The sequence below is a fragment of the Nitratireductor indicus C115 genome, assembly GCF_000300515.1.
GTDB lineage: Bacteria > Pseudomonadota > Alphaproteobacteria > Rhizobiales > Rhizobiaceae > Nitratireductor > Nitratireductor indicus.
The window spans coordinates 1-55,331 of record NZ_AMSI01000012.1 but is presented as its reverse complement, the minus strand read 5'-3'; the positions used below and the strand labels follow the sequence as shown (position 1 = coordinate 55,331).

60 protein-coding genes and 1 tRNA gene (1 of these 61 running past the window's edge) are annotated in these 55,331 nt (G+C 62.5%); 43 read left to right on the top strand and 18 right to left on the bottom strand.

Annotated features, from left to right (window positions below):
- The 4 genes from msrB to NA8A_RS16815 form a co-directional block, all read right to left on the bottom strand.
- Positions 1 to 423 carry the 5' portion of a peptide-methionine (R)-S-oxide reductase MsrB gene (gene msrB, locus NA8A_RS16830; protein ID WP_009451563.1) on the bottom strand. 87 nt of this gene lie to the left of the window's left edge, so only the first 423 of its 510 coding nucleotides appear in the window; the start codon lies at positions 421 to 423; its stop codon lies beyond the left edge, outside the window.
- 271 nt (positions 424 to 694) lie between these two features.
- Positions 695 to 1,249: a fasciclin domain-containing protein gene (locus tag NA8A_RS16825; protein ID WP_009451561.1), complete on the bottom strand. Its 555-nt coding sequence runs from the start codon at positions 1,247 to 1,249 to the stop codon at positions 695 to 697.
- A 129-nt stretch (positions 1,250 to 1,378) separates the two neighbouring features.
- Positions 1,379 to 2,095: an anti-sigma factor gene (locus NA8A_RS16820; protein ID WP_009451560.1), complete on the bottom strand. Its 717-nt coding sequence runs from the start codon at positions 2,093 to 2,095 to the stop codon at positions 1,379 to 1,381.
- Positions 2,092 to 2,631 (bottom strand): sigma-70 family RNA polymerase sigma factor, encoded by a 540-nt coding sequence (locus tag NA8A_RS16815; RefSeq protein ID WP_009451559.1) that lies wholly within the window; start codon positions 2,629 to 2,631, stop codon positions 2,092 to 2,094. Before NA8A_RS16815 ends, NA8A_RS16820 begins: the two co-directional genes overlap by 4 nt.
- Positions 2,632 to 2,824: 193 nt before the next feature.
- On the opposite strand from NA8A_RS16815, the gene argB reads away from it, so the two are divergent.
- The 4 genes from argB (at position 2,825) to NA8A_RS16800 (ending at position 4,747) form a co-directional block, all read left to right on the top strand.
- A complete protein-coding gene (gene argB / locus NA8A_RS16810; protein ID WP_009451558.1) occupies positions 2,825 to 3,718 on the top strand; it encodes an acetylglutamate kinase in 894 nt (297 codons plus the stop codon).
- 80 nt (positions 3,719 to 3,798) lie between these two features.
- Positions 3,799 to 3,939, top strand: coding sequence for a hypothetical protein (locus tag NA8A_RS25140; RefSeq protein ID WP_157174149.1), 141 nt, complete (start codon positions 3,799 to 3,801; stop codon positions 3,937 to 3,939).
- Entirely contained in the window at positions 3,936 to 4,319 is a 384-nt protein-coding gene (locus NA8A_RS16805; protein ID WP_009451557.1) for a MerR family transcriptional regulator, read from the top strand. The genes NA8A_RS25140 and NA8A_RS16805 overlap by 4 nt, the downstream gene beginning before the upstream one ends.
- An 11-nt stretch (positions 4,320 to 4,330) precedes the next feature.
- A complete protein-coding gene (locus NA8A_RS16800) occupies positions 4,331 to 4,747 on the top strand; it encodes a carboxymuconolactone decarboxylase family protein (protein ID WP_009451556.1) in 417 nt (138 codons plus the stop codon).
- Positions 4,748 to 4,957: 210 nt separating this feature from the next.
- On the opposite strand, the gene NA8A_RS16795 is transcribed toward NA8A_RS16800, so the two are convergent.
- The 3 genes from NA8A_RS16795 to NA8A_RS16785 form a co-directional block, all read right to left on the bottom strand.
- Complete coding sequence (locus NA8A_RS16795; RefSeq protein ID WP_009451555.1) at positions 4,958 to 5,866, bottom strand: DUF937 domain-containing protein; 909 nt, start codon at positions 5,864 to 5,866, stop codon at positions 4,958 to 4,960.
- A gap of 108 nt (positions 5,867 to 5,974) precedes the next feature.
- Complete coding sequence (locus NA8A_RS16790) at positions 5,975 to 7,348, bottom strand: glutamate--cysteine ligase (protein WP_009451554.1); 1,374 nt, start codon at positions 7,346 to 7,348, stop codon at positions 5,975 to 5,977.
- Between the two features lie 102 nt (positions 7,349 to 7,450).
- Complete coding sequence (locus NA8A_RS16785; RefSeq protein ID WP_009451553.1) at positions 7,451 to 8,188, bottom strand: 16S rRNA (uracil(1498)-N(3))-methyltransferase; 738 nt, start codon at positions 8,186 to 8,188, stop codon at positions 7,451 to 7,453.
- Between the two features lie 202 nt (positions 8,189 to 8,390).
- Here NA8A_RS16785 and NA8A_RS16780 point away from each other — a divergent pair, with 202 nt between their 5' ends.
- Complete coding sequence (locus NA8A_RS16780) at positions 8,391 to 9,647, top strand: Hsp70 family protein (protein WP_009451552.1); 1,257 nt, start codon at positions 8,391 to 8,393, stop codon at positions 9,645 to 9,647.
- A gap of 10 nt (positions 9,648 to 9,657) precedes the next feature.
- Here the strand turns inward: NA8A_RS16780 and NA8A_RS16775 are convergent, their stop codons facing one another.
- On the bottom strand, positions 9,658 to 10,305 hold the full coding sequence (locus tag NA8A_RS16775; protein WP_009451551.1) for a hypothetical protein: 648 nt from the start codon (positions 10,303 to 10,305) through the stop codon (positions 9,658 to 9,660).
- Between the two features lie 146 nt (positions 10,306 to 10,451).
- On the opposite strand from NA8A_RS16775, the gene NA8A_RS24930 reads away from it, so the two are divergent.
- Complete coding sequence (locus tag NA8A_RS24930; RefSeq protein WP_086006174.1) at positions 10,452 to 10,592, top strand: hypothetical protein; 141 nt, start codon at positions 10,452 to 10,454, stop codon at positions 10,590 to 10,592.
- 5 nt (positions 10,593 to 10,597) lie between these two features.
- Here NA8A_RS24930 and NA8A_RS16770 read toward each other — a convergent pair whose 3' ends face one another.
- The 5 genes from NA8A_RS16770 to NA8A_RS16750 are packed head-to-tail and all read right to left on the bottom strand — an operon-like array spanning position 10,598 to position 15,078.
- Positions 10,598 to 11,338 (bottom strand): metallophosphoesterase family protein, encoded by a 741-nt coding sequence (locus NA8A_RS16770; protein WP_009451550.1) that lies wholly within the window; start codon positions 11,336 to 11,338, stop codon positions 10,598 to 10,600.
- 3 nt (positions 11,339 to 11,341) lie between these two features.
- On the bottom strand, positions 11,342 to 12,019 hold the full coding sequence (locus tag NA8A_RS16765; protein ID WP_009451549.1) for a LutC/YkgG family protein: 678 nt from the start codon (positions 12,017 to 12,019) through the stop codon (positions 11,342 to 11,344).
- Positions 12,016 to 13,461 carry a LutB/LldF family L-lactate oxidation iron-sulfur protein gene (locus NA8A_RS16760; RefSeq protein ID WP_009451548.1) on the bottom strand — a complete coding sequence of 482 codons (1,446 nt, stop codon included), beginning with the start codon at positions 13,459 to 13,461 and terminating at the stop codon, positions 12,016 to 12,018. The genes NA8A_RS16765 and NA8A_RS16760 overlap by 4 nt, the downstream gene beginning before the upstream one ends.
- Complete coding sequence (locus NA8A_RS16755; protein ID WP_009451547.1) at positions 13,461 to 14,240, bottom strand: (Fe-S)-binding protein; 780 nt, start codon at positions 14,238 to 14,240, stop codon at positions 13,461 to 13,463. Before NA8A_RS16755 ends, NA8A_RS16760 begins: the two co-directional genes overlap by 1 nt.
- Positions 14,241 to 14,289: 49 nt before the next feature.
- Entirely contained in the window at positions 14,290 to 15,078 is a 789-nt protein-coding gene (locus NA8A_RS16750) for an FCD domain-containing protein (RefSeq protein WP_086006175.1), read from the bottom strand.
- 190 nt (positions 15,079 to 15,268) lie between these two features.
- On the opposite strand from NA8A_RS16750, the gene NA8A_RS16745 reads away from it, so the two are divergent.
- From NA8A_RS16745 to glcF, 5 genes are all read left to right on the top strand, one after another.
- A complete protein-coding gene (locus NA8A_RS16745; RefSeq protein WP_009451545.1) occupies positions 15,269 to 16,621 on the top strand; it encodes a DUF3422 family protein in 1,353 nt (450 codons plus the stop codon).
- A gap of 246 nt (positions 16,622 to 16,867) precedes the next feature.
- Entirely contained in the window at positions 16,868 to 18,364 is a 1,497-nt protein-coding gene (locus tag NA8A_RS16740; RefSeq protein WP_009451544.1) for an FAD-linked oxidase C-terminal domain-containing protein, read from the top strand.
- Between the two features lie 10 nt (positions 18,365 to 18,374).
- Positions 18,375 to 19,583: an FAD-binding protein gene (locus NA8A_RS16735; protein WP_009451543.1), complete on the top strand. Its 1,209-nt coding sequence runs from the start codon at positions 18,375 to 18,377 to the stop codon at positions 19,581 to 19,583.
- A 44-nt stretch (positions 19,584 to 19,627) separates the two neighbouring features.
- A complete protein-coding gene (locus NA8A_RS16730) occupies positions 19,628 to 20,008 on the top strand; it encodes a DUF4870 family protein (RefSeq protein ID WP_040672898.1) in 381 nt (126 codons plus the stop codon).
- An 85-nt stretch (positions 20,009 to 20,093) separates the two neighbouring features.
- Entirely contained in the window at positions 20,094 to 21,434 is a 1,341-nt protein-coding gene (glcF, locus tag NA8A_RS16725) for a glycolate oxidase subunit GlcF (protein WP_009451541.1), read from the top strand.
- A gap of 203 nt (positions 21,435 to 21,637) precedes the next feature.
- Here the strand turns inward: glcF and NA8A_RS16720 are convergent, their stop codons facing one another.
- Positions 21,638 to 22,444: a L,D-transpeptidase gene (locus NA8A_RS16720; RefSeq protein ID WP_009451540.1), complete on the bottom strand. Its 807-nt coding sequence runs from the start codon at positions 22,442 to 22,444 to the stop codon at positions 21,638 to 21,640.
- Positions 22,445 to 22,706: 262 nt separating this feature from the next.
- On the opposite strand from NA8A_RS16720, the gene NA8A_RS16715 reads away from it, so the two are divergent.
- The 3 genes from NA8A_RS16715 (at position 22,707) to groL (ending at position 25,584) form a co-directional block, all read left to right on the top strand.
- A complete protein-coding gene (locus NA8A_RS16715; RefSeq protein ID WP_009451539.1) occupies positions 22,707 to 23,345 on the top strand; it encodes a DNA-3-methyladenine glycosylase I in 639 nt (212 codons plus the stop codon).
- Between the two features lie 243 nt (positions 23,346 to 23,588).
- A complete protein-coding gene (gene groES, locus NA8A_RS16710; RefSeq protein ID WP_009451538.1) occupies positions 23,589 to 23,885 on the top strand; it encodes a co-chaperone GroES in 297 nt (98 codons plus the stop codon).
- Positions 23,886 to 23,946: 61 nt separating this feature from the next.
- Positions 23,947 to 25,584, top strand: a complete 1,638-nt coding sequence (gene groL, locus NA8A_RS16705; RefSeq protein ID WP_009451537.1) for a chaperonin GroEL — start codon at positions 23,947 to 23,949, stop codon at positions 25,582 to 25,584.
- A 201-nt stretch (positions 25,585 to 25,785) separates the two neighbouring features.
- Here groL and NA8A_RS16700 read toward each other — a convergent pair whose 3' ends face one another.
- Positions 25,786 to 26,883, bottom strand: a complete 1,098-nt coding sequence (locus NA8A_RS16700) for a calcium:cation antiporter (protein ID WP_009451536.1) — start codon at positions 26,881 to 26,883, stop codon at positions 25,786 to 25,788.
- Between the two features lie 330 nt (positions 26,884 to 27,213).
- Between NA8A_RS16700 and fumC the strand changes: the two genes are divergently transcribed.
- The 15 genes from fumC to NA8A_RS16630 all read left to right on the top strand — a co-directional run bounded on the left by fumC (position 27,214) and on the right by NA8A_RS16630 (position 40,529).
- Positions 27,214 to 28,605 carry a class II fumarate hydratase gene (gene fumC / locus NA8A_RS16695; protein ID WP_009451535.1) on the top strand — a complete coding sequence of 464 codons (1,392 nt, stop codon included), beginning with the start codon at positions 27,214 to 27,216 and terminating at the stop codon, positions 28,603 to 28,605.
- Positions 28,606 to 28,888: 283 nt separating this feature from the next.
- The gene (locus tag NA8A_RS16690) at positions 28,889 to 29,272 is read left to right on the top strand and encodes a DoxX family protein (RefSeq protein WP_009451534.1); all 384 of its coding nucleotides are present in this window, start codon (positions 28,889 to 28,891) and stop codon (positions 29,270 to 29,272) included.
- A gap of 225 nt (positions 29,273 to 29,497) precedes the next feature.
- Positions 29,498 to 30,259: a TVP38/TMEM64 family protein gene (locus NA8A_RS16685; protein ID WP_009451533.1), complete on the top strand. Its 762-nt coding sequence runs from the start codon at positions 29,498 to 29,500 to the stop codon at positions 30,257 to 30,259.
- Positions 30,260 to 30,287: 28 nt separating this feature from the next.
- Positions 30,288 to 31,712 carry a dihydrolipoyl dehydrogenase family protein gene (locus NA8A_RS16680; protein ID WP_009451532.1) on the top strand — a complete coding sequence of 475 codons (1,425 nt, stop codon included), beginning with the start codon at positions 30,288 to 30,290 and terminating at the stop codon, positions 31,710 to 31,712.
- A 47-nt stretch (positions 31,713 to 31,759) separates the two neighbouring features.
- Entirely contained in the window at positions 31,760 to 33,211 is a 1,452-nt protein-coding gene (locus tag NA8A_RS16675; RefSeq protein ID WP_009451531.1) for a sensor histidine kinase, read from the top strand.
- A 163-nt stretch (positions 33,212 to 33,374) separates the two neighbouring features.
- A tRNA-Arg gene (locus NA8A_RS16670) sits at positions 33,375 to 33,451 on the top strand.
- A gap of 278 nt (positions 33,452 to 33,729) precedes the next feature.
- On the top strand, positions 33,730 to 34,692 hold the full coding sequence (locus NA8A_RS16665; RefSeq protein WP_009451528.1) for an ArdC family protein: 963 nt from the start codon (positions 33,730 to 33,732) through the stop codon (positions 34,690 to 34,692).
- Positions 34,689 to 35,060 (top strand): DUF2958 domain-containing protein, encoded by a 372-nt coding sequence (locus tag NA8A_RS16660; RefSeq protein WP_009451527.1) that lies wholly within the window; start codon positions 34,689 to 34,691, stop codon positions 35,058 to 35,060. The genes NA8A_RS16665 and NA8A_RS16660 overlap by 4 nt, the downstream gene beginning before the upstream one ends.
- A gap of 54 nt (positions 35,061 to 35,114) precedes the next feature.
- The gene (locus tag NA8A_RS16655) at positions 35,115 to 35,456 is read left to right on the top strand and encodes a hypothetical protein (protein ID WP_009451526.1); all 342 of its coding nucleotides are present in this window, start codon (positions 35,115 to 35,117) and stop codon (positions 35,454 to 35,456) included.
- 104 nt (positions 35,457 to 35,560) lie between these two features.
- The gene (locus NA8A_RS16650; protein WP_009451525.1) at positions 35,561 to 37,717 is read left to right on the top strand and encodes a ParB/RepB/Spo0J family partition protein; all 2,157 of its coding nucleotides are present in this window, start codon (positions 35,561 to 35,563) and stop codon (positions 37,715 to 37,717) included.
- Positions 37,718 to 37,800: 83 nt separating this feature from the next.
- Positions 37,801 to 38,106 carry a hypothetical protein gene (locus tag NA8A_RS16645; protein ID WP_009451524.1) on the top strand — a complete coding sequence of 102 codons (306 nt, stop codon included), beginning with the start codon at positions 37,801 to 37,803 and terminating at the stop codon, positions 38,104 to 38,106.
- Between the two features lie 382 nt (positions 38,107 to 38,488).
- On the top strand, positions 38,489 to 38,653 hold the full coding sequence (locus NA8A_RS25135) for a hypothetical protein (RefSeq protein WP_009451523.1): 165 nt from the start codon (positions 38,489 to 38,491) through the stop codon (positions 38,651 to 38,653).
- A 201-nt stretch (positions 38,654 to 38,854) separates the two neighbouring features.
- Positions 38,855 to 39,412, top strand: a complete 558-nt coding sequence (locus NA8A_RS16640; RefSeq protein WP_009451522.1) for a hypothetical protein — start codon at positions 38,855 to 38,857, stop codon at positions 39,410 to 39,412.
- A 63-nt stretch (positions 39,413 to 39,475) separates the two neighbouring features.
- Entirely contained in the window at positions 39,476 to 39,892 is a 417-nt protein-coding gene (locus tag NA8A_RS16635; protein WP_009451521.1) for a hypothetical protein, read from the top strand.
- Entirely contained in the window at positions 39,885 to 40,529 is a 645-nt protein-coding gene (locus NA8A_RS16630; RefSeq protein ID WP_009451520.1) for a hypothetical protein, read from the top strand. The genes NA8A_RS16635 and NA8A_RS16630 overlap by 8 nt, the downstream gene beginning before the upstream one ends.
- Positions 40,530 to 40,535: 6 nt before the next feature.
- On the opposite strand, the gene NA8A_RS16625 is transcribed toward NA8A_RS16630, so the two are convergent.
- Complete coding sequence (locus tag NA8A_RS16625) at positions 40,536 to 40,925, bottom strand: type II toxin-antitoxin system VapC family toxin (protein ID WP_009451519.1); 390 nt, start codon at positions 40,923 to 40,925, stop codon at positions 40,536 to 40,538.
- The gene (locus NA8A_RS16620) at positions 40,912 to 41,187 is read right to left on the bottom strand and encodes an AbrB/MazE/SpoVT family DNA-binding domain-containing protein (RefSeq protein ID WP_009451518.1); all 276 of its coding nucleotides are present in this window, start codon (positions 41,185 to 41,187) and stop codon (positions 40,912 to 40,914) included. Before NA8A_RS16620 ends, NA8A_RS16625 begins: the two co-directional genes overlap by 14 nt.
- A 187-nt stretch (positions 41,188 to 41,374) precedes the next feature.
- Here NA8A_RS16620 and NA8A_RS16615 point away from each other — a divergent pair, with 187 nt between their 5' ends.
- The 5 genes from NA8A_RS16615 to NA8A_RS16595 all read left to right on the top strand — a co-directional run bounded on the left by NA8A_RS16615 (position 41,375) and on the right by NA8A_RS16595 (position 49,708).
- Positions 41,375 to 45,721: a strawberry notch family protein gene (locus NA8A_RS16615; RefSeq protein ID WP_009451517.1), complete on the top strand. Its 4,347-nt coding sequence runs from the start codon at positions 41,375 to 41,377 to the stop codon at positions 45,719 to 45,721.
- Positions 45,721 to 46,767 (top strand): DUF7146 domain-containing protein, encoded by a 1,047-nt coding sequence (locus tag NA8A_RS16610; protein WP_009451516.1) that lies wholly within the window; start codon positions 45,721 to 45,723, stop codon positions 46,765 to 46,767. The genes NA8A_RS16615 and NA8A_RS16610 overlap by 1 nt, the downstream gene beginning before the upstream one ends.
- 326 nt (positions 46,768 to 47,093) lie before the next feature.
- Positions 47,094 to 48,026, top strand: coding sequence for a DUF2493 domain-containing protein (locus tag NA8A_RS16605; protein WP_009451515.1), 933 nt, complete (start codon positions 47,094 to 47,096; stop codon positions 48,024 to 48,026).
- Positions 48,027 to 48,188: 162 nt separating this feature from the next.
- Positions 48,189 to 48,605, top strand: a complete 417-nt coding sequence (locus tag NA8A_RS16600) for a hypothetical protein (RefSeq protein ID WP_009451514.1) — start codon at positions 48,189 to 48,191, stop codon at positions 48,603 to 48,605.
- A 698-nt stretch (positions 48,606 to 49,303) separates the two neighbouring features.
- Positions 49,304 to 49,708, top strand: a complete 405-nt coding sequence (locus tag NA8A_RS16595) for a single-stranded DNA-binding protein (RefSeq protein WP_009451513.1) — start codon at positions 49,304 to 49,306, stop codon at positions 49,706 to 49,708.
- A gap of 72 nt (positions 49,709 to 49,780) precedes the next feature.
- On the opposite strand, the gene NA8A_RS16590 is transcribed toward NA8A_RS16595, so the two are convergent.
- Positions 49,781 to 50,284, bottom strand: a complete 504-nt coding sequence (locus NA8A_RS16590) for a hypothetical protein (RefSeq protein WP_122519264.1) — start codon at positions 50,282 to 50,284, stop codon at positions 49,781 to 49,783.
- A 278-nt stretch (positions 50,285 to 50,562) separates the two neighbouring features.
- Here NA8A_RS16590 and NA8A_RS16585 point away from each other — a divergent pair, with 278 nt between their 5' ends.
- The 9 genes from NA8A_RS16585 to NA8A_RS16545 form a co-directional block, all read left to right on the top strand.
- Complete coding sequence (locus NA8A_RS16585; protein WP_009451511.1) at positions 50,563 to 50,808, top strand: helix-turn-helix domain-containing protein; 246 nt, start codon at positions 50,563 to 50,565, stop codon at positions 50,806 to 50,808.
- 128 nt (positions 50,809 to 50,936) lie between these two features.
- A complete protein-coding gene (locus NA8A_RS16580) occupies positions 50,937 to 51,200 on the top strand; it encodes a hypothetical protein (RefSeq protein ID WP_009451510.1) in 264 nt (87 codons plus the stop codon).
- A gap of 125 nt (positions 51,201 to 51,325) precedes the next feature.
- The gene (locus NA8A_RS25515) at positions 51,326 to 51,571 is read left to right on the top strand and encodes a transcriptional regulator domain-containing protein (protein ID WP_009451509.1); all 246 of its coding nucleotides are present in this window, start codon (positions 51,326 to 51,328) and stop codon (positions 51,569 to 51,571) included.
- Between the two features lie 37 nt (positions 51,572 to 51,608).
- Complete coding sequence (locus NA8A_RS16570) at positions 51,609 to 52,097, top strand: DUF2285 domain-containing protein (protein ID WP_009451508.1); 489 nt, start codon at positions 51,609 to 51,611, stop codon at positions 52,095 to 52,097.
- Between the two features lie 133 nt (positions 52,098 to 52,230).
- Positions 52,231 to 52,512 (top strand): helix-turn-helix transcriptional regulator, encoded by a 282-nt coding sequence (locus NA8A_RS16565; protein ID WP_009451507.1) that lies wholly within the window; start codon positions 52,231 to 52,233, stop codon positions 52,510 to 52,512.
- A 12-nt stretch (positions 52,513 to 52,524) separates the two neighbouring features.
- Entirely contained in the window at positions 52,525 to 53,703 is a 1,179-nt protein-coding gene (locus tag NA8A_RS16560) for a replication initiator protein A (RefSeq protein WP_009451506.1), read from the top strand.
- Positions 53,700 to 54,353 carry a ParA family partition ATPase gene (gene parA, locus NA8A_RS16555; RefSeq protein WP_009451505.1) on the top strand — a complete coding sequence of 218 codons (654 nt, stop codon included), beginning with the start codon at positions 53,700 to 53,702 and terminating at the stop codon, positions 54,351 to 54,353. The genes NA8A_RS16560 and parA overlap by 4 nt, the downstream gene beginning before the upstream one ends.
- On the top strand, positions 54,350 to 55,108 hold the full coding sequence (locus NA8A_RS16550) for a DNA-methyltransferase (protein ID WP_009451504.1): 759 nt from the start codon (positions 54,350 to 54,352) through the stop codon (positions 55,106 to 55,108). Before parA ends, NA8A_RS16550 begins: the two co-directional genes overlap by 4 nt.
- A partial coding sequence (locus tag NA8A_RS16545) for a hypothetical protein (RefSeq protein WP_009451503.1) occupies positions 55,105 to 55,331 on the top strand: 227 nt, incomplete at its 3' end. The genes NA8A_RS16550 and NA8A_RS16545, both read left to right, overlap by 4 nt.

The window sequence follows — 55,331 nt, the reverse complement described above, 5'->3', positions numbered from 1 at the left end:
GAAAATGTGCCCCAGATGCCCGCCGCAACGGCGACAATGGCACTCCGTCCGGGTCATGAAGAAGGAGTTGTCCTCCTTCGTGCCGATGGCGTCTGGAATGGATTGCCAGAAACTCGGCCAGCCCGTGCCGGAATCGAATTTCGTTTCCGAGGAATAGACCGGCAGGTCGCAACCCGCGCAATGGAACATGCCTGCGCGCTTTTCAGTGTTGAGCGGGCTTGTGAAGGCGCGTTCGGTGTCTTCCTTGCGCAATACGGCGAATTGCTCAGGGGTCAGCACCTTGCGCCATTCATCCTCGGATCTGGTGATCTCGAAGGTTTCGGCCATGGCCTTGCCGCCTGGCCGGTTTCGCATGGTGAAAGCCCCGCCCATCAGCGCCACCGCGGCGCCAGCCGTTCCATAAAGAAAATTCCGGCGTTTCATCATCTTCTCCCAGATCGGTTCACCGTTTCACGAAAACCCTGAACCGACCTATCTCTTTGTTTTTCCTCATTTATGCAGACGTCAGGTGATTTCACCTGACTGCAAAATGCTCTGGAACCGCAAAATGCCTTGGCGGATCTTGTGAGGGAATTTAAGCCCGTCGCTCATCACCACCAAGTCAAGGTGCCGTGAGGCTCGCGTGTCCGGGGGCGGACCAGCCGCCCCCGGAGTGCAGAAGGTCTGCGATCGCTCGGTTCTCTACAAGCCGCGATCAGGCCTTGGGCAGGAGAACCGTGTCGATAACGTGGATCACGCCGTTGGATTGCTCCACATCGGCGATGGTCACCGTGGCGACATTGCCGTTCTCATCGGTCAGCGTGATCTTGTCGCCATCCATCTTTGCCTGCAGCGTGCAACCGCCAACGGTCTTGACCGGATGGTCGCCATTGTCGTCGGCAATCATCTTGGCGATTGCGGATGACATGGCATCCGCCGCCACCACATGACAGGTCAGCACCTTGGTGAGCTGATCCTTGTTTTCCGGCTTGAGCAAGGTGTCGACCGTGCCCGCCGGCAGCTTCTCGAAGGCTTCATTGGTGGGAGCGAAAACCGTGAAAGGCCCCTTGCCGGACAGCGTGTCCACGAGGCCTGCAGCCTTCACGGCAGCGACAAGAGTGGTGTGGTCCTTGGAGTTGACCGCGTTCTCCACGATGTTCTTGTTGGCATACATCGCGGCGCCGCCGACCATCGGGTTTTCGGCAAGGGCAGCGCCGGTGAAGGCGAGAGCGAGCGAGCCGGCGAGAAGCGAAGCGGTGATCTTACGCATGTTTAAACTCCTTGGTTCGTTACGAGCCGCCTTGAATGGCCGGCCCTTGAGGGAACACGGGGAGTTACGAGCCTGTGCGCAGCAGAGTTTCAGGGCCCGCGAACTTTTTTTCGCGGGAATGAAAGACAATCAGATATCCCTGAGATCACCTGCAGCAACGACCGGCCCCGTGGGAGCGCCCGAAGGCGAACCGCCAAGGGGTTCCGCGGTGATGGCGAAGACCGCGCCGCGCCGCAACGCCTCGCCCAGCGCGCCACTGAGCGAGATATGAACGCTGGCGCCTGAGGGAATAACGCCGAGTGATATGGGGGGCTCGTCGCCCTCGATTGCCCAGAGTTCGAAATCGCGCCCTTGCGGCCGCTCCCCCGAAACATGCGAGAGCGCGACGTCGCGTGTCGCGTCGTCATAAACGGCGAGATAGCGCACATCGCTATCGTCATGGGTGAGCGAGGCGACGAAACGCAGCCTGCTATCCTGTTCGCCTGGCCGCCAGCCCGATCCGTTCAGCGCAAGGCCGCCGACGATCACAAGCCCCAGGAGCGCAGCCACAGCCGCACCGCGCCAGAAGGCCAGGCTCTCCCAGAGGCCCGGTTTCCGCGCCGCATGGGCCGTCTCGAACAGGCGTTCATCCAGCGCGGCCTTCACAGTCTCTGGTGGTGGCACCGGGGCAAAGCCTTCAGCCATCGGCGCAAGGCGGGCCTCCCATTCCTCCACCAGCCGGGCGAAGGCCCGATCATCGTCGATGCGCCGCGAAACCTGCGCGCGCTCCTCGGCCGGCAGAACGCCGAGAACATATTCGGCAGCGACGAGATCGTCGTCCCGTCCGTTCTGTTCCTCTACCGTCATTGTTCCAGGCATTCCCTGAGTTTAAGAAGGCTGCGGCGCAGCCAGGTTCGCATTGTGTTCAACGGCACACCGAAGCGTTCGGCGAGTTCGGCATAGCTGTCGCCATCAAGATAGGCGCCGCGTACGGCTTTCGCACGCTCGGTTTCCAGCTCATCGAGGCACATGTCGATGCGCCGCTTCTCGCCCGCCGCAACGGCACTCGCCTCCGGTCCGGGTGCCGGGTCGGCAATGTCGGTGGCCTCGTCGATCTCGCCTGCAGGGGCCTTACGGGTTCGCAGGCGGTCTATCGCATGGTTTCGCGCGACAGCCACCAGCCAGGAAATCGGGCTGAGGTCCGATGCCGCAAAACGATCGGCCTTGGTCCATATCTTCACATAGATTTCCTGCAACGCCTCTTCGGCTTCCGCCCTGTCCTGCAAGACACGAAGACAGACGCCAAAAAGTTTCGCGCTGGTGTAGCGATACAGGAGATCGAAGGCCGCGCGCTCCTTGAGCGCTGTCCGGAAAATCAGCTTGGTTATCTCGTCCGGCGTCATTGAGCCCGTGCGCTGCCTTCTGGCGTTCAAGGAGGGCCGTTCCGCCGGCCGTGAAGATTGACGCAAGAATAGGGCGCTGCCTGCCGGCGGCAACCGGGGGCCTGCTTTTTTGTCTCCTGTTCGGCTCTGGACGTTTCACTCGCTTTGAAAATGCTCTATGAAACCGCGACCTTTTTCCCGGGGAAGATCGGCGATGACGGATATTTTGGAAACGGCGGCGGCTCAGGCACAGATTCTTTCGGCAGCCCTGCCCTTCATGCAGCGCTACGAGAACAAGACCGTTGTGGTGAAGTATGGCGGACACGCCATGGGCGACATCGAGCTCGGCCGTGCCTTTGCCCGCGACATCGCCCTTCTGAAGCAATCCGGCGTCAGCCCCATCGTCGTTCACGGCGGCGGGCCGCAGATTGCGGCCATGCTGAAGAAGATGGGCATAGAATCCAAGTTCGAGGGCGGCCTTCGCGTCACCGACCAGAAGACTGTCGAGATCGTGGAAATGGTGCTCGCCGGCTCCATCAACAAGGAAATCGTGGCGCTCATCAATGCCGAGGGCGAATGGGCCATCGGCCTTTGCGGCAAGGACGGCAACATGGTGTTTGCCGAAAAGGCGCACAAAACCATGGTCGATCCCGATTCCAATATAGAGCGCGTGCTCGATCTCGGTTTCGTGGGAGAGCCGGTCGAGGTCGACCGCACGCTGCTCGACCTTCTCGCACATTCCGAGATGATCCCGGTTCTGGCGCCCGTGGCACCCGGCCGCGACGGCCACACCTACAACATCAATGCAGACACCTTTGCCGGTGCAATTGCCGGTGCGGTGCGCGCCACGCGCCTCCTCTTCCTGACCGACGTGCCGGGCGTGCTCGACAAAGACAAGAACCTCATTGACGAACTGACTGTTTCCCAGGCGCGCGCGCTGATCAAGGATGGAACCATCTCGGGCGGCATGATCCCCAAGGTGGAAACCTGCATCCAGGCCATCGAACGTGGCGTGGAAGGCGTGGTTATCCTGAACGGAAAGACGCCGCATTCCGTCCTGCTCGAACTGTTCACCGAGCATGGCGCAGGCACGTTGATCGTTCCCTGATCGAAAAATGAATTTTTGCTCTTGACCTGGAGTTCGCTCCAGCCGGTAGATGCATGTGTGCAGATCATGGAGATGCACACATGCAAGAGCACGACATCATCGAAACATTCCCAGCGCCCCTGAAGGCCGGCGCGCCTGAAGCTGCGGCTTGCCTTGTTGCAGAGGATGCGGCTTTCGCCTGCGTTCGCGCCACGCCGGACGCATCGGAGAAGACGTCATGAAGATAGGTGAAGTGTCCAGGCTGAGCGGCTTCAGCATCGACACGCTGCGCTATTACGAAAAGATGGGACTGATCGATCCGCCATGGCGCGAAAGCGGTCGCCGCGCCTACGACCGTGACATTCTCGGCTGGCTGAATTTTCTCAAGGCGCTGAAGGCCACGGGCATGCCGCTGGCCGATGTGGAAACATACGCGCGGCTTCGCCGTGAGGGCGAGATCACGTCGGCCGAACGCCGTGAGATGCTGGAACGCCAGCGCGAGATCGTTCGCGAAAGGATCGAGGAGCTGACCGATTGCATGCAGCTGCTCGACTACAAGATTGCCAATTACGTCGAGATCGAAGCGCGCCATCAGGCCGCCGATCGCGCCAGAAACTCTTAAGGAAACTGACAATGAGTATCGAACGGAACGCGCTGGAAAAGGGCCGCGCTATCGCCCGGAACCTCAACCCGGACCTGGAGGAAGTTCTGGCCGAACGCTACGACGCCGATCTGCCGGGCTTTGCCGAAACGCTGATCGAATCCGCTTATGGAAGGCTCTATGCCCGTGAGGGCCTCGACCTGAAGACGCGTCAGCTGGCCACCGTGGCAGCCCTCACCGCGATTGGAGGCCAGACCGGACCGCAGCTCAAGGTGAATATCGAGCACACGCTCGCGGCAGGCGCCAGCGAACGTGAGGTACTCGAGGTCATTCTCCAGATGGCCGCCTATGGCGGTTGGCCGGCAGCGATAAACGGCATCAACGCCGCCCGCGAGCTGTTTGCCGAACGAACCGCCGAACCGCGCGCTTCCGCTTGGGATACCCAGTAAGCGAGCAAGACGGCACGAGATGGACGCGCTGCTCAGGCCAAAATGAACTGAAGCGGTTCAGCATTTCAAGAAAACGCTGAACCGCTTCAGATTCTTGTCTTCCCCGCATTTTTGCGGACGCCAGGCAAATTCGCCTGACTGCAAAATGCTCTAACTTTTGTTTTCCGCATTTTGCGGACGCCAGGCAAATTGGCCCGACTGCAAAATGCTTTAGCGCCGACGCTCCATGCCCTGGCGGAACTGTTCGAAAATATTCTCCACACCGCGTTCGTAATCGTCACGTGTCTTGCGGCCCGTTTCGAACATCTGGCCGAAGAGATCGTCATAGGGGTTGCGGGCGCGGCCGCTCGGGTTCACTTCAGGCTCTGGTTGCGCGCGGCGCTGAGGTTGCTGCTGAGTACGGCCCGAAGGCTGCGCGTTCTTCAGAAACTCGTCGAAAATCTGGCCCAGCGGGTTGTCGCCCTGACCGCCGGATGGCGCCTGCCGGCCCGCCGCGTCTCCCATACCCCCACCGAACATGCCTTCGAGAATCTGACCGAGTGGATTGTCGGAAGGGCTCATGCCCGAGGGCGTGCGCCCGCGCGGCTGCGCCGTCTGTCCGCCACCCTGGTTCATCTGGCGCATCATCTGTTCCATCAGGTCGCCCAGAATGCCACCGCCACCGGCCTGCGCCTGCTGGCGGCTTGCTGCCTGCATCTGCCCTGTGGACTGCTGGAAGAGGCCGCCCATGATCATGGAGGCGAGCGCGGGCAACATCTGCTTCAACACGCTTTCGCTGATGCCCGTCGCCTGTGCGGCATGGCTTGCAACGGCACGGCTCACATCCTTGGAACCGAAAAGATGGCCCAAAATGCCATTGCCTTCCGCCATGCCCTCCGGAGTCATTGCGCGGGTGGCATCCTCGAAGTAGCGGGCGTGCTGGCCCGAGGCGAGCGCAGAGAGAAAATTGCCGGCGTCATAAGGATCGGCTGCATTGCGCTTCAACCCCTGGCTGAAGGCGGGAAGCAGAGCTTCCATGGCTTCCTGCACCTGCGTCTGGGAAAGTCCGAACTGGTTCGCGAGCCTGTCGACGCCCTGCCCCTGTCCGGCATTGTTGAGCATTTCAAACAAGGGAAGCATGCGGTCTCTCCTTCGAGGGTAAGGGCAAGGACAACGGAATGTCAGGGCCGGGACGATAGCAGACCGTTCCAGAATGCAGTAGCGAAAATGACGGACTTCTGCCTGCGCTCAATAGGCCTGTTCGAGGAAAACCGGCTCGATGGAACCACCCCAGCGTGTGTTGAATGCACTGGCCAGTTCTTCGGCACTCGTCGTTCCGCGGGCCACGATCTCATCGAGCGGGTTGAGGAAGCTCGTCTCATCGTAGCCTTCGCGGTTCATGCGATGACGGTTCTTCAGGCCGATCCGCGAAATGCGCAGGGTTTCGCGCGCCACTTCGCGCAGATCGTGATTGCGCAAACGCGCCGACAGCCCCTCGCGCGGAACGGCATCACGCATGGCCTGCACCTCCTCGAAGGACCAGTCGCGCGTCAGGTCCTCGGCGGCGTCCAAAGCCTCATCGTCATAGAGAAGCCCCACCCAGAAGGCCGGCAGTGCACAGATGCGGCGCCATGGACCGCCATCGGCGCCACGCATTTCCAGGAACCGCTTCAGGCGCACATCGGGAAACAGGGTCGAGAGATGGTTCGACCAGTCGCCTATGGTCGGCAGTCCGTCAGGCACCTTGTCCTTTAATGCGCCGGCCATGAACTGGCGGAAGGTGATGTCTGTGCAATCGCGATAGCGCCCCTCGCGGATTATGAAATACATGGGCACATCGAGGGCCCACTCCACATAGTCGGCGAAACCGAAATCCGGAGAAAATGCGAACGGCAGGAGCCCCGAGCGCTGATTGTCGGTATCGTGCCAGATTTCACCCCGCCATGATTGCAAGCCATTGAGGCGGCCTTCGGTGAAAGGCGAATTGGCAAACAGGGCCGTAGAAAGCGGCTGCAACCGCTGCGCCACCTGCATCTTGCGGCGCATGTCGCTCTCGGAGGAGAAATCCAGGTTCACCTGGATCGTACAGGTGCGGTACATCATGTCCAGGCCGCGGCTGCCCACCTTGGGCATGTAGGCGGTCATGATCTGGTAACGCGACTTGGGCATGCGCGGCGTTTCGGCCAGTGTCCATTTGGGGCTACCGCCGAGCCCCAGAAAACGGATGCCGAGCGGCTCTGCGATCTCGCGCAGCTGCGCAAGATGGGCATTCCCCTCGCGGCAGGTCTGATGCAGCGTTTCGAGCGGCGCGCCGGAAAGCTCGAACTGCCCGCCCGGCTCCAGCGAAATTGCGCCCTGTCCTGTCGGCTCCACTAAACCGATGATGTTGCCTGCATCGTCAATCGGGTCCCAACCCAGAACGCGCTGCATGCCTTCAAGGATTGCCTTGATTCCATTTTCGCCCTCATAGGGAACCGGACCATGGCCATCGATATAGAAAGGAAACTTCTCATGCTCCGTGCCAATGCGCCACTTCTCACGGGGTTTGCAGCCCTTGGCGATATCGGCAATGAGGTCTTCGACCCCTTCGATCGGCCTTTCGTCAGTGGTATCGCGGGCCATGATGGTTCTCCTGACAAATTTTCAGGCCGACAGATGGCCTAACCCACCAAACAGGTTCAAGCGAAAAGTTTTAAGCCAGCCTCAAGATAATTTGACGCGCCTTCATTTCCAGTCGCCGATGGCGGCCTGAATGACGGCGAGAGCGGCAACGGCAGCCGTATCGGCGCGCAGGATTCGAGGCCCAAGGGGTATCGCCGTCACGAAGGGCAAGCCATGCAGCGTGGCCCGCTCGGCCTCGGAAAATCCACCTTCAGGGCCGACCAGCAAGGCCAGCCTCTTTTCGGCAATCTTCGACAATGCAGGCAATGGATTGTCGCTCTCCGCCCCCTCGTCGCAGAAGATCAGCCGGCGCTCCGGCTCCCACCCGGCCAGAAGCCGGTCGAGCTTCACCGGTTCACGCAATTCCGGCAGCGCAAGAATACCGCATTGCTCAGCCGCCTCCATAGCATTCGTTTGCAGCCGATCCATGCCAGGTTTGGCGACCTGGGTGTGCTGGGTAATCACCGGCTGCAGCACGCCGGCTCCCATCTCCACGGCCTTCTGGACGAGATAATCGAGACGGCCCTTCTTGAGCGGGGCGAAACAATAGACGAGATCGGGCAGAGGCGACTGCGCCCGCGCCTGGTCCGCTACACGCAGCTTCACGGATTTGCGACCGGCTTCCTCGATACGGGCATGCCATTCGCCTTCGCGACCGTTGAACACCAGCACCTCACCGCCCTCGCGCATGCGCAGGACATTGGCGAGATAATGCGCCTGCTCGCGGCTAGTCTCCACCAGAGAGCCGGCGGCAAGCGGAGCGTCTATGAACAGACGTTGCAGTTTGTAGTTGGCACGCATGGCGGACTGATGCGGGATCGACGCACGCCCGTCAAGAGCTTCCGATACGGTCAGGTTTCGTCTTGCCCCCGTCACGTGCAGCGCTTATACGCAGCGCTCGTTTCAATCTTCCGGCCAGACGCGTCAGGGGTCCTGTTTAAGGGAGCCCGTCTCCTTTTTCGCGCTATCGCAGGGCCCCGGACCAACCGATCGGACAGAAACCATGAGCAGCCTTTATTGCGGCATCGACTTTGGCACGTCGAATTCGACCGTTGGTGTGAGCGATATGGCTCAGGCGCGCCTTCTGCCGCTGGAGGGCGAGCGGGTGACGCTGCCGAGCGCGCTGTTCTTCAGCTTCGAGAATGACGGCGTCCGCTTCGGGCGCGGCGCCATCGACAGCTATGTCGAGGGTGAGGAAGGTCGCCTGATGCGCTCCCTGAAAAGCATTCTGGGCTCGTCGCTGATGCATGAGAAGACGCGGATCCGCGCTCGTTTCATGACCTTTGCGGATATTCTCGGCCATTTCATCGGGCATCTGCGCGAAAAGCTGGAGGTGCAGACAGGGGCAGCCGCAGAACGCGCCGTTTTCGGCAGGCCGGTGCGCTTTGTCGATGAGGACGACGAAGCCGACGCGGCAGCACAGGCGATGCTGGAGCAGATCGCGCGGGCGCAGGGCTTCAGTGAAATCGCCTTCCAGTTCGAACCCATCGCGGCCGCGCTCGATTACGAACAGGGTATCGATCGGGAGGAGTTAGTGCTGATCGTCGATATCGGCGGCGGCACCTCGGACTTCTCCATCGTGCGGGTTTCGCCCGAACGCGCCCGCAAGGCCGATCGGCACGACGATATCCTCGCCTATGGCGGTGTTCACATCGGCGGTACGGATTTCGACCGGCTCTTGAGCATTGCAGAGGTGATGCCGCATCTGGGACTGGGATCGTTCACCGCCGACGGAAAACGGCAATTGCCGAAGCGACACTTCAACGATCTCGCCACCTGGCACCGCATCAACTCCCTCTACACGAGAGAGGTGATGAACGAATTGCGCCAGATCCGCTATGAAGCGGCACAGCGCGATCTCGTCGACCGGTTGATCCAGATCATTGAGGAACGTCGCGGACATTCGCTGGCGCTCGCAGTTGAACAGGCGAAGATCGATCTCACGGACGCGGACGCGGCGTTGATCAGGCTTGCCCGCTTCATCGACAGCGGCGATGTGTCTGTGACCCGCTCGGGCTTCGAGGCGGTGGTGGATGAACCGATGCAACGCCTGACCCACGCCATCGAAAACCTGCTTGCGGCGGCAGGCGTCGGGGGCGGGGAAATCGACACCGTCTTCCTGACGGGCGGCTCCAGCTCCATTCCCTATCTGCAAAGAACAGTGGCCGCGCGCCTGCCGAATGCGCGGATGGTGGCGGGTGACCTTCTAGGCAGCGTCGGAACGGGGCTTGCCCTTGATGCGCGGCGAAAATTCGCCTGATTTTTACCGATCAGGCGCCTGTCGCGCTTGGATGCCAGACCGGCTGGTAGCCGGATCGCAGAACGACAACAGTGGTTGGCGGCGTGAGCAGGTCCAGTTCCGCCGGCAACTGAGTCAGCATCAACGGCTTGCCGTAAGTCTCGAAACTCCAGGGCAAGGCACGACCGCCCTGGAGAGCGAACGCATTCTTGCCCACAGCGACCATGGCACCGTCCGGCAAACCCGCCAGTTGCGCGTTCGAAATTGTGGGGACCGCTCCGCCGGAAGCTCTCCGTTCCTCATGCAGGCGTTTGTCCAGTTCCGTCACTTTCGGAGCGTCGATGCGGAAAGCATCGGAAAAGCACTTCAGGAACGCCAGCGCAGCCGGGCGCCGGCAGTAAAAACAGGGGCGATGGCCCGCAGCCAGCGCCGTGACCTCATCAAGAAAGAAGAGCTCGGTCCATCCCGCGTTTCCCGAACGCGCATTGCGCCCCATGACGTCGCGCCTGCGATCCCGGAAGGAACAATTGCAGACGATCCACGTTTTGGTCGTCCAACGCCTCTTCAAAAGCGTTTTCGTGTCGGGGTTGTGGATTACACCACGATTCCCCGTGAACAGCCCACGGGCGGAAACGGCCTCGATGGCCCCGAACGGATCGACACGGTTTTGAAGCGACACGGAACTGCCTCGTAAAAATGCAACAGTCATAAATTATCAGGGTATTCGATGATAAGTCTCTTTAACTGTAGGTTGTTTAAGCCTATAGCCCTGCGTCGCTGGTGGGGACCGGCAAATCGAATTCCAGCCAAGGGGACTTTCTCTTCATGACCGTCGCGCGTGCAACGTTTCTGTTGTTCTTTATGGTGTCTGCTTTCACACTGGTGGGCGCGCGTCTTCTGTCCGCAGGAGCGGTCGGGGAACATCATCCCGTCGACGGCTACGGCATAACCGCCACCGCCGAGTAAGTTCCTCACATCGGCGCTTCGATAAGCGTTTTTTGCCTGCCATCCATACGGAGCGCCGTCAGCCGCCCCGTATGCCATGCACCCGTGTCCAGATTGATGCGGTTTGACTTGATGTCGGGTTCGCGCACGGGCGTGTGACCATGCACCACCAGTTTCGGGTGGAGGCCTGAAAAGCCGTGAAATTCACGACGTATCCACGTCAAATCGGTCGCGCTCTGATTTTCCAGAGCCACACCCGGGCGAATGCCCGCATGGCAAAAGAAGAAGTCCCCGAACGAAGCGGAGAAAGGTAGCGTTGCCAGAAAGGCCTTATGGCGCTGAGGCACCGCATCAACGAGCGCATGGTGGCCCGGCATCATGCGGCTGCGATCTGAGAAATCGATCTCCACGCCATAGGACAAAGCTGTCTCATAGCCGCCATTCATGGCGAAGAGGCCATAAGGATCGGGTTCCGAGAGGAAATCGAGGAACCCGATATCGTGGTTGCCAGCAAGCGCGATCACTCGCGGGTCCTGCGCGCTCATGCTCGTCAACTGCTCGATCACGCCACTCGACGCCGGCCCACGGTCCACATAGTCGCCAAGATAGACGATCCGCCAATCCGGCGGGCAGTCATGTAGGATCTCTTCCATGATGCGGGCATGGAGGGCGGACATGAGATCATGGCGACCGTGAACGTCGCCCACCGCATAAAGACGCATGCCCTCGGGCGTCGCGGCCTCCTCATATGAGACCCCGAGGCCCATCCATCACTCGCCGACGACAATGATATGGAGGGATCGCGGCCCATGCGCACCAAGCAGCATCGTCTGTTCGATATCGCCGGAGCGCGACGGGCCGGTGATGAGGTTGAGGATGCGCGGCATCGCCCCCTTGCCGAATTTCTCGCGCATGCGCGCAATCACCGTTTCGAGATCGCCGGCAATGTCGGCAGCCTCCACGACGATGATATGGTTCTCCGGCACGAAATTGACCGTCGTCGGATTTTCCTTCCCCGACAGCATGGCGATGGTGCCCGTTTCGGCAACACCCGCGAAGGCATGGCTGACGCCAACCTCGTCCTCGCGGTCGGCCGGCCCGTGCTTCACCTCAAGCGATCTTTGCGATGCCCAGTTCATGCCGGCAAGGCGCTCGTCCTCGCCCATGCGAACGGAAGGGGCGAGATTTCGCGAACGCAGGTAACGGGTGACGGCAAGCGGCACATCGCCAGAGGCACCCACTCTCTCCACAGTGGCCGTCACCGCTTCCGCCATGGAGCAGAACAGTGCCGCACGCTCCTTCGCCCCGAGTTGACCGCGGGCGGGCACCAGACCGCGCGGAGCACCGGCAAGGCGCTGTTCCACCGCGGCGCGGCGAGCACTGTCGCTCTCTCCTGCCGCACCCAGCGCCCCGCGCAGCTTTCCCAGTATCGCGTTGCGACCGCTCATCGGTCACCCCCTTCCCGGCCATGAGGCGCTCCACTGCGCGCCTGCCATTGCTGCATGAAGGTGCGCGATTGAGGTGCTGGCAAATCACGGTAACGCGTCCACCCGCCTGCCAGGGGCAGCGACCGGAACCAGCCGCGCCGGCCCGCGAGGCCAGACAATGTGGGAATGGCGAGGGATGTGGCGAGGCGGTAAAGGCGCGGCCTGCGAGCGAAGAAGGCCCAGAAACCCAGCCCGTAGCGCTGCGTTGCGGGATTGAGGCCCCTCTCGAATTCGCGCTCTCGCCAATGGCGCATCATGCGCGGCAGGGGAATCTGCATAGGACAGACGGATTCGCAACGACCGCAGAAGGTCGACGCGTTGGGCAGGTGCCCCGATTTGTCGACGCCGACGAGAGAGGGCGTCAGAACAGCCCCCATCGGGCCGGGGTAGACCCAGCCATAAGCATGGCCGCCAACGGCATGATAGACGGGGCAATGGTTCATGCAGGCGCCGCAGCGAATGCAGCGCAACATCTCGTGGAACTCCGTTCCGAGCATGGAGGAGCGGCCATTGTCGAGCAGGATGACGTGATATTCCTCGGGCCCGTCGGGATCGCCCGGCCGGCGCGGACCGGTGGAAAGCGTCGTGTAGACGCTCATATCCTGCCCCGTGGCTGAACGTGCCAGAACGCGCAGGATCTGGCTTGCGTCTTCCAGCGTTGGCACGATCTTCTCGATGGATGCCACAACGACGTGAATGCGCGGCAGCGTCTGGGTCAGGTCGCCATTGCCTTCATTGGTGACGATGATGGAGCTGCCCGTCTCCGCAATGAGCATGTTGGCGCCGGTGATGCCGACATCGGCCGTGAAATATTGCGGCCGCAGGATCTCACGCGCCTCGCCCAGAAGGGATTCGGGCTGCGACAGGTCGCGCTCTTCCGGCAGTTGCGTGTGCACACGGCGAAAATCCTCTTCCACCTGCTCCTTGTTGAGGTGGAGGGCCGGACCGATGATGTGGCTGGGGTGTTCGCCACGCAACTGGATTATGTATTCGCCGAGATCGGTCTCGACGGGGCGTATGCCTTCCTTTTCGAGGAAATCGTTCAGCGCGATTTCCTCGGTGATCATGGATTTTCCCTTGGTGACGGTACGCGCGCCGGCGGCCCGGCAGATGGCCAGAACCGCCTGACGGGCATCCTCAGCCGTTTCAGCCCAATGCACGTGACCGCCCGACGCCTTCACCTTCTCCTCGTAAGCCTCGAGGTAAAGGTCCAGATGGGCGAGCGTGTGATCCTTGATGGCGCGGGCCGAGGAGCGCAGGTCCTCGAACTCGGGAAGAGCCTCGACCGATTTTTTACGCTTGCTGATAAAGCCGGTCTTCGCCTTGCCCATGGCGCGCTGCAACTGCTCGTTGGCGAGTGCGTTGCGCGCCTTCTCCTTGAACTGCGGAGACTGAATCTCCATCAGCGTCCTCCTCCTCCGATTGCCGGCGTGTCATCCTCCATGCCGGCAAGAACCTCCGCCACGTGACGGACCTTGATGGGACTTCCCTGCCGGTGCAGCTTTCCCGCCATATTCATCAGGCAGCCGAGATCTCCCGCCAGAAGGGTCTGCGCCCCGGTCGCCTCGATACAGGCGGTCTTCTCCTCAACAATCTTGTTGGAGATGTCGGGGTATTTGACGCAGAAGGTGCCGCCGAAACCGCAACACACATCCGCATTCTCCATCTCGCGGATTTCCACGCCTTCGATGGAATTCAGGAGTTTCCTGGGCTGCTCGCGAATACCGAGTTCACGCAGGCCCGAGCAGGAATCGTGATAGGTCACGCTGCCGCCCTTGCCGGCAGCCGCAACCGACGTTGCCCCAAGAACATCGACGAGAAAGCTGACGAGTTCATGGACCTTTGCCGAAAAGGCCTCGGCGCGCTTTTCGTAAGAAGTGCCCTTCAAAAGCGAGGGATAATGCTTCTTCAGCATACCCGCGCAGGAACCCGACGGCGCCACGACGTAGTCGAACTCCTCGAAAGCCTCGATCGTCTGGCGTGCGATGGCGGCGGCATCCTCCCGGTCGCCCGAATTATAAGCCGGCTGTCCGCAACAGGTCTGTGCCATCGGCACCTCGACCGTACAGCCCGCCTCTTCCAGAAGCCTGACGGAAGCAAAGCCGACGCTCGGGCGAAACAGGTCTACCAGACAGGTTACAAACAGGCCGATGCGCGGTTTCTTGATCGTATCTTCGTTCAAGGTTTCTTCTTTCACTTGGCTAGTGTGGTCACGCGGTTTCGACGCGTCCTCATGGCTCCGCCATCTCCGCGCCGCCGCGCTGGTTCAACCGCAACCGCGAAACGCGCTGCCAGTCGCCGGAACGTTCGGCATGGAAGGTGGCTTTCTCGACGAAATCCATATGTGCCGTCGCAGCCTTGCGCGCCGCATCGGGATCGCGCGCCACGATGGCGTCGTATATGGCGCGGTGCTGGGTCAAAAGGGTGTTACGCGCATCAGGCATTTCATAGATGCGGGTGCGGTTCAGAAAGACCCCGTCCGACAGGAGACGGTAGCAGGCACGCAGCGTGTGCAAGAGAACAATGTTGTGCGCGCACTCCACAATGGCGTTGTGGAACTCCACATCGCAAGCCGCCTCGGTCTCGAAATCCTCCTGCGCATGGGCAGCGTCCATGCGCTCCATGATCGCCTTGAGGAGAACCAGGTCTTCAGACGTCGCGCGCCGCGCCGCATAATCGGCAGCTATGGCCTCTATCTCACGACGGTATTCCAGATAATCGGCAGTCGCCTTGCGGTGGGAAGAGATCAGTTCCGCAACGGGCGGCGAAAAGACCTGGCCGATCACATCGGCAATGCAGGTGCCTCCGCCGTGGCGGGTAACGATCAGCCCGCCGGCCTCCAGCGTCTTCAGCGCATCACGCAAAATGGGCCGCGAGACGTCGAGCTGGCGCGCAAGATCGCGCTCGCCGGGAAGTCGGTCACCGGCCCGCAACACGCCTTCCAGAATAAGCGTCTCGATCTGCCGGACGACACCGTCGGCAGTACGGGCATGCTCAATTCTCGAAAAGACAGTTTCCACCAAGGGCCGCCCGCTTTCGTCCATGCGCATCAATTCGGCACGGAGCCAGGATAACGCCGCCAGGCAAAACTGGTCAATTTCTTTGTCCAAAAAGGAATTGCTTTGCCGGATGGAATCCACGCATTGCGCAGACGTACTTCCAGATAGCATACTTGCAAGCAGGCTTTCCTGATGCAGACGGCAAGGCACGATGGGCCAAAATATCGCCAGACAGATTTCCGGCACTTCAAGAATACGGCAGGCAGATGATGAAGGGGAGGAAAGGCTGGTGACCGGAAGCGTGCTGGGCTTCCCCTCGCATGAGGGGCGGGCGGGCGCTCTTGGTGAAGTTCATGCCAGGCCGCATCCTCTTCTGGAGGCACCGCGCCTCATCATCCAACTCTCCTTCATGACCGAAGGCGGATCGGCCGTCGACAATGCCGTGCTGGCGGATCTTTCGCGCCGCCTCGGCGTTGCACCGCCCGACGCCCATGCCCGCCATCACGCGATGAAATGGGGCAAGGGCACGCTGCGCTGGGAACGCCATACGGAGTTTTCCAGCTACCAATGGGACTGTCCCCTTTCGCCGCGCACCGGAAAGCCGATGGAGGAATCGCCCTTCGGCAACGGCTTCAACCCGCCGGGAACGGCAATCTCGGGAACGCGAGTGGAAATCCGCCGCTGGTCGCCGGCCACGGAGAAACTGATCGAGAGCTTCGACCCGGCGAGCCTCGGCTACTCGCTCGTCGAAGGCGGGCGCGCCGCCGTCGCCACGGACTTTCGCCAGGACGGAGACGGGCTGACCCGCATCCTGATTCTTGAAAAAGACCTTTCGCCCGCACGCATCGGGGCACTCTCCCAACGCCTGATCGACATCGAGGCCTATCGAACGCTCGCCATGCTCGGCCTGCCGCTGGCGCAATCGCTTTCGCCGCGCCTGCGACGCATGGAGGACGGGCTGGCGCTTCTCACCGCGCAGATGCGCCAGCGCGACAAGCATGACAGCCATGAACTCCTGTCGCAGCTGACGGAACTCGCCGCCGATCTGGAAGCCGATGCCGCCGCCAGCCTTTATCGCTTCGGGGCGAGCCGTGCCTATCACGGCATCGTCGAGGAGCGGCTCGACACGCTGAACGAAACACCCGTGCCGGGCTATGAAACCTGGGCGGCGTTCCTGCAAAGGCGCGTGGCACCCGCCATGCGCACCTGCCGCTCGGTGGAAGAACGGCAGGCCAATCTTTCACGCAAGCTCACGCGGGCCGCTAATCTGCTGCGCAGCTGGGTCGACGTGGAGGTGGAGCGCCAGAACCGCGACCTGCTCGCCTCGATGAACCGCCGCGCCAAGCTGCAATTGCGCCTCCAGCAAACGGTCGAGGGCCTGTCGGTCGCCGCCATTTCCTATTACGTCGTGGGCCTCATCGGCTATCTCGCCAAAGGAGCAAAGCCGCTGTTGCCGGGCATCTCGGCAGAGACCGTCACGGCTGCTGCGGTGCCCGTGGCCGTGCTCGGCATATGGCTGCTGGTGCGTCGCATCAGGCAACATCATGCCCGCGAGGACGACTAGACCAGAAGCCGGGGGCCACATGGCGGCTGCATGATTGCAGAACGTGAGGGGGCACGTGCCTCCTTCGTGCGATTCAATCTGCTTACTTTGCCCCGCGCGGACGGGCACCGCCAGAACCCCGACGCAACGAGCGCTTGAATCCGGACGCACCTCCCGAGGCGGATTGACGCAGGGGCAGTTTGCGCGCAGCATTTACAGCAGCCAGATCATACTGGTAAGAAGTTTGGACCAGTGGAGGAGAACTGCATGTCCGGTCCAGCAATGCCGAAAGCGAATGCCGAGACCCTGCGCAATCGTGCCGACATCGTCGCGGATATGCGCATCATCGTGCCGGGCGAGGGCGTGGTGGACACGGCAAACGAAATGCGCGCCTTTGAAAGCGACGGGCTGACGGCCTATCGCCAGATGCCGCTGGTGGTGGTTTTGCCGGAAACCACGGCGCAGGTTTCGCGCATCCTCAAATATTGCCACGAGCGTAATATCCGCGTCGTGCCGCGCGGCTCGGGCACCTCGCTTTCGGGCGGGGCCTTGCCGCTTGAAGACGCGGTGCTTCTTGTGATGAGCCGCTTCAACCGCATTCTCGACATCGACTTCGCCAACCGAGCCGTGGTGGCGCAACCAGGTGTCACCAATCTCGGCATCACGCATGCGGTGGAGCATGAGGGCTTTTATTATGCGCCCGACCCCTCCTCGCAGATCGCGTGCTCCATTGGTGGCAATGTGGCGGAGAATTCAGGCGGCGTGCACTGCCTCAAATACGGGCTGACCGCAAACAATGTGCTTGGCATCGAAATGGTGCTGATAAATGGCGACGTCGTTCGGCTGGGCGGCAAGCATCTGGATGCGGAGGGCTACGACCTGCTTGGCCTTATGACGGGTTCGGAAGGGCTGCTTGGCGTCGTGACCGAAGTGACGGTGCGCATCCTGCAGAAACCGGAGACCGCGCGGGCGCTTTTGATCGGCTTCCCCTCGAGCGAAGAGGCCGGCCTGTGCGTGGCCGAAATCATCGGCGCAGGGATTATTCCCGGCGGCATGGAAATGATGGACGGGCCGGCAATCCGCGCGGCAGAAGATTTTGTCCATGCAGGCTATCCACTGGATGTGGAAGCGCTGCTGATCGTCGAACTCGACGGCCCGCAGGCAGAAGTCGACCATCTGATTGAGCGGGTCGAGACAATCGCCAAGCGCAACGGCGCCACGACGAGCCGGGCTTCGACATCGGACGAGGAACGCGCCGTGTTCTGGGCCGGGCGCAAGGCGGCCTTTCCGGCGGCCGGGCGTATTTCGCCCGACTATTACTGCATGGACGGCACCATTCCGCGAAAGGCCCTGCCCCGCGTACTTGCGGGCATGCGGGCGCTCTCGGAAAAATACGGACTGCGCGTCGCCAATGTCTTCCATGCAGGCGATGGCAATCTGCATCCGCTCATTCTTTACGATGCGAACAAGCCCGGCGAACTGGAGAATGCCGAGGCCTTCGGCGCAGACATATTGCGGCTTTGCGTCGAAGTGGGCGGCGTTTTGACCGGAGAGCATGGGGTCGGCGTCGAAAAGCGCGACCTGATGCCGGAAATGTTCACCGAGGCTGATCTGAACCAGCAGATTCGCGTCAAATGCGCCTTCGACCCGAACCATCTTCTCAATCCGGGCAAGGTTTTTCCGCAATTGCACCGCTGCGCCGAACTCGGCCGCATGCACATCCATCGCGGACAGGTGCCATTCCCCGATCTGGAGCGGTTTTGAGGCCAGACGCATGACAGATTTCACTCCGTCCAACGCTGAAGAAGTGCTCGAAATCGTCCAGTGGACGGTCGGCGAGGAAGAACCGATCGAGATTGTCGGGCATGGCTCCAAGCGCAGCATCGGCCACGCCGTACAAGCCGCGCACACGCTCGATCTTTCCAGGCTTGCCGGCATAACGCTCTATGAGCCCGAGGAACTGGTGCTTTCGGCCCGAGCCGGCACGCCGCTTGCCGAAATCGAGGCGGAACTTGCCCGCAACCGGCAGGAATTCGCCTTCGAACCCATGGATTACGCGCCGCTTCTGGGACGGGAGGCAGGCCGCGGCACGATCGGCGGGCTGCTTTCGGCCAATCTCGCAGGCCCGCGCCGTATCAAGTCGGGTGCGGCGCGCGACCACGTGCTTGGCGTGCATGCGGTTTCAGGGCGTGGCGAAGGCTTCAAGTCCGGCGGACGCGTGGTGAAGAACGTCACGGGTTACGATCTTTCGAAAGGCCTTGCGGGGGCCTGGGGCACACTGGCCGTCACGACTGACGTGACTTTCAAGGTCCTGCCGGCGGCCGAAACGGAAACGACGCTTTGCATTTCAGGCCTCGACGATGCCGAAGCGGCCGCAGCCATGGCAATGGCGATGGGGTCCAGCGCGGAGGTGTCGGCAGCGGCCCATCTGCCCGAGGGCGTGGTGGGGCGTTTCCTCGAGGGTGGATTGCAAAACGGCGCGCAGACGGTGTTGCGGGTGGAGGGCTTCGGCCCCTCCGTCGATTATCGCATCGACCTCCTGTTTCACCTTCTCAAATCCTACGGCGCCGTCTCCACAATCGACGTCGATCAGTCGCGCTTGCTCTGGCGGGAAATCCGCGATTGCAAGCCTTTCGCCGATGGAACGACTGCGCCCGTATGGCGCGTTTCCGTTGCACCCTCGCAAGGGCATCTGCTGGTGGACGCCTTCAGAAGGGCTGCGGGCGCGAATACCTTTTACGATTGGCAAGGCGGACTGGTCTGGATGCGCATGGAGGCCGATCCCGAAGCCGAGGTTCTGCGCAAGCTCATTGCCCATTTCGGCGGCGGTCACGCGACGCTGGTGCGCGCACCGGAAACGGTGAAGGCGGGAACTCCAGTTTTCGAGCCGCAGCCCCCTGCCCTCGCAGCCCTTTCAGCCCGGCTGAAAGAGCAGTTCGACCCCAAGAACCTCCTCAATCCCGGCCGCATGGCTTTCACCTGATGCCGTGCTAGATTGCCGCACGGTCAAACCAGGAGAGGGAAATCATGAGCAGTATGGAACCGCAACCGGGCGAACCCCGCAAGACAGACGGATGGCTGGATCCCGGCCAGACCAATGTGCAGGTCATCTACATTCTCTATCTCGTCGGCTTCGTGATCGGTATCACGGCGCTGGTCGGCATCGTGCTTGCCTATATGAATCGCGGCAAGGTCGGCGGCTGGCTGGAAACCCACTACACCTGGGCCATCCGCACCTTCTGGATCGGCCTTCTCTACGGCTTCGTCTCAGCCGTGCTCGTTTTCGCAATCATCGGCATCCCGATGCTGTTTGCAGTGGCGGTGTGGATGGTGATCCGTTGTGTTATCGGCCTGCAAACGGCTGGCCGCGGCGAGCCCATCAAGAATCCGCAGAGCTGGCTCATCTGAAGCATTCCGCGCCGGCCGAAAAAGGCCGGCGCACCACATCGCAGGCCAGGGAATAGGGAATGCCCTGCCCGCAGGAGGAACGACCGTGCAGACCAGTTTCACACCACAGCAGCTTTCCGATCCGCATATTGCGGCATCCGAGGCAATCCTGCGCAAATGCGTCCACTGCGGTTTCTGCACGGCCACCTGCCCGACCTACGTCACGCTTGGCAATGAACTCGACAGTCCGCGCGGGCGCATCTATCTCATCAAGGACATGCTGGAGAACGGACGGCCTGCCGACAAGGAGATCGTGACCCATGTCGACCGCTGCCTCTCCTGCCTTGCCTGCATGACCACATGCCCCTCGGGCGTGCACTACATGCACCTTGTCGACCACGCGCGCGCGCATATTGAAAAGACCTATCGCCGGCCCGTTCTCGACCGCGCGCTGCGCGCCATGCTGGCAAAGATCCTGCCCTATCCCGCACGGTTCCGCGCAGCCTTGAGGCTTGCCGCGATCGGGCGCCCCTTCGCGCCGCTGATGCGCCGCGTACCCGGACTTAAGCCCGTGTCGGCGATGCTGGAACTTGCCCCGCGCACGGTTCCGCCGGCCGACAACACCTCTGGCCCGGTCGCGCCTTCGGGAGAACGGCGTGGACGCGTGGCACTTCTGACGGGTTGTGCTCAATCGGTGCTCGACCCTGGAATCAATGCCGCCACCGCAAGGCTTCTCTCAAGGCTCGGGATCGAAGTCGTGCGCAACCCCGCAGGCGAAGGCTGTTGCGGTGCGCTGGTGCATCATATGGGACGGGAAGACGAGGCGCTCGACGCTGCCCGGCGTAATGTGGATGCCTGGACGCGGGAGATCGATCAAGGCGGCCTCGACGCCATCATCATCACCACATCGGGCTGCGGCACGACGGTGAAGGATTATGGCCACATGCTGCGGCTCGACCCCGATTATGCCGAAAAAGCCGCAAGGATTGCAGCTCTGGCCAAGGACGTGACCGAATATCTCGTCACGCTCGACCTGCCGGTTCCGGCCATCGAACCCGGCATCGCGGTTGCCTATCATTCTGCCTGCTCCATGCAGCATGGGCAGAAGGTAACGCGCCAGCCGCGCGAGCTTCTCGGGAAGGCTGGCTTCATCGTGCGCGAACCGCGCGAGGGACATCTGTGCTGCGGTTCGGCGGGCACCTACAATATTCTGCAGCCCGAGATTTCGGCAAAGCTGCGCGACCGCAAGGTGAAGAACATCGAGGCGACCGAGGCGGCCATCGTCGCCACGGGCAATATCGGCTGCATGACGCAGATCGGTTCCGCCACCGCAGTTCCGATCGTACACACGGTGGAGCTTCTCGACTGGGCTTTCGGCGGCCCGCGTCCACGGCGCATTCCCGAGACGCTCAGCATTAAACCGGCAACCATGGTGGCTGCCGAATAAGGATTGCCGTTTTTGAGCGGCATGGCCTGCCCTGGCTGTGCAAGACCAAACCCTGCAACGGTCGCAAGGGATGAAACGAAAAGAGCGGCGCTCCCCCAAGCGCCGCTCTTCTCCTGATACCCGGCGTCCCCCGCCGGGCATCCCCCGTCATCAGCTTTCAGTCGCAATTCGCCCTGCCTTTCAACGCAAGGCGACGCGCGTCATCACATCACCACGACCTTGGTGCCCACACCGACGCGATTGTACAGATCCATCACATCCTCATTGCGCATGCGGATGCAGCCGGATGAAACGGCACGACCGATGGTCCAAGGCGCATTGGTTCCGTGAATGCGATAAAGCGTCGATCCCAGATAGAGCGCACGCGCGCCCAGCGGATTGGCCGGGCCGCCCTTCATGTGGGCGGGCAGCACGCGCCCCTTGGCCTTTTCGCGGGCAATCATCTCCGCCGGCGGGCGCCAATCCGGCCATTCGCGCTTCTGCGTGATCTTTTCAGTACCGTTCCAGCCGAAGCCTTCCTTGCCGACGCCGACGCCATAACGACGGGCCTTGCCGTCCTTCATGACGAGAAACAGGAAACGCTGCTGCGTATCGACAATGACCGTTCCCGCTCCGTGCTTACCGCTATAATCGACAACCTGCGGAAGCCATTTGGGATCGCTCATGTTCCAGGAACGATCACTTGGCATGGCGCCGTAAGCGGCCGGCTGAACCTGAGCCTGCCCCGGTTGAACGGTCACCGTGCGGCGCGCATGCGGCGTATAATCCTGCTGGACACGGGGATAGGATGTGGTGCGGCGCGCGTCCTGATATGCACGGTATTGCTGCGCCTGCTGGCGGCGTTCCTGCTGCACTCGAACGGGCGCGGAACGCAGTTGCATGACCCAGGGAGCAGAAAGGTCGGGGCTGACGAGAACCGGCGGCGGCTCGACGTAGCGGTCCTGGGCATAGGCCCCCCAGGATAATACCAGTCCGGCCGCCAGGCCGGCTGCATACAGCATCGACTTCATGAGATCTGGCTCTCTCTCGTTAGGTTACCTCAAATTCCAATCCGAGCACTCATCCTGAAACGGGTGGCACGGGCAAAACAGGTCTACTAGCCCTGCTTCTGTCAGGAGGCTGCCCGAGAGCTCCAACTGAATGGTGAATCGAGATCGATAAAATGCAATCTTTCCTGAAAACCATTTGGCGTGGTTACCGCCCGGTTCAAAAACCTGGTGAAAATATTGCTAAACTGGCCTGATTGCCCATTAACCAAGGAGTTGCGGAAGAATGAGCGAGGAAAAGACGGGATTGATCGAGGGCGCCGACGGCCGGACGCGGTGCTTCTGGCCGGGCGAACTGCCAGACTATCTCGCCTATCATGACAATGAGTGGGGCCGCCCCGTGGACAGTGACCACAGGCTTTTCGAGAAGCTGTGTCTCGAGGGTTTCCAGTCGGGTCTTTCCTGGCTCACCATCCTGCGCAAGCGGGAGAATTTCCGCGAGGCATTCGAGGGGTTCGACTTCGAGCGCGTCGCACGCTTCACCGAAAACGATGTCGAGCGCCTTCTGGGCAATGCCGGCATCATCCGCCACGGCGGCAAAATCCGGTCGACCATCAACAATGCACAGCGCGCCATAGAGATGTGCGAGAAGGAAGGCTCCCTCGCCCGATATTTCTGGCGGCAGGAACCACAGCCGCATGAGCGCCCCGAAGTGCTGACCTATGCGGCTCTCACGGCCAATCCGAAGACAGAGATTTCAACGCGGATATCCAAGGATCTGAAGAAGCGGGGCTGGTCCTTCGTCGGCCCGACCACTGTCTATGCCTTCATGCAGGCGATGGGGCTCGTCAACGACCATATCGAAGGCTGTTCCTGCCGGGCGGAAGTGGAAAAAGCACGCAAGGCCTTCAAGCGGCCCGGCTGATCGCCTATAAGGCGGCAGGATGGTTTCAGGGCTTGCGACCAGCATGTCCGGTCCCGGCGGATGACGGTATTTCGCGCATTGTGAAAAAATTGCGCTGCCAGCCTTGCCTGAAAACTTGACTCGAACTGGGCCCACCACTATCTCAAAGCCGAATTAGCACTCACCAAAGGAGAGTGCTAATGGCGTCCGGCGTCGCCGGACGGAGGAAAAGCCTAATTCATCATCCGTACAAGGGTTCAGAAAATGGCCAACACGAACTTTCGCCCGCTCCATGACCGCGTGGTCGTACGCCGGGTCGAGTCCGAAGAAAAGACGGCAGGCGGCATCATCATCCCCGACACCGCAAAGGAAAAGCCGCAGGAAGGCGAAGTGATCGCCGTTGGTTCCGGCGCTCGCGACGAAGCTGGAAAGCTCGTCCCGCTGGACGTCAAGGCTGGCGACCGCGTGCTGTTCGGCAAGTGGTCGGGCACCGAAGTGAAGCTCAATGGCGAGGATCTCCTGATCATGAAGGAATCCGACATCATGGGCATCATCGGCTGATCCAGGCCACCACATCAAAACGGTAACAGAGTTTCTCCAGAAGCTCAGGAGCTAGAGAAATATGGCTGCAAAAGAAGTAAAGTTCGCCCGCGACGCGCGTGAGCGCATGCTCAGGGGCGTCAACATCCTTGCCGACGCCGTAAAGGTGACCCTTGGTCCGAAAGGCCGCAACGTCGTCATCGACAAGTCCTTCGGTGCCCCGCGCATCACGAAGGACGGCGTGACCGTCGCCAAGGAAATCGAGCTCGAAGACAAGTTCGAGAACATGGGCGCCCAGATGGTGCGCGAAGTTGCCTCCAAGACCAACGATATCGCTGGTGACGGCACCACGACCGCGACCGTCCTCGCCCAGGCAATCGTTCAGGAAGGCGCCAAGGCCGTTGCCGCCGGCATGAACCCGATGGACCTGAAGCGTGGTATCGACAAGGCTGTTGCCGACGTCGTGGAATACCTCACCAAGGCCACCAAGAAGATCAACACCTCCGAGGAAGTTGCTCAGGTCGGTACGATCTCCGCCAATGGCGAAGCCGAAATCGGCAAGATGATCGCCGAGGCGATGCAGAAGGTCGGCAACGAGGGTGTCATCACCGTCGAGGAAGCCAAGACCGCCGAGACCGAGCTCGAAGTGGTCGAGGGCATGCAGTTCGACCGCGGCTACCTCTCCCCCTACTTCGTCACCAACCCCGAGAAGATGGTTGCCGATCTCGAGGATGCCTACATCCTGCTCCACGAGAAGAAGCTCTCCAACCTCCAGGCCATGCTGCCGGTGCTCGAGGCTGTCGTTCAGTCCTCCAAGCCGCTCATCATCATCGCCGAAGACGTCGAGGGCGAGGCTCTGGCCACGCTCGTCGTCAACAAGCTGCGCGGTGGCCTGAAGATCGCTGCCGTCAAGGCTCCGGGCTTCGGCGACCGCCGCAAGGCCATGCTCGAGGACATCGCGATCCTCACCGGCGGCCAGGTCATCTCCGAAGACCTCGGCATCAAGCTTGAGAACGTCACGCTCGACATGCTCGGCCGCGCGAAGAAGGTTGCGATCTCCAAGGAGACCACAACCATCGTCGACGGTGCTGGTCAGAAGTCCGAGATCGAAGGTCGCGTTGCCCAGATCAAGCAGCAGATCGAGGAGACCACCTCCGATTATGATCGCGAGAAGCTGCAGGAGCGCCTTGCCAAGCTCGCCGGTGGCGTTGCCGTGATCCGCGTCGGCGGCTCGACCGAGGTCGAGGTGAAGGAGCGCAAGGATCGCGTCGATGACGCGCTTAACGCGACCCGCGCCGCTGTCGAAGAAGGCATCGTTCCGGGTGGCGGCACGGCTCTGCTGCGCGCCTCGCAGGCGATCAGCGCGAAGGGCGACAATGCCGATCAGGACGCCGGTGTGAACATCGTTCGCCGCGCCGTCCAGGCCCCGGCTCGTCAGATCTCGACCAACGCCGGTGCGGAAGCTTCCATCGTGGTCGGCAAGATCCTCGATGACAGCGCCGTGACCTTTGGCTACAACGCCCAGACCGGCGAATATGGCGACATGATTGCCATGGGCATCGTCGACCCGATGAAGGTCGTGCGTACCGCCCTTCAGGACGCCGCTTCGGTTGCAGGCCTGCTCATCACCACCGAGGCGATGGTTGCAGAACTGCCGAAGAAGGACGCTCCGGCAATGCCGGCAGGCGGCATGGACGGCATGGGCGGCATGGGCTTCTAAGCCACCGCACAGAATCAGTCAGGAAAGGGCGTTCCGCAAGGGGCGCCCTTTTTTCGTGTCTGTTTCTTTCAGGGAAGCAGCCTTTTAGAGTGGTTCATCATTTCATTGAAACGCTGAACCACTCCACTCTTTGGTGCCCGCATTTATGCAGACGTCAGGGAATGCCACCTGACTGCAACATGCTCTAAGAAAAGAGCGACCTCAGGGTGCCGCAGCCAGCAATACAAAGCAGGCAAACACAACAAGATGCACCGCGCCCTGCATGATGGTCGTGCGCCCCGTAGCCAATGTCAGCGTGCCGACGAAAAAGGACAGGACGAGAAGAACCGTGTGCTCGGGTTCAAGCCCAAGCGTGATCGACTGGTCCAGGAACAGCGAGGCGATGGCCACAGTCGGTATCGACAGCCCGACGCTTGCCAGCGCGGAACCAGCCGCAATGTTGAGGCTGGTCTGCAAGCGGTTGGCGGAGGCGGCGCGAAATGCGGTCATGCCTTCAGGCAACAGGACAACCGCTGCAATAATAAGCCCCACAAAGGCCTCCGCCAGGCCAAGGCCGATCACGCCCCGCTCGATCGCCGGAGCAAGCGCTTCCGCCAACAAGACGACCATCGTCAGGGCCAGAACAAGGAACAGGGCCGCGACGCCCGCCTGCGCATTCGAAGGGACCGAATGCTCCTCGGCCTCGCACTCGAATGAGAGGTCGATGAAATCACGGCGATGCCGAACCGTCTGAACGAACAGGAAAAGGCCGTAGAGAACCAGCGAAACGACCGTCACGAAACCAAGCTGAACGGTGGAGTAAAACGGCCCGGCAACGGCCAGTGTGAAGTTCGGCAGGATCAGGGTCAGAGTCGCCAGCGTGCCCAGCACGCTGAAGGCGGCAACCGCACCCTGGCTCTGGAACGACTGCTCACGGTGGCGTAGCCCTCCCGAAAGCAGGCAAAGCCCGATTATGCCGTTCAAAACCATCATCACCGTCGCGAAGACCGTGTCGCGGGCAATTGTGGGATCGCCTTCTGAGGGGGACATCATCATGGATATGATGAGCGAGGCCTCGATCACCGTCACGGCCATGGCCAAAACGATGGAGCCATATGGCTGACCGACGCGCAAAGAGATGATCTCAGCGAAATGAACCGAGGAAAACACGCTTGCTATCAACAATATGCAGGCGGGCAAGACAAACAGCATGCTGTCCTCCCCGACGAGATGAAAATTGGCGGCCAATATGAGAAAAATTGCAATGGCGGGTGGCGCCACCGTGCCCCAGGTCGGTGACAACTGAAACGGCTTGGACAAAAGAGCCTCCCACAAACTATTCTATTCAATAATAAATTTCGTTGCGCCACGAAGCATATGGCTATCTTCCCTGATAGTTTATTGGTGCAAGAATTGGCAATGAACTGTTTTGCTCCTGCTCTGTTTTTCCGAATGGCGGGCAAGGATGATCGGTTTTTCCGGCTGTGAGCATTGAGAGACATATACGGATGCGGCCAAGCTGCGCCTTGTTACCCATTGCCAAACGGCCTCACGCGCGCCATTAAACGGCGGCATTTCTCAGGCGGGTCTGCCGGAATGAACCCACGTTCCGCCCCGCCCGTGCAAGACCTGAAAACGGAGCGTTATCGCATGTCCAAGACCCGTACCGAATCCGATACTTTTGGCCCGATCGAGGTGCCTGCCGACCGCTACTGGGGCGCGCAGACGCAGCGCTCCCTCACCAACTTCAAGATCGGTACGGAAAAAATGCCTGTGCCGCTGGTGCGCGCGCTCGGCATCGTCAAGCAGGCCGCCGCCGAAGTGAACCTCAAACTCGGCAAGCTGGACCCGAAAGTGGGCGATGCCATCATCGCAGCAGCCAAGGAAGTGGTCGAAGGCAAGTTCGACAACGAATTCCCACTCGCCGTCTGGCAGACGGGCTCGGGAACGCAGTCGAACATGAATGCCAATGAAGTGATCTCGAACCGCGCCATCGAGGCGCTCGGCGGCGAGATGGGCTCCAAGAAGCCCGTTCACCCCAACGATCACGTCAATATGGGGCAGTCCTCCAACGACACGTTCCCAACCGCCATGCACATTGCTGTGGGGCGCGAGGCGGCTGCCGAGCTTCTGCCCGCGCTCGCGCATCTGACCAAGGCACTCGACGACAAGGCCAAGGCCTTCGAGACCATCGTGAAGATCGGCCGCACCCACACGCAGGATGCAACGCCGCTGACCCTCGGGCAGGAATTTTCCGGCTATGTCGCAGCTCTTCAGCTTGGCGCCAAGCGCATCGAGGACAGCCTCCACGATGTGCATGCGCTGGCCCAGGGCGGTACCGCCGTTGGCACGGGCCTCAACGCGCCGATCGGCTTCGACAAGGATTTCGCTGCCCGCGTTGCGGCGATCACCGGCCTGCCCTTCCGCACGGCCGACAACAAGTTCGAGGCATTGGCCAGCCACGGCGCGCTCAACGCCTTCCACGGAACGCTGAATGCGCTCGCCGCCGATCTCTTCAAGATCGCCAATGATATTCGTTTCCTCGGTTCGGGTCCGCGATCGGGCCTCGGCGAACTCAGCCTGCCGGAAAACGAGCCGGGTTCCTCGATCATGCCGGGCAAGGTGAACCCGACCCAGGCCGAGGCGCTGACCATGGTCGCCACCCAGGTGATGGGCAACCAGACCACCGTGAGCGTTGCAGCAAGCCAGGGCCATTTCGAGCTCAACGTGTTCAAGCCGGTCATCGCCAACGCCGTTCTTCAGTCGGTGCGCATTCTCTCCGACGCCATGCGTTCCTTCGCCGACAATTGCGTGACGGGGATCGTGGCCAACGAGAAGCAGATCGCTGAGCTGATGCAGCGCTCGCTGATGCTGGTAACGGCGCTGGCGCCGGCAATCGGCTATGACAATGCAGCCGCAATCGCCAAATCCGCCCACAAGCATGGTACCACTCTGCGCGAGGAAGCACTCAAGAGCGGCCTCGTTTCGGAAGAGGATTACGACCGTCTCGTGCGTCCGGAAAAGATGATTTCACCGGCATAAGGCAAGCCCGCCTGCCAACGTCAGGAACTTTCATCTGGCAGCAGAAATTCCAAACCGCCGGGCACGACCTGTCCGGCGGTTTTTTCATGCAGCAAGCACGACACGACAAAGCCTTAATGACTGCAACAAAATGCGTGACCCGCGCCCAGCACCCCGTAAAGCGATAGCCAAGGCAAGGGATGATTGTTACCCATTCAGACGACACACTGTAAATGCCGGTGCGGTTTTTCTTAACAGTGAGCGCCTGTATATGGGCTCCACCTTCCAACACGGGATCTGCGCAATGTCACAAAACGCTCTTGTACTTATCGGTCGCATCCTGATCGCGATCATCTTCCTCGTCGCCGGCTATGGAAAGCTGACGGCAATCGGCGGCACAGCCGGTTATTTCGGCAGCATGGGCCTGCCGGTTCCGACTGTTACAGCTATCGTCATCGGTGCGCTCGAATTCTTCGGCGGGCTCGCCATTCTCGTCGGTTTCCAGACCCGCATCGCGGCTCTGCTTCTGGCTCTCTTCTGTGTGGCTTCCGCACTGGTGGCGCATTTCGATTTCGCCGACCAGATGCAGAGCATCAACTTCATGAAGAACCTTGCGATGGCCGGCGGCCTTTTGGTTCTCGCAGCTTTCGGTCCGGGCGCCCTTTCCGTCGACCGGCGCAAGGGCTGACCTTCCGCCACGAAAAACGACCTCACGGACAGGCCCGCCTTCGAGCGGGCCTTTCTGTTTTTCGCCGACTTCCAGCTCCTTCACGCTTCGGTGAAGCGAGCCCGCCAGCCGCTCAATTGGCGGTGATGACAGGCCGAATCCATTGCAGAAGCCGGCTCCAGAGCGCATGTAGGCAGGTGCGGGCTCGGTAGTCCGCTTTCCACGAAGGAACCGGCAACAGCGATTATGGCAGCCTCGCAGACAACCGACACAAAGACGCGGCAATACGCAAAACAAAGATTCCTGCGGCGTTTTCTGCCTGTTGCGATTATCGCTGCAGGCTTGGGTGCCGGCTATGCGCTCGGCCTGCATCGCTATTTGTCGCTCGATTTCCTTGCCGAGAGCCGCGGCTTCCTACGCGATTATGTGAGCGGCCATCCGGTTCTCTCCTCCGCCGGCTTCATTGCGCTTTATGCGCTGGCCGTGGCCTTCTCCTTTCCAGCGGCTTCCGTACTGACCCTTTTTGCGGGCTTTCTTTTCGGCTGGCTCCTCGGCGGAGTTCTGGTGGCAGTGGCGGCGACCATCGGCGCATCGGCCCTTTTTCTCGTCGCGCGCGGCGCATTGAAGGGCATTCTTTCCGAAAAGCTCGGCACACGCGTTGCGCGCATGGCAAAAGGTTTCGAGGACGATGCCTTCGGCTATCTGCTCGTCTTACGACTTGCGCCCATTTTTCCTTTCTGGCTCGTCAACATTGCCCCCGCCTTCTTTGACGTACGCCTCAAGACCTATGCAATGGCGACCTTTCTCGGCATCTTGCCGGGCACTTTTGCCTATGCTTATCTCGGCTACGGGCTCGACAGCGTCTTAACCGCGGCGACCGAAGCGGGACGGGAAATCCGCCTTGCCGACCTTGTAACGCCGCAGCTGACCCTCGCCTTTGCCGCCCTGGCCGTGGTCGCCGCCATCCCGCTCCTGATCAGGAAGTTGCGTCGCAATTCCCCGAGTTGAACCCAAGCAGAAGCGAAAGACAGGAAACATGACCACGCTGAAACCCGACATCTGCGTTATCGGAGGGGGCTCCGGTGGTTTGACTGTGGCCGCCGCCGCAGCCGCTTTCGGCGTTCCCGTGGTGCTCGTGGAGAAAGGCCTGATGGGCGGCGACTGCCTGAATTATGGCTGCGTGCCCTCCAAGGCCCTGATTGCCGCCGGCAAGCAGGCGCATCTGATGGGCGCGGGCGCGCCCCTCGGGATCGCTCCGGTGGAAGCCGAAGTCAGTTTTTCGCGAGTGATGCAGCATGTGCGAGACACGATTGCGGCCATAGAGCCCAATGATTCCGTCGAGCGCTTCACCAGCCTCGGCGTGACCGTGATAAAGGCCGAAGCCCGGTTCAAGGATCCGCGAACCGTGATGGCGGGTGACACCGAAATCAAGGCGCGACGCTTCGTTGTCGCAACCGGATCCTCACCCTTCATTCCACCGATTCCCGGGCTCGACAGCGTACCCTTTCTCACCAATGAAACGATCTTCGAACAACGGCGCAGGCCGAACCATCTTCTGATCCTGGGCGGAGGCCCCATCGGCATCGAGCTTGCCCAAGCGCACCGGCGGCTCGGCTCGAAAGTGACCGTGATCGAAGCTCAGAAGGCCCTCGGACGCGAAGACCCGGAACTTGCCTCGCTGGCGATCGAGAAAATACGCGCCGAAGGCATTTCCATCCTCGAAGGCAGCAAGGTGAACCGGGTGGAAAGGGGCACCCGCTCAGGCGTGCGCCTGCATGTGGAAAACGAGGCCGGCATGGAGATCATCGACGGTTCGCATCTGCTCGTGGCAGCGGGGCGCGCCGTCAATGTCGCGAATCTCGGGCTTGAAGCGGCGGGCATTCGCTACACGCCGAAGGGCATCGTCGTTTCAGACAAGCTGCGCAGCAGCAACAGGCGCGTCTATGCCATAGGCGATGTGGCAGGCGGGCTGCAATTCACCCATGTTGCCAACTATCATGCAGGCCTTGTCATCCGCGCCATGCTCTTTCGTCTTCCGGCGCGGGAAAACCGGGACATCATCCCCCGTGTCACCTTCACGGATCCGGAACTCTCGCATGTCGGCCTTACCGAAGAGGAAGCCCGCAAAAAGCACCGGCGTCTTTCCATCCTTCGGTGGCCTTATGCGGAAAACGACCGGGCGCAGGCAGAAGGCAGGACAGCCGGCCTGATCAAGCTCGTGACCGACCGAAAAGGGCGCATCCTCGGTGCCTCGATCTTTGGGGCGGGTGCCGGCGAGATGATCCATTTCTGGGCGCTCGCCATCACCCGCAAGCTCACTGTGCGCGACATCGCCTCCTATGTGGCGCCCTACCCTACGCTTGGCGAGATTGGCAAACGCGCCTCGATCACGTATTTCACGGAAACCACACGCAAACCCTTCGTGCGTGCGCTGGTGCGTTTTCTGCGCCGTTTCGGCTGATTTGCCGAAGACGTCAGCGACGAAGCGGACGCGAAAGACGCATGGCAATGGAACACAGAGAGACGCGCGACACGCAGGAGGAGCAAGGCGTAACGGGTTCCGTGCCGCTGACACGCGGTCTGTCGACCAAGCTTCTGTTTCTCACCGTGCTTTTCGTGATGATCGCGGAAGTGCTGATCTTCATTCCGTCGGTCGCCAATTTCGGCCTGCAATGGATGACGCAGCGCCTCGGCAATGCCGCCGCGGTCAGCGTTCTGTTGATGGCTGGCGACCACCAGGCCCTTTCCCCGCCCGTGCGCGACGAGATCCTGATGGCGACCGGGGTCAAGGCTATCGCTGTACGCGATGAAGACGTTTCCCGCATCCTCGTGATCACCGACATGCCGCCCGTGGTGGACGTGCATGTCGACCTCGACACGATTTCACCGGTGGAAGCGATCCGCCAGACCTTCAGCACGCTGTTTTTCGGCGGCGACAGGGTCATGCGCATTTTCGGCGCGGTGGGAGACAGCGGCAAGGTGTTCGAAATCCTGATCCCCGATAGCGGATTGCGCGAAGCGATGCTGATCTATGCGCGCAATGTCGCTCTTTTGTCGCTCATCATCTCGCTGTTTACGGCGATGCTTGTCTTCTACGCGATCAACCGCATCATGATCCGGCCGATCCGCGACATGACACGGTCGATGCTGGCCTTCGCCGGGGCGCCGAACGACCCACGCCGGGTGATCGTGCCCGAACCGCGCGGCGATGAGATCGGCGTTGCCGAGCGCGAGCTCGCACGCATGCAATCCGCTCTCCAGAAAACGCTCGGCGAACAACAGCGTCTGGCCGATCTCGGCCTTGCCGTATCGAAGATCAATCACGACATGCGCAACATGCTTGCTTCCGCGCAACTCATGTCCGATCGGCTCACACAGATCGAGGACCCGGCTGTGAAGACGCTGACGCCGCGCCTACTCAGAACACTCGATCGTGCCGTCACTTATTCCGAGGGCGTGCTGACCTATGGCCGCACGCAGGAAGCGCCGCCGAACCGGAGACGCCTGCATCTGCACCAACTCGTGGAGGAGGTGCGCAGCGTGCTGCCGCTGGATGGCGGCAGTATCGAATTCATCAACGCGGTGGATGCCGACCTGGAAGTAAATGCGGACGCCGAACAGCTCTTCCGCGCACTCGCCAATCTTTGCCGCAACGCCGCCCAGGCCATGGCGGCCGATGAGGAAACGGGGGTGATCCACCGGTTGACGGTGGATGCAGCAACCGATGGAGACGGCACGCGGATCACGGTAACCGATACCGGCCCCGGGCTGCCGCAGAAAGCGCGCGAAAATCTGTTCGCGCCCTTTCGGGGTTCCGCCAAGAGCGGAGGCACAGGCCTCGGCCTGGCGATTGCACGCGAACTCGTACGCGCTCATGGGGGCGAGCTGGAACTCCTCGAAAGCCATGGCGGGCACACGGTATTTTCCATCACCCTGCCTGAGACAAAGGCGGGCCACTGACGCCGGGACGCGACGGCGACCTTGCATTGCAAGGGGTTGGAGGCGTGTGGAAAAGATATCTCGAAAATTCCCTTTTGGGCGCTTGCATTTATCCGCATCAGTCGTTAGGTAACCGCGGTCGGCAGTTACTGACTGCCGCTTCGATTGCCCTGTGGCAATCAACGCGCCCGTAGCTCAGCTGGATAGAGCACCAGACTACGAATCTGGGGGTCAGAGGTTCGAATCCTTTCGGGCGCGCCAATTATTTCAAAGACTTAGCAAAATCACACCGTTTCAAAATGCCGGCTTGAAACGGTTTTTGAAACGGTTTTGGCAAATCGGATAGCGTAGCGTGACGTAGCGATTTGCAGCGAAGTCAGGGCGGGAGGGTATCACGACAACCTTCATAGCGGCCAACCGATAGCGATTATGTCCCTTACCCAAGTCAATCACCGATAGAGTTGAGAGTGCGGACGGGTTTGCCGTGACGGGTTGAAGGCTGGGAGAGAGGCTTCCGGCGCCCGTCGCGGAGAATCGCAATGTCCAGACATGATCGCGGCGTTCGCACCGGCTCGGATCGGGCGAACCTTTATGACGAGATCACCACCAAAATCATCGCCGAACTGGAGGCCGGTCGCGTGCCGTGGGTGCAGCCCTGGGGTACGTCGGCGGCCAAGGCACCGCTCGGCCTGCCAAAAAACGCCACGACCTCCCGCACCTACAGCGGCATCAACGTGCTCATCCTTTGGGGCGCCGTCATTGAGCACGGCTTTCCCTGCCAGGGCTGGCTCACATTTCGCCAGGCCCTCTCGCTTGGGGGCAATGTCCGCAAAGGCGAGCGCGGCACCACAGTCGTCTATGCCGACCGCTTCACCCCGGAAGACGAGAAGCGTCGTGCCCGCGAGACTGGCGACGAGGCCCATGCCATCCCGTTTCTGAAGCGGTACACGGTATTCAACGTGGCGCAGTGCGACGGGCTGCCCGACGACATCGCGACGGTCGCACCGCCGCCACCGCCCGGCCTGATCGAGCCGAGGGTCGAGGCGCTGATAAGGGCGACGGGCGTCGACTTCCGCATCGGCGGCAACCGGGCCTTCTACGTCCCGTCCCAGGACTATGTGATGGTCCCGCCGCCGCAGGCGTATTTCGAGCCGATCAACTGGCACCGCACGGCGCTGCACGAGTTAGGTCACGCCAGTGGCCATCACAGCCGGCTGAACCGTGACTTGTCCGGCTCGTTCGGGACCAGGCTCTATTCGGTCGAAGAAATCACAGCCGAACTGATCGCGGCGTACAGTTGCGCTGCCCTCGGTATTGTGCCGACCGTGCGTCACGCGATTTATATCGGGGCGTGGCTTGAAGCGCTTCGCGAAGATTCGCGCGCCATCGTGCGTGCCGCCTCGCAGGCGAGCAAGGCGGCCGACTGGCTGCTGTCCTTCCTGCCGAACGACGAGCAGCTGCCAGCCGCGCCCGAGACCGCCATCGATAGGAGGGCGGCATGATCCTCCTGACGGACGAGCTGCGCGCGCAGCTTCTCGCCAATGGCCGCCAGCGCGACACAGATCATGTGCCGGTCGTCAAATTCTTCAACCCGCTTGGCGCTGGCGTCTGGCTGGCGACCGAACTCGATGCCGACGGCGACATCCTCTTTGGTCTGGCCGATCTCGGCGAGCCGGAGCTTGGCTATTTCTCGCTCGAGGAGATGGCCTCGGTGAGCCTGCCTTTCGGACTTGGTATCGAGCGCGACATTCTCTTTTCCGGCGACTTTCCGATCTCGGTCTGGGCTGAGGCCGCACGGGAAGCCGGCAGCATCCGCCGCGCCGAGCGGATCATCTATGCCGCGGCGCGTGCCCGACGGGAGGGCACCTGATGCACTTTCGCCGCAGGCATAGACCCAGCCCACCTGACGACGGAGGACAGCGTGATGATGCCTCCTGATCGTCTGTGCTCACTGCTGGCGCGCATGGAAGACGCGCTTGCAGTTGCGCGGCGCAATCTCGCGCTTGCCGAACGCGCACTGAGCAATCGCGCCGAAGGCGAGACCATTCGTTTGCGCCCGAAATCCCGGCACTACCACCGGCGCATGAGCCGCTGGACAGGCGCCGACGAAGCAGAATATCAACGGGTGCTCGATCGCCTCATGGCGGTCGCGGGGCCGGATCTTGACCGGCTCCGGCGCAAGATCGACCGGCAGGAGGCGGCGATCCTCACGCTGCGCCGGAAATACCGGGTGAATGCGGAGCGACCGCAGCGCTTCGACTGGTAGCGTCGTGCGCGCGGCTTGGTCGAGAGTGAGAGAGGGGTTGGGGATTTCGTGACGGGTTGGAAGGTCGAGAGAGGGTCTCGGCCGCCCGTCACGGAGAAACCACCATGGCCAAAGCTGCCAGGAAGTCGAAGAAGCCCGCGACCGCGATGATCGTCTTCTCGCGCTCGCGTGACATTCCCTTCAATCGCATCCGCCTCTCGGACAGCAATGTCCGCGAAACCGACGTCGAGGCCGGTCTCGACGATCTCACCCACGACATCGACCGTCGCGAGGACATCGTGCAGGGCATCAATGTCCGCGCCATCCTCGACGCCGACGGCAACGAGACCGGCGATTTCGAGACCCCGGCCGGCGGTCGGCGCTTCCGGGCGATCGCGCGTCTGGTCGAGGCCGGACGCTTTCCCGCCGATGGCCTCGTTCCCTGCCTCGTCAAGAAGGCCGACGCCAAGACCTCGGCCGTCGACGACTCGCTCGCGGAAAACATGCTCCGGCTCGGCCTGCATCCGCTCGACCAGTTCCGGGCGTTCAAGCGCATGTTCGACGACGGCATGACGAAGGAGGAGATCGCCGACGCCTATCGCACCACACCGCGCTACATCACGCAGCGTATGCGCCTGGCTTCGGTCTCGCCGGCTCTTCTGGAAGTCTATGCGCGCAACGGCATGCCACTGGCGATGCTGGAGGCATTCACCGTCAATCCCGACCATGCCCGCCAGGAACAGGTCTGGGAGGCTGTCCAGCGCTCCTACAATGTCCAGCCTTGGCAGGTCCGCCAGCTCCTGACCGAGACCACCGTTCCAACCGATGACAAGCGCGTGCGCTTCGTCGGCGTGGACGCCTATGAGCAGGCCGGCGGCGCGATGCTGCGCGACCTCTTCTCCGAGGACGATGGCGGCTGGCTCGAAGACGTTGCGCTTCTCGACCGCCTGGTTTCGGAGAAGTTGAAGGCCATTGCCGATGACGTGGCGGCCGAAGGCTGGAAGTGGATCGCTGTCGATACCAACCATCCCTACGGTTACGACAACGGCCTTCGCGAGATCACCGGCAGCTTCGCCGATCTCACCGACGAGGAGCGCGCCGCGCGCGAGGCATTGCGCAACGAGTACGACGATCTTGAATCGGAATATTCCGAGCATGACGAACTGCCCGACGAGATCGATCGGCGCCTCGGCGAGATCGAGGCCGCTCTGGAAGGCTTCGAGAAGCGCCCCATCATCTATGATCCTGCCGAGATCGCCCGCGCCGGTGTCTTCATCAGCATCGACCGCGACGGCGAGCCTGTCATCGAGCGTGGCTATGTCCGGCCCGAGGACGAGCCGGTGGCCGATGCCGGGGACGGCGAGAACGAAAACGCTGCCGCCGCCGGAAATGACGGTGAGGTGCAGCGCGCCGTCGTCACGATCGGCGGCCAGCCGGTCGAAACCGAAGACGACGATGACGACGATGGCGTGAAGCCGCTGCCCGAGCGGCTCGTCATCAAGCTGACCGCCCATCGCACCGTCGCGCTTCAGGAAGCGCTCGCCAATAATCCGCACGTCGCGATGACGGCGCTACTGCACCGTATGGTGATGGAGCGCTATTATTTCTCCGCGCCGACCGGGTGCCTGGAGGTCTCCGTGCGCCAGCGTTACTTCCCTTCGCAGGGCGCGGATCTCAGCGACAGCCCTTCAGCCAAGGCCATTGGTGAGCGGTTCGACGCATGGAAGACTGACCTGCCTTCCGACGAAGCGGCGCTCTGGGACTGGATCGCCGCGCTTGACGAGGCGAGCCGCATGGCGCTGCTTGCCCATTGCGTCAGCTACGGCGTCAATGCGCTCTACGAGCGCCCGAACCCATATAGCGGTTCCGGTATCTCGCAGCATGGCCTTGATCGCCGCCTTGCCGGAGCCGACCGGATCGCCCGCGCCACCGGCATGGACATGGTGCTCGATGCGGGATGGCGGCCCACGGTCGAGAACTATCTCGGTCGTGTGACCAAGACCCAGATCCTCGCGGCGGTGCGCGAGGGCGCAGGCGAACGGGCGGCCCAGCTCATCGACCATCTGAAGAAGGGCGACATGGCCAAGGAAGCCGAGCGCCTGTTGGCCGATACCGGCTGGCTGCCCGAACCGCTTCGCCTGGTCGATCTCGATGGTGATGCGGCCGCCGACACCGATGGCGAGGTCGAGGCTTTGCCCGACTTCCTCGCCGGCGACGGTGACGACGAGGAAGCAGCGGCTGAAGAAGAGGAAGACCGGCTGCACCTCGTCGCTGCGGAATGACCGCATACGGGGCGGCGCAGGCCGCCCGTACCGTTTTTCAACTCGCCCGGCCATCGCGCCGGGCATTTTTTATGGAGGTCGTCATGGCTGACCATATCGACATCGACTTCATCTTTCAGGCCGACCGCGAAAATCCCCCGGCCGAGCGGTCGCTGCCCTGGGAGGAGACGCGCGACGGTATCACTGTTGTCGTCGAGCCCAAGCCGCATTGGGCTGAGGACTTGCGGGCCTTCCGCCTCAATGCCCGCGAATATTGCTACTATGCCGACTGGAGCCGGTACGGTGCGCGCGCCCGGTTCTATGGCCATATCGATACCTGTGGCGATGACCTGTTGCTGAAGGCCCGCGCCCTGATCGTCCGCGAGATCGCCGAGGGGCATTGGAGCTGACCATATCCCCAGTCGCGTGTCAGTTTCACCAGCATCCGCCGTTCTTGCCATACCGTGTGGAGCTGGATTCCGACCCCGGCCTGGAACACGTCGATCCGGTGAGACCGGCATGGGGGAAAGGCTGGCGGGGCGCGGCACCTACGACGGGATTTCGGCATCCTGTCAGAGGCAGAACACCACCCCCGCTTCCATTCGCTGACCTTGGTCTGAGCCGTTTCCTTGTCAATCAACCCACGAGGGGGGTCGGCTTACGCGAGCGTGCCGCCCTCGCGGATTCGGACGAGCCGAACGCGCGAGGGTGATTGCAGACCCGGTCAGACACTTCGGGCGCCTGTCGCGCGGGGGATGGTCCCCCGCCCCCCAAAGACAGGAGCCGGAACCCATGTCCTATGCAGATGCCACCGCCTTCGCCGCCAGCCTCGCCACCACGCTGATGGTCCCGATTGTCGTGTTCCAGGCCGGAGATGGAACCCACGGCGCCATGCCCGCCAACGAATTCGACGGCGACGACGAGATGGTGGAACTGGAACTCGACCCATGGAGCTGAGGCGCGAAAGCGCCTCATTCCCGCCGGCCCGGAACGCGCAAGATGCATCCGGGTCTTCCGCCATGCGACGGTCGGCCCATCGCCAGAAACAGCGCCGGAAGCGGACGCCTTCGGCAGATGAGAGGAAGAGGTCGGGCCTTTGGCCGTGACGGGTTGGATGCTGAGAGAAAGGCTCTCGGCGCCCGTCGCGGAGCGATCCAGATGACCCATACCAGCCAATCCACCTTCGCCCCGATCGGGCGGATTCTTGCAGATCGGGTGCTGCCCGAATGTCAGCGGGCGCAGAAGTTGCCATTGCGCATTTCCTGCCTTGGCGCCGTCAGCTATGCCGGAGCCACGGATGCCGATTATCGCGACCGCAGCGTCTTGCTCGGCGAGGCTGCATCGCCGGAAGGCGCCATCGCTCTTGCCGGGCTCTGCGTTTCGCGCGGTGATATCGGCCGTGGCGACGACACCGGGTTGTGCTTCGAGCCGCGCCTTATTGTCATTCAGGACCGCGCGCTCGGCCTGGTCCTCGCCGGTGAAATCCGTGCCGGGATCATTCTCTGGGAGCAGCCGGTTGCCAGCGACAGCGAGGCCTGCCGCATCGTCATCGACGCCAGCCGGCAGCGCGGCCTGGCATTCGCTGCCTCCGGGCGGGGCGATCATGCGTCGGCCAGCGCCCTGCGGTTCCGGGCGGCACTGCTGGAAGCCCGGCTGGTCGATCCGCTTTGGCGCGAGACCGCCGCCGAGCTGCTCCATCTGCCGCAAGCAGCCTGATCCCTTTTTCTTTCTTCAATCAGCCCGGCCTTGCGCCGGGCTTTGCCGTTTCAGGAGCCTGTCATGGCCGACTACTTCACCCATTTCTCCTGTCTGCTCGATGTCGGCACGCCGGATAATGCCGCTCATGCCCTCGATCTCTACAACACCCTGTCCGACGCGAACGCCGACGAAGAACCGCCTTCGGACAGCTTCCTCCTCTCGATCCAGCCCGAACATGGCGGTACACAGCTCTGGATGCGCGATGACGTCACCGGAGATCCCGAGCACGTCGTCCAATTCGTCAAACGCTGCGCCGCAGTATTCGGCCTGACCGGCCGCTGGGGGTTTCAATACGCCAACACCTGCTCGAAGCCGCGCGTCGACGGCTTCGGCGGTGGTGCACATGTTCTTGATCTGGCCACCGGGGAAACCGTCGCCTGGACCTATACCGACGGCTGGCTCGCCGAGGTGCTGTATGGAGGTGATCCCGATGCCTGAGATCATCGAAACCACGGTCTATCGGCTCGATGAACTTTCCGATGCCGCAAAGGACAAAGCCCGTGCCTGGTATCGTGAGGGCGGCTTCGACTACGACTGGTATGATGCGGTCTATGAAGATTTCCAGCGCATCGCGGACATTCTCGGCATCTGCTTTAAGACCAGTGCCGTGCGGCTTATGGGCGGCGGATCGCGGCAGGAGCCGCGCATCTGGTTTCGGGGCTTCTGGTCGCAAGGTGATGGAGCCTGCTGGGAGGGGTTCTACTCCTACCGGAAAAACGCCTCCGCCGAGATCCGATCCTATGCGCCGCAGGACGTAAAGCTGCATGAGATCGCCGATGCGTTGCTGGCGATCCAGCGCTGCAATTTCTACCAGCTTCGCGCCGAGGCCAGCCATCGTGGGCATTATTATCACGAATACTGCATGTCGATCTCGGTCGAGCGCGATAGTCCGACATATCAGGACATGACCGTCGATGCCGAGGAGGTCGTCATCGAGGCGCTGCGCGATCTGGCGCGCTGGCTTTATCGTCAGCTGGAGCGTGAATACGAATACCTGACTTCGGACGAGGCGGTGGACGAGTCGATCGTTGCCAACGAATACACCTTCACGGCGGCGGGCCGCCGTTTCGGTTGATCGCGGTCAGGGTTCGCGAATGCCCGCATATCCGGCGGCCTTCGCCGCCTTGACCAGCTTGCGGTCGAAGCTCGCGAAACCCTCGCAATGCGCCGCGCGGCCGAGATGCAGCGCATCCGCGAAATCCATTCCCGTCTCGGCAAGGCCGAGGGCGGCGGCGACGATTGCACCGTCCTCGACCGTCACGGTCGGCAGGCCGGCGAAAACCCGTAGCGCGTGGGCGATTTCTGCCGGGCGATATTCATAGGTGCTGCGCAGCACCCATTCGGTTTCGAGGATCACCGTGACGCCGGCAAAGACCGGCTGCCTGTCGATCAGGTCGCGGGCGCGCGGCGATTGTTTCGGATGGTCACCGGTCAGGTAGCGGACGACCAGATTGGTATCAATCGCGAGCATGGCGGCGCTTTGCCTCGGCCAGCACGCCGGCATCCATCTCCTCAAGCGTCTTTGGCTTGCCCTTCCAGGCCAGCACGCCGAACACGTCTTCCGGTCGCGTCTCGGCGAAGGCTGGGACTGGCTTCAGCAGCACGCCCTCCGGCGTCTCCTCGACCACGAGCCGCGTTCCTGCCCCCCATTCCCGCCGCTGGCGGATGGCGCTGGGAAGGATGACCTGTCCCTTGGTGGAGACGGTGGTGGTGAGCTTATCCGCGTTGGCCATCGGCCCTAACCTTTTATGGCGTAAGACAAACGTAAGATAACCGCTTGCGCGCCATCATTCAAGCAGTGACCGACGGCGGCCGTGCTTCCGGGTAGAGGGAGAGGAAGGCCGGGACGGGTTCGAGCCTGTGCGATCGAGAGAGCGCTGCGCGGGCTCGATCCTGTCCTGCTCTCCCGAGGTTTTTCCCATGAACATGATTTCCGTATCCGCAGCGGCATCCGCGACAGTGCCGGTTCCGCTTGCCTCCGACGCTGACATCCCTGCCTCCGTCTTCGCCGCAGCACAGATCCTTCTTCCTCATCTCGAACGTGGTCAGCGCATCGACGCAGCCACATTGCGCGGCGCAATGGAGATTGCCTTTGGCGCATCCGATGCCACTGGCGCCTGGAACTGGAAGACAGCCTATGACGCCTGTGAGGCGGCAACCGTTCTTTTCCTGCGCAAATACGGCAAGGCGCTTTTCCGTAAATCCGCCTCTCCGGCAACGGTGCTGCCACAGTTCGCCAAGATTGCCGGTCTCCTGCCGACGCATACGTGCCGCTCTGAAGAGGCGCAGTCCTTCCAGCAATTCTCGACCCCGATTCCGCTCGGCCTGGCGGCCGTGACGGCGGCGGCGATCACGCCGGCAGACTGTGTGCTGGAACCGTCGGCAGGGACCGGGCTCCTCGCCATCCTGGCCGAGATCACAGGCGGCTCACTCGTTCTCAATGAACTCGCCCAGACTCGCACCGGTCTCCTGTCTCTCCTCTTCCCGGCCCTGTCCATCTCCCGCTTCGATGCCGCCCAGATCGACGATCATCTCGAAGCCAGCCTTCTGCCGTCCGTCGTGCTGATGAACCCGCCGTTCTCGGTCATGGCCAATGTCGAGAGCCGTGTGGCCGACGCCGCCTTCCGCCATATCGCCTCGGCGCTGGCGCGTCTTGCGCCCGGCGGCCGCCTCGTCGCGATTACAGGAGCGAACTTCGCACCCGACGCGCCGGCCTGGACCTCGGCCTATACGCGTCTGCAGGAGCGCGGCCGCGTCGTCTTCTCCACCGCGATTGACGGCTCGGTCTATGCCAAGCACGGCACGACCTATCCGACACGACTCACCGTCATCGATAAGCTCCCAGCTGACGATCCTGCCGCATTCCCTGCCGCGCCCGGCGTCGCGCCCGATGTCGCCACGCTGCTCGGATGGCTCGCCGAGCATCTGCCCACCCGGCTCCCCGTCGATCCGGCCGTCGCCGTGCCCCCGGCTGCGCCAGCCGCCGCCCGCAGCGTGCGGGGCTATCTCACCCGCGCCGCCAAGGCCGCTCCCGCCCCAGCGATGGCCGAACCGGAAGGCGCGCCCCTCGACTACGAGACCGTCGATTGGTCGCCCGCGGAGGGCGGCCGCATCTCCGACGCTATCTATGAAGAATACGGATTGCAGGCGATCCGTATTCGCGGCTCTCAGGCGCATCCCACCATGCTGGTGCAGTCGGCGGCGATGGCCTCCGTAGCGCCGCCGAAGCCGGCCTATCGCCCGCATCTTCCGGGCGCGATCCATGCCCTCCTGTCGGATGCGCAGTTGGAGACCGTAATCTACGCCGGCGAGGCCCATGCCGATTATCTCGCCGGTTCGTGGACGGTGGACGAGACCTTCGATCTCGTCTCCGCCGCACGCGAAGATGCGAAGAATGCCGTGCGTTTCCGGCGTGGCTTCTTCATCGGCGATGGCACCGGCGTCGGCAAGGGCAGGCAATCGGCCGCGATCATTCTCGACAACTGGCTCCAGGGCCGCCGCAAGGCGATCTGGATCTCCAAGTCCGACAAGCTCCTGGAGGACGCCCAACGCGACTGGTCGGCGCTCGGGATGGAGCGTCTGCTGGTCACGCCGCTGTCGCGATTCCCGCAGGGCAAGCCGGTCACGCTGCCGGAAGGCGTCCTATTTACAACCTATGCCACGCTACGTTCCGACGACCGTGGAGAAAGGGTTTCCAGGGTCAAGCAGATCGTCCAATGGTTGGGCTCCGACTTCGATGGAGTGATCATTTTCGACGAGGCGCACGCGATGCAGAACGCCGCCGGCGGCAAAGGTGAACGAGGGGACGTCGCTGCGTCCCAACAGGGCCGCGCCGGCCTGCGCCTTCAGCACGCCTTGCCGAATGCCCGAGTCGTCTATGTCTCGGCAACCGGCGCCACGACCGTCCATAACCTCGCCTATGCGCAGCGGCTCGGCCTGTGGGGCGGCGAGGATTTTCCGTTTTCCACGCGGGCCGAGTTCGTGGAGGCGATCGAGGCCGGCGGTGTTGCGGCGATGGAGGTTCTGGCCCGCGACCTTCGCGCGCTCGGTCTTTATACCGCCCGCTCGCTCTCCTTCGACGGCGTGGAATACGAGCTGGTCGAGCACTCGCTGACGCCCGAGCAGACCCGCATCTACGACGCCTATGCCGGCGCATTCGCCGTCATCCATAATAATCTCGATGCAGCGATGGAGGCGGCCAACATCACCGGCAGTGCCGGCACTCTGAACAAGCAGGCGAAATCCGCCGCCCGTTCCGCGTTCGAATCGGCCAAGCAGCGGTTCTTCGGCCATCTGCTCACCAGCATGAAGACCCCGACGCTGATCCGGTCCATCGACGCCGATCTGGAGGCAGGCCATGCCGCCGTGATCCAGATCGTCTCGACCGGCGAGGCGCTGATGGAGCGCCGCCTGGCCGACCTGCCGACCGAGGAATGGAACGACGTACGCATGGACATTACTCCGCGTGAGTACGTCCTGTCGTATCTGGAAACCAGCTTCCCGGTGCAGCTCTACGAGCCCTTCACCGACTCAGAGGGTAATCTGTCCTCGCGTCCGGTGTTCCGCGACGGCCAACCCGTCGAAAGTCGTGAGGCGGTTGCACGCCGCACCGCACTGATCGAAAAGCTGGCCAGCCTGCCGCCGGTTCCGGGCGCGCTCGACCAGATCGTCCAGTATTTCGGGTGCGATCTCGTCGCGGAGGTGACTGGCCGCTCGCGCCGCATCATCCGCAAGCCGGGCACCGGTGACATCGGCGACCGGCTCGTGGTCGAGAACCGCGCAGCAGCAGCCAATCTCGCCGAGACGCAGGCGTTCATGGACGACCAGAAACGCATCCTGATCTTCTCGGATGCAGGCGGAACCGGCCGCAGTTACCACGCGGAGCTATCGGCGCGGAATACGCGGCTGCGCGTGCATTACCTGCTCGAGCCGGGCTGGAAGGCCGACGCCGCCATCCAGGGCCTCGGTCGCACGCATCGCACGAACCAGGCGCAGCCGCCGCTCTTCCGGCCCATCGCGACCGACGTCAAGGCCGAGAAGCGTTTTCTCTCCACCATCGCCCGACGTCTCGATACACTCGGCGCGATCACGCGCGGTCAGCGCCAGACTGGCGGACAGGGCCTCTTCCGACCCGAGGACAATCTGGAGAGCCATTATGCCCGCGACGCGCTGCGCCAGCTCTATCTCCTTCTGGTCCGCGGCAAGGTCGAAGGCTGCTCGCTCGACCGCTTCGAATCCGCCACCGGCCTGAAGCTGATGGATTCGACCGGCATCAAGGACGATCTGCCGCCGATCACCACCTTTCTCAACCGGCTGCTGGCGCTGACCATCGAGCTTCAAGGCATCCTGTTTGCCGCCTTCGAACAGTTGCTGAACGCCAGGATCGAGGGCGCGATCGCCAGCGGCAGCTACGATGTCGGGCTGGAGACGCTGACGGCGGAACGCTTCATCGTCACCGATCGCCAGACCATCTATACCCATCCGGGCACCGGCGCGGAAACCCGGTTGCTGACGATCACGCAGCGCGAACGCAATCGTCCGGTTACGCTGGACGATGCGCTTAGCTATCTCGACGACCGCCAAGCGAAGCTCCTCATCAACGAGCGTTCGGGCCGCGCCGCCGTCCAGATCCCGACCACCAGTATCATGCTGGACGATGGCGAGATCGAGCGGCGCGTACGGCTGATCCGGCCGATGGACAGCCACAACATCCCAGTCAGGATGATGGGTGAGACCCATTGGGTTGAAGCCGACGAGCACTCCTTCTCAGCAGCCTGGAATGCAGAAATCGCGGAGGTGCCGGAATTCTCCGACAGCACGATCCATATCGTCACCGGCTTGCTGCTGCCGATCTGGAAACGGCTTCCGCACGAATCCTCGCGCGTCTATCGCCTCCAGACCGACGAAGGCGAGCGCATCATCGGTCGCAAGGTCTCGCCGGCCTGGGCGGCCAACGCGGTAACGACCGGCGCCAGTTCGCTGACGCCGGATGCCGCCTTCACCGCACTGATGGATGGCCGCACCGTCCTCGATCTTGCCGAGGGGTTGCAGCTTCGCCGCTCCCGCGTCATGGGCGTCAGCCGCATCGAACTGTCTGGTTTCACCGACACAATGCGCGAACGCCTCACGGCCTACGGGCTGTTTCATGAGATCATCTCGTGGAAGCTGCGCATGTTCGTGCCGGTCGATGCCAATGGCCCTGTGGTTCTCGGCAAACTGCTCGACCGCTGGCCAGTGCAGCGCATCGGTGAACGGGAGGCAGCGTAATGGCCCGTCATGATGCTTCCGAACTGGCAAGCCGTCTCGGTCGCAATGCCGAGGCGGTCTGCCGCCACTACCTGTCGTCCGGCCGCCGCGCCGGACGATACTGGGTCGTCGGCGACGTTCAGAACAGCCCCGGCCGTTCGATGTTCGTGCGCCTGACCGGGCCGGAATCCGGCAAGGGCGCTGCGGGCAAATGGACCGATTCCGCGACCGGAGAGCATGGCGATCTTCTCGACGTCATCCGCGAGACGCTCGGCCTGACCGACTTCAAGGACGTCGCCGAGGAAGCGCGCCGCTTCCTTTCGCTCCCACATCCCGAACCTGAAAAGGCGAGAACGCCGACGGGCAGGACGTCAAGCAGAGCGTCGTCGGGATCACCTGAAGCGGCGCGGCGGCTCTTTGCCATGTCACAGCCGATCGGCGGCACACTCGCAGAAGCGTATTTCCGCAATCGCGGCATTACGGCTTTGCACGGAACCGCCAGCCTGCGCTTTCATCCCCGGTGCTATTACAGACCTGATGATCATGCGCCCCGGCAGATGCTGCCCGCGATTGTTGCCGCCGTGACCGATCTGGCGGGGCGGCAGACCGGAGCGCACCGCACCTGGCTCGCCCCCGACGGCGCAGCGAAAGCGGATGTCGAAACCCCGCGGCGGGCGATGGGCGACCTTCTCTGGCACGGCGTCCGCTTCGGGGTGACCGGTGAGGTGCTCGTCGCCGGCGAAGGGATCGAGACCGTGCTGTCGCCCCGTCAGGTTCTGCCCCATATGCCGATGATGGCGGCACTCTCGGCCGCACATCTCGCCGCCATCCTGTTCCCGCCAGCGCTGCGCAGGCTCTATGTCCTCAGAGATCGCGATCCGGCCGGGGACAACGCGCGAGACAGCCTGATTGCCAGAGCCGCGAGTGCCGGGATCGAGGTCGTGGCATTGTCGCCGGTGCGCGGGGACTTCAACGAGGATCTCCGCGAATCCGGCGCCGATGCCTTGCGGGTGGCGCTCGCCGGTCAGCTTCATCCTGATGACAGAGCGCGTTTTCTGGAGGCGTGAGGGGATCGGCGAAAAAGGAGGCGTGTTGCGCTCCGCCTCCACCTTTCGTCCCCAGGGATTACCTTGCGCTGCCTGTCGGAGAGGCCACGCCCACGGCCTTCTCAAAGGGCGATCGGCCCACAAACGATCCGGGCAGGCAATGGCCGGGTTCGGGCTATTTTCCGCCGGCGGCTGCGCCACCTTTGCATCGCGACAGACAAAATAGCCCGCACCCGGTCATCGAGCCCTCGCGGGAGCGCGAGGATGCCAGCCCGGCCCGCCCGTGGGCTTTCGACGCCTGCGAAGGCCGCGATGGGCGCGGCTCCAGACGAAGGAAGCTCCCGATGATGCACGAAGACGACGATACGGGTTTCGGGCTGGTTCACACCTCTTCCCCCACCGATCATGTCCTCACCGAACTCCAGCTTTACGGCTGGCGTCCGTTTCAGGATGAAGCGGACCCGAGGCCGCTTCCCGAAGGCAACGCCGTCGCCGGCGCCGTCGCGGATATCTTCGACGCCCTGATCGCCACGCTCGGCGATACCCGCCTCGAACCCGACCTTGACGAATTGCTCTGGTCGACCGTCAATGTCTTCCATCGCGCCACCGGCCGGGTAGAGCGCAACCTGGATGATAACGAGCTGGCGCAGCGCCGTCTTCAGCGGGAACAGGACGGCAGCGAGGTGAAGTCCGTCGAGCTGGAACGCCTGACGGCAGAAGGGCAGACATTCATCGAACGGCGCAACAGCATGGAACTCTTCCGCGACATCGCCGCCGAACAGTTCGAGCGCCACACCGGCACCGCCTGGCGCCCTCGCACCGGCTCAATGGTCAACTATCGCAATCTCACCGCCGCGATGATCGACAGCCGCGACTTCCTGGCCGCGAAGCGCCGGGCCGAGACCGAGGTGATGCTGCCCCCCGGTCCCAAGGTCGCCCTGACCGGCGGTCTCGACTACAATGACCACAACCTCATCTGGGCGAAGCTCGATCAGGTTCGCGCAAAGCACGCCGACATGGTGCTGCTGCATGGCGGTTCGCCCAAGGGCGCCGAATTGATCGCCGCGAAATGGGCGGACAATCGCAAGGTGCCGCAGGTCGCCTTCAAGCCTGACTGGACGAAGCATGGCAAGTCCGCGCCCTTCAAGCGCAACGACGCGCTGCTCGACGTCCTGCCCGTCGGCGTTCTCGTTTTTCCGGGGTCGGGTATTCAGGAAAACCTTGGCGACAAGGCCCGCAAGCTCGGCATCCCCGTCATGAAGTTCGACGGCGGCGCGTAAGCGCCGCCACCTGGCGGCTGTTCCAGTCGCCGATACTTGACTACTGGAGAGGTCAATGGCTCTTATGGACCATCCTTGCAGAACCGGAACAGTAGCATAGTCGCAGGCGGAGCGTATCCACAGGCAGCCTGCCGTGACCCTCAACCGTTTCTGGAGGTTTCCATGACGCTGATCCTGCTTGCTATCTCGCTGACGATCATGCTTTGCATCATTGCCTACAATCTCGCGATCTACGCGCTGCCCGTCATGGTTGCGATCTCGGCCGCGCAGTATGCGTGGGCCGGCGGCGCCGGAATATTCATGAGCGGCTTTGCGGGCGCAGGAGCCGCTTTGCTGTCGATTGCGCTGGTGATCGGCATTCTCGGCTTCGCGAAGAGCCCGACCTTGCGCGTGATTGCGCTCGCGATGTTCGCGATCCCTGCCGCCATCGCCGGATATGCCCTCATGCATGGCGTCACGAAGAACGCAATCGACTCGACGGTAGTACTCAATCTGCTCGGCGGAGCAGGCGGCCTGTTCATCGGTATCGCCGCTATGGTCAATCTGAACGCGCTTGGTGTCTCTGTCTTCTCTCGTTGATTCGGCAACTGCGGGCCATCATTCCCACGATGAAAGCCGGTGGCCTGTGCCGCCGGGTTCTGTCTTTCCTGCCAAAAATTGGCATGTGACGTCAGTTCTGCCGTTATGCCGTCGCTTCCGGCCTGCTTCATCCCGACCGTGGAGGCTCGGACACGGAATGCCTCTCGCGCCCGTAACGGTCATTGTCTGGTTGCCGGTCCAAATAGCGATGAATGCGGCCCACGATTACCTTCATCACCTTTCCCAGCTCCGCCTGACCGGTCGTCCGCAAATTAAGCGAATACGGTGAGGTTCCATATCTGGTAGCCCGATAAGCTTGTCCGGTTTCTTCCCCGCCAACCTCCAGTAGGACAGATGCATGTGGCTTAAAGAGGAGAACGGCAGGCGCCGCCTATCCGTGCGTTATGAGCGGACCCGACGGTTTGTTGTTGACGGCAAGGATGGTTCTGCTGTGCGCCTCGGTTCGTACCCGTCTCAGCGGCGCCATCCCTCCGACTGACTGATCCCCTAAGTCCGTGCGGTTTCCGGCCGCAACCCACGCGGCTCCGGACCGTGTTGCCGCGCAAGCGCGACTGCCCGCTCCACTCCGGGCCTTATGGGCGAGCTGCCAGCGAGCAGGCAGTTGCAGGCGTCTCCCGCCGGCCTTGGCCGGGTCTCGTCGGAGGGATGGTCCCTCCGAGAAGCAACGGAGACTTACAATGCAGAACATCGTCATTCTCGCCGGCAACATCGGTCAGGACCCTGAAACCCGTACCACTCAGGGAGGCACCAGCATCACCCACTTCACCCTGGCCACTTCACGTCCCCGCTACTCGGACGGCAAGGTTGTCCGCGACGAGAACGGCTACCGGGTTCAGGATACTGAATGGCACCGGATCACCTGCTTCAACGGTCTCGGCAAGACGGTCCAGCAATACTGCGAGAAAGGCATGAAGGTTCTGGTTCGCGGGCGCATCCACTACACGAAGTGGACGGACCAGCAGGGCAACGACCGCTACGGGTGTGAGATCATCGCCGAGACGGTTGATTTCCTGAGCCGGGCGAAGCAGACTGAAAACAACGACGGTAGACAGTCCGACTACGACGACGAAATACCGTTCTAGCCGGAAGAGATGGAAACCCGGCGGCGTAAGCCGCCGGGCCTCCCTCATGTTTTTCCGCATATTTACTCAGGTCTACTCGCAGGAGATCGATATGATCTCGCGTGAATCATCGTCGTAGAAAACGTTCATCCGTTCACGACCGAGATTCGACGTTACCGCGCATATCGAGCACGTCATCCGCCATGTTGCGTCAGCCGGCCTTTCAGGGAGCGCATCAAGCTGTTTGCCGATAAAGCCCTGAAACTCCGAAGCTCGGCACCTGTCTCCAAAATAATATATCCGCGGACCATCCGCCGTCTCGGTGATCCAGACGCCGGGAAGGCGCGGATGATTGCGGATCGTCGAATTCTCCGGCGCCCAATAGGTGAAAGGCGGCAACGGATCGGCTTCCACAATCACCTTCGGTTCAGATTGCTGAGCCGGCGTCGTGGTTGTCCCCTGGGACAAGGCGACTCCCGACGCCGCAACCATGGTCATAAAGAAGATAGCGGACAGAGCGGCGACAAACTGCAATTGAGATACTCTCGCACTATTGTTGGGGATTCCCAGCGTCCAGTTTTGATCGTCAAACGACAAGCTATCCCGTGAAGGCGGCAACAAGACGGCTGGATAGGCGAGTTGTGGTGGACGGCAATCATCACGGGACCAACGTCGATGAACTGGCCCCCTTCGCCTCGTAAGGAGTGATGCCGGGCCACCATCGGCGCGGCGCTCGGCAAGCCGAATCACTCGGGGGTCTCTTACGCTTGCATGATTGCCTCAGCGAGCGATTATGGCTCGATTCTTTTGTAAACTACGGCTATTATAGCCGTAGTTCTGGCGCGAGACTCAGTGCCGGTGGGAGGTGATCTTGTATGATCACCGCCCATCAAACTCGGGCCGCGCGCGCATTGCTGGGTTGGACACAGGAGACGCTCGCAGACAGGGCCACCGTATCGCTGACCGCGCTCAAGCGCATGGAGTCGGTCAATGGGGAGCGCGTCTTCGAGAGTACTGCCGACAGGGTTCGCAGGGCGTTGGAAGCGGCAGGCATTGTCTTCATCAATTCCGACCGGCATATCGGAGTGATGCTGGATGTCCCGAACACTGTGCGTCGCTGACGCCATGTCCCCAAACCGGACGCGATGCCGCATGCGTGCGCGCTATGGTGAATCGTCGTTTACCAATCACGTCATTGTGATATTGTGCGCGCCATCGCACCAGACGTCGCAATTGGGGAAAGGACGCAATGGCGACGCTATCCTTTCGTGATGAAGCACCCAACGGCGATTTTCTCACCGATTACGACCGCATGCATGTGAAACTCTATTGTCGTCTGCTCGATGCCGAGGCGGACGGTGCTGACTGGCAGGAAGCCGTCGAAATCCTGTTCGGCATCGACCCCGACACCGAGCCCGAGCGCGCGCGCCGGATACACGATACGCACCTCGCCCGCGCCCACTGGATGACTGAACACGGCTACAAGATTCTGCGCCTCGGCCGCCTGAACTGAAGTTTCGTAGCCCATCGCATTGCTGACAAGGCAAGACGGTTTGCGGCCTGAGGCACTTCCGCGGCGCGCAACCCGGCCGGATCATCTTCCCGTTTGACCTGCGTTCGTAGCCTGGGAGGAATATCATGAGACCCGACACGTCGCGCTGGCGGATAGAGTCCGCTTATCGGTTCATGGACGAGGCAGGCGTCGATCATCTCGCCTGGGAGTGTCTACGGCGGAACGGCGACTATCAGCAAGACTATCGTGACCTGCGGCGTGCAGACCGCCTTGGCAAGCCGCTCCCCGAAACGATGGAGAGCCGCTGGGGGTTGCGATTTCGCGGCCCGGCCACGTCTGACGGCAGGCGACCAACCGATCTTCTGGAGTGAGACTGCCGACACCGCTATTCTGCGGCTGGCGGGCAACTTGGCGCCTGCCCGGGAGGGAGCCGTCACCCTGCGCGCCTTCCTTGCCGGTGAGAAGAGGATCACGCCAGACGAACTCCATCTCCTCCTGCGCGAGATCGGTACTGGTCTGCACCTGGTCGCCGATCCCGCGATTCGGCCCGACGATCCGATATCGGTTGCTATCGCGCTTGACCGCGACGGTCTCGATCGCATTGCCGCGCTCGACCGCCTGCTGCGCCACCTGGCCGGCTACCGCGTTCCGCCCGATCAGCGCATGACCGCCCAACAGCGAAGGCGGCTCAAGGCGATGCTGCGCGCTGTCGACGCCCGCCAGCATCGCGCCAGCCAGCGCGAGATCGCACAGGTCCTGTTCGGCGTCGAGCGCATCGCCAAGGAGCACTGGCAATCCTCGCCACTCCGCGACACCGTACGCGATCTCATCCGTGACGGCACCGCCATGATCGCCGGCGGTTATCTCAAGCTTCTGCGTTTCCGCCGCCGCCTCTGACCCCGCCCCGGTCAGGGTGGGGTTATTCGATACCCCCTGAAATCCCCCACTCCCTGCGCCCCGCTTCTTCGCCACCGTGACCCCTGACCGCCGCTCCCCCCGAGCGGCATCCCCCAGAGCCACGGAGGCATCCATGTACCCCAATCCCGCTCTCCTGCCGCCGCGCTTTCTGCGCACGAGGGAAGCCGCAGACTTTCTCGGCCTCTCGCCCCGCACGCTGGAAAAGCACCGGACCTATGGCACCGGACCACTTTTCCGCAAGCTTGGCGGCCGCGTCGTCTATGCGATCGACGAACTCGAAGCCTGGGCCGAGCGTGGCACCGTCGCCTCGACCTCCGATCCGCGCGGCAGCGTGCTGCCCGCCCTGCCGGGCAACAGGCAGCACTATCCCGCGCCTAGTCGCTCGGCGCGTTGAGGGCTGTCAGGCATGTCCCGACGCCTTCCTATCTCGGAGCGCGCGCGCCTCGACCCTTTCGTCATCGCGACGGGCGACGCCAGCCCGCGCGACCAGCGCGACCTCATGGAGCGCCCATTCTTCTCGCTGTCTAAGTCGCGCCGCACCGTGCCGATCCTCTACGAAGCCGGCGCCGTGCGCGTCGAGGTCTTTGCCGTCCCCGAGCATGGCATGGCTACGATCTGGGACGCGGATATCCTCATCTGGGCGGCGGGTCAGATCGTCGAGGCCGAGAACCTCCGCCTTGCGACCTCCCGCTTCCTGCGCTTCACGCCCTACCACCTCCTGACGGCTATCGGCCGCGAAACCGGCGCCAGCGACTACAAGCTGCTCAAGGCCGCGCTGACGCGGCTGCAATCGACCTCGATCCGCACGACGATTCGCAATGGCGAGCATTGGCGGCGGCATCAATTCTCCTGGGTCAACGAATGGGAGGAACTCACCCGCCTCGACGGCCGGGTCGAGGGCATGGAGTTGGTCCTGCCCGATTGGTTCTATCGGGGCGTCGTCGACCGCTCGCTCGTCCTTGCAATCGACCCGGCCTATTTCCGGCTGAAGGGCGGGATCGAACGCTGGCTCTATCGCGTCGCCCGCAAGCATGCCGGCCGCCAGCGGCATGGCTGGGTTTTCGACCTCCACCACCTTCATGAGAAATCCGGTAGCCTCGCGCGCGTCTCCGATTTTGCGCTCCAGATCCGCCGCATCGCCATGCGCCAGCCGCTGCCCGGCTATCACCTGGGCATCGAGCGCGACGGTCGCCGTGAAATATTGCGCATCCTGCCCGCGCCGTCATCGGCCGGGCCTGTGGATAGTGCTGTGGATGCAATCGGGAGATCACACGCACGACCCTTCGGGAGATCACACGCAAGTCCTTCGGGAGATCACACGCAAAGGCGCCAGCTAACGCTTTGGCCCGACACGACGATTCCCGGCCTTAACTTAGAGTCTAACAATAATACTAACTTTTATGAGCGCGCGCGCGATGTGGAAAACCTCATTCGCGACACGGCCCGAAGTCTCGGCATCGCCGGAAAGAAGGGCACGCCGGCCGGGCCATCCGCTGCGAATCCGTCAACGGCGCCCGACGGCACCGGCTTCGCTGAAACCGTCGCCCCACGGCTCCCCCTCGATCGGCTGGGAGAACGCCGATGATCGTCGCCTTCCTCAATCAGAAGGGTGGTGTCGGCAAGACGACGCTTGCACTCCATCTCGCCGGCGAGATGGCGTCACGCGGAAGCCGCGTCACCCTGATCGACGCCGACCCGCAAGGATCGGCTCTCGACTGGTCGCAGCAACGCGCGCGCGAGGGCCTGCCTCGCCTGTTCGGCGTCGTCGGCCTGGCGCGCGACACGCTGCATCGCGAAGCGCCGGAAATCGCCGGCGGCGTCGATCATGTCGTCATAGACGGCCCGCCGCGTGTTGCCGGCCTGATGCGCTCGGCGCTGCTCGCCGCCGACCTCGTGCTGATCCCGGTGCAGCCGTCTCCGCTCGACGGATGGGCTTCGGCCGAGATGCTGGCGCTTCTGGCGGAAGCGCGCATCTACCAGCCGCAGCTCGCCGCCCGCTTCGTCCTCAATCGCTGCGGCGCGCGCACCGTCATCGCACGCGAGACGGCCGAGACGCTGGCTGACCACGATCCTCCGGTGCTCGCCACCACCATCGGCCAGCGCGTCGTCTTCGCCAACGCCGCGCAGACCGGACGGCTCACATCCGACATCGACCGCCATTCGCCGGCAACGCGCGAGATCGCGGCGCTGGCCACCGAGATCGCGCGCCTCGGCGTCGGGAGGACCGCGCCATGATTGTGCTCCCCGAAATCATACTGTCCGGCGACTGCCGGGACCGCATGCCATCGCACGGTCCGTTCGACATGATCCTCGCCGATCCCCCTTACGGCGACACGTCGCTCGCATGGGACCGGCGGGTCGAGGGCTGGCTAGTGCTCGCACGCGCGGCGCTTGCGCCAACCGGCTCGATGTGGGTCTTCGGCTCGCTGCGCAGCTTCATGGCGAGCGCCGGCCGTTTCGCAGACGCTGGCTTGCGGCTCGCCCAGGAGATCGTCTGGGAGAAGCAGGACGGGAGCAGCTTTCATGCCGACCGCTTCAAGCGCGTGCATGAGCTGGCCGTCCAGTTCTATCCGGCCGAGACGCCCTGGGGCGAGATATACAACGATCCGCAGACCACGCCCGACGCGACCGCCCGCACGGTGCGGCGCAAGCAGCGTCCACCCCATACCGGCAAGATCGATCCCGGCTACTATGTCAGCCATGACGGTGGCCCACGCCTGATGCGCTCGGTCATCTACGTGCGCAACTGCCACGGTCGCGCCATCCATCCGACCGAGAAGCCTTCCGCCCTCCTCGAAATCCTCATCCGCACGAGCTGCCCGCCCGGTGGTCTTGTCGGCGATTGGTTCGCGGGATCCGGTGCGGCCGGCGAAGCCTGCCGGCTCTCCGGCCGTCGCTACATCGGCTGCGAGATCGACCCGACGATGGCCGACCGCGCCCGTGACCGCATCGCTGCCGTCTTGCCATTCCATGACGGAGGCCCGTCATGACGTCCGGCACGGACAAGCGCGGCTTCGCCACGCGCCCGGCCGATCCCGATAACTGGATCAAGATCGGCGACGCAGCGTCGCCACGCAGGGATGCCGCCGACGTCTATTCGGCGCGGCTGACCGTGGACATCACGCCGGCGTTGCGCGGCCGCATCAAGATCGCGGCCTTCCAGCGCGGCGTCACCGTCGCCGACATGCTCCGCGACCTGTTCGCGCGGGAGTT

Excerpts from the sequence above, each read along its gene's own strand:
- NA8A_RS16825 (WP_009451561.1), bottom strand. The coding sequence starts at position 1,249 with ATGCGTAAGATCACCGCTTCGCTTCTCGCCGGCTCGCTCGCTCTCGCC.
- NA8A_RS16820 (WP_009451560.1), bottom strand. The coding sequence starts at position 2,095 with ATGACGGTAGAGGAACAGAACGGACGGGACGACGATCTCGTCGCTGCC.
- NA8A_RS16815 (WP_009451559.1), bottom strand. The coding sequence starts at position 2,631 with ATGACGCCGGACGAGATAACCAAGCTGATTTTCCGGACAGCGCTCAAG.
- argB (WP_009451558.1), top strand. The coding sequence starts at position 2,825 with ATGACGGATATTTTGGAAACGGCGGCGGCTCAGGCACAGATTCTTTCG.
- NA8A_RS25140 (WP_157174149.1), top strand. The coding sequence starts at position 3,799 with ATGCAAGAGCACGACATCATCGAAACATTCCCAGCGCCCCTGAAGGCC.
- NA8A_RS16805 (WP_009451557.1), top strand. The coding sequence starts at position 3,936 with ATGAAGATAGGTGAAGTGTCCAGGCTGAGCGGCTTCAGCATCGACACG.
- NA8A_RS16800 (WP_009451556.1), top strand. The coding sequence starts at position 4,331 with ATGAGTATCGAACGGAACGCGCTGGAAAAGGGCCGCGCTATCGCCCGG.
- NA8A_RS16795 (WP_009451555.1), bottom strand. The coding sequence starts at position 5,866 with ATGCTTCCCTTGTTTGAAATGCTCAACAATGCCGGACAGGGGCAGGGC.
- NA8A_RS16790 (WP_009451554.1), bottom strand. The coding sequence starts at position 7,348 with ATGGCCCGCGATACCACTGACGAAAGGCCGATCGAAGGGGTCGAAGAC.
- NA8A_RS16785 (WP_009451553.1), bottom strand. The coding sequence starts at position 8,188 with ATGCGTGCCAACTACAAACTGCAACGTCTGTTCATAGACGCTCCGCTT.
- NA8A_RS16780 (WP_009451552.1), top strand. The coding sequence starts at position 8,391 with ATGAGCAGCCTTTATTGCGGCATCGACTTTGGCACGTCGAATTCGACC.
- NA8A_RS24930 (WP_086006174.1), top strand. The coding sequence starts at position 10,452 with ATGACCGTCGCGCGTGCAACGTTTCTGTTGTTCTTTATGGTGTCTGCT.
- NA8A_RS16770 (WP_009451550.1), bottom strand. The coding sequence starts at position 11,338 with ATGGGCCTCGGGGTCTCATATGAGGAGGCCGCGACGCCCGAGGGCATG.
- NA8A_RS16765 (WP_009451549.1), bottom strand. The coding sequence starts at position 12,019 with ATGAGCGGTCGCAACGCGATACTGGGAAAGCTGCGCGGGGCGCTGGGT.
- NA8A_RS16760 (WP_009451548.1), bottom strand. The coding sequence starts at position 13,461 with ATGGAGATTCAGTCTCCGCAGTTCAAGGAGAAGGCGCGCAACGCACTC.
- NA8A_RS16745 (WP_009451545.1), top strand. The coding sequence starts at position 15,269 with ATGGGCCAAAATATCGCCAGACAGATTTCCGGCACTTCAAGAATACGG.
- NA8A_RS16740 (WP_009451544.1), top strand. The coding sequence starts at position 16,868 with ATGTCCGGTCCAGCAATGCCGAAAGCGAATGCCGAGACCCTGCGCAAT.
- NA8A_RS16735 (WP_009451543.1), top strand. The coding sequence starts at position 18,375 with ATGACAGATTTCACTCCGTCCAACGCTGAAGAAGTGCTCGAAATCGTC.
- NA8A_RS16730 (WP_040672898.1), top strand. The coding sequence starts at position 19,628 with ATGAGCAGTATGGAACCGCAACCGGGCGAACCCCGCAAGACAGACGGA.
- NA8A_RS16720 (WP_009451540.1), bottom strand. The coding sequence starts at position 22,444 with ATGAAGTCGATGCTGTATGCAGCCGGCCTGGCGGCCGGACTGGTATTA.
- NA8A_RS16715 (WP_009451539.1), top strand. The coding sequence starts at position 22,707 with ATGAGCGAGGAAAAGACGGGATTGATCGAGGGCGCCGACGGCCGGACG.
- groES (WP_009451538.1), top strand. The coding sequence starts at position 23,589 with ATGGCCAACACGAACTTTCGCCCGCTCCATGACCGCGTGGTCGTACGC.
- groL (WP_009451537.1), top strand. The coding sequence starts at position 23,947 with ATGGCTGCAAAAGAAGTAAAGTTCGCCCGCGACGCGCGTGAGCGCATG.
- fumC (WP_009451535.1), top strand. The coding sequence starts at position 27,214 with ATGTCCAAGACCCGTACCGAATCCGATACTTTTGGCCCGATCGAGGTG.
- NA8A_RS16690 (WP_009451534.1), top strand. The coding sequence starts at position 28,889 with ATGTCACAAAACGCTCTTGTACTTATCGGTCGCATCCTGATCGCGATC.
- NA8A_RS16685 (WP_009451533.1), top strand. The coding sequence starts at position 29,498 with ATGGCAGCCTCGCAGACAACCGACACAAAGACGCGGCAATACGCAAAA.
- NA8A_RS16680 (WP_009451532.1), top strand. The coding sequence starts at position 30,288 with ATGACCACGCTGAAACCCGACATCTGCGTTATCGGAGGGGGCTCCGGT.
- NA8A_RS16675 (WP_009451531.1), top strand. The coding sequence starts at position 31,760 with ATGGAACACAGAGAGACGCGCGACACGCAGGAGGAGCAAGGCGTAACG.
- NA8A_RS16665 (WP_009451528.1), top strand. The coding sequence starts at position 33,730 with ATGTCCAGACATGATCGCGGCGTTCGCACCGGCTCGGATCGGGCGAAC.
- NA8A_RS16660 (WP_009451527.1), top strand. The coding sequence starts at position 34,689 with ATGATCCTCCTGACGGACGAGCTGCGCGCGCAGCTTCTCGCCAATGGC.
- NA8A_RS16655 (WP_009451526.1), top strand. The coding sequence starts at position 35,115 with ATGATGCCTCCTGATCGTCTGTGCTCACTGCTGGCGCGCATGGAAGAC.
- NA8A_RS16650 (WP_009451525.1), top strand. The coding sequence starts at position 35,561 with ATGGCCAAAGCTGCCAGGAAGTCGAAGAAGCCCGCGACCGCGATGATC.
- NA8A_RS16645 (WP_009451524.1), top strand. The coding sequence starts at position 37,801 with ATGGCTGACCATATCGACATCGACTTCATCTTTCAGGCCGACCGCGAA.
- NA8A_RS25135 (WP_009451523.1), top strand. The coding sequence starts at position 38,489 with ATGTCCTATGCAGATGCCACCGCCTTCGCCGCCAGCCTCGCCACCACG.
- NA8A_RS16640 (WP_009451522.1), top strand. The coding sequence starts at position 38,855 with ATGACCCATACCAGCCAATCCACCTTCGCCCCGATCGGGCGGATTCTT.
- NA8A_RS16635 (WP_009451521.1), top strand. The coding sequence starts at position 39,476 with ATGGCCGACTACTTCACCCATTTCTCCTGTCTGCTCGATGTCGGCACG.
- NA8A_RS16630 (WP_009451520.1), top strand. The coding sequence starts at position 39,885 with ATGCCTGAGATCATCGAAACCACGGTCTATCGGCTCGATGAACTTTCC.
- NA8A_RS16625 (WP_009451519.1), bottom strand. The coding sequence starts at position 40,925 with ATGCTCGCGATTGATACCAATCTGGTCGTCCGCTACCTGACCGGTGAC.
- NA8A_RS16620 (WP_009451518.1), bottom strand. The coding sequence starts at position 41,187 with ATGGCCAACGCGGATAAGCTCACCACCACCGTCTCCACCAAGGGACAG.
- NA8A_RS16615 (WP_009451517.1), top strand. The coding sequence starts at position 41,375 with ATGAACATGATTTCCGTATCCGCAGCGGCATCCGCGACAGTGCCGGTT.
- NA8A_RS16610 (WP_009451516.1), top strand. The coding sequence starts at position 45,721 with ATGGCCCGTCATGATGCTTCCGAACTGGCAAGCCGTCTCGGTCGCAAT.
- NA8A_RS16605 (WP_009451515.1), top strand. The coding sequence starts at position 47,094 with ATGCACGAAGACGACGATACGGGTTTCGGGCTGGTTCACACCTCTTCC.
- NA8A_RS16600 (WP_009451514.1), top strand. The coding sequence starts at position 48,189 with ATGACGCTGATCCTGCTTGCTATCTCGCTGACGATCATGCTTTGCATC.
- NA8A_RS16595 (WP_009451513.1), top strand. The coding sequence starts at position 49,304 with ATGCAGAACATCGTCATTCTCGCCGGCAACATCGGTCAGGACCCTGAA.
- NA8A_RS16585 (WP_009451511.1), top strand. The coding sequence starts at position 50,563 with ATGATCACCGCCCATCAAACTCGGGCCGCGCGCGCATTGCTGGGTTGG.
- NA8A_RS16580 (WP_009451510.1), top strand. The coding sequence starts at position 50,937 with ATGGCGACGCTATCCTTTCGTGATGAAGCACCCAACGGCGATTTTCTC.
- NA8A_RS25515 (WP_009451509.1), top strand. The coding sequence starts at position 51,326 with ATGAGACCCGACACGTCGCGCTGGCGGATAGAGTCCGCTTATCGGTTC.
- NA8A_RS16565 (WP_009451507.1), top strand. The coding sequence starts at position 52,231 with ATGTACCCCAATCCCGCTCTCCTGCCGCCGCGCTTTCTGCGCACGAGG.
- NA8A_RS16560 (WP_009451506.1), top strand. The coding sequence starts at position 52,525 with ATGTCCCGACGCCTTCCTATCTCGGAGCGCGCGCGCCTCGACCCTTTC.
- parA (WP_009451505.1), top strand. The coding sequence starts at position 53,700 with ATGATCGTCGCCTTCCTCAATCAGAAGGGTGGTGTCGGCAAGACGACG.
- NA8A_RS16550 (WP_009451504.1), top strand. The coding sequence starts at position 54,350 with ATGATTGTGCTCCCCGAAATCATACTGTCCGGCGACTGCCGGGACCGC.